The sequence below is a fragment of the Maribacter spongiicola genome (genome assembly GCF_052119685.1).
Classification (GTDB): Bacteria; Bacteroidota; Bacteroidia; order Flavobacteriales; family Flavobacteriaceae; genus Maribacter; species Maribacter spongiicola_A.
This window is the reverse complement of record NZ_JBGQOO010000004.1, coordinates 115,343-173,013: the sequence shown is the minus strand read 5'-3', so window position 1 is coordinate 173,013 and position 57,671 is coordinate 115,343. Positions and strand designations below refer to the sequence as shown.

Genomic DNA, 57,671 nt, shown 5'->3' with positions numbered 1-57,671 from the left:
GCGATTTTGATATCCAAAAATGGTTGTTATACAGTATGGATAGTCCAAGTGCTTCTAACTCGCGAGGATTTTCAAGAGGTAGTGTATATGATAGAACCGGTGTGTTGGTTGCTTCTGTAGCACAAGAAGGGTTAATGCGTCAAAGTGTGTAATTCGGAATTTAAGATTTAGGCGTCATGAGTAACTGCAAAAGAAGTTCTGATAACTACTGATTTTGAAAAAATATAGCATTTTGTAAAAGGGAAATTAGTGGTATTACTCTATTTTTATTAAGCGATTACATTTTCATATTCTTAAAATTTACACTGCAGTTGATAGAATATGGCAATATTTTGCATTCTTTATTTTTGAAATTGCCTATATTTATAATTATCCTGAATTGTTTATACTAATTATAAAACAACCTAAAAGTGACTTCTCTGCAAAATCTTAAGAATAAAATTCTCTCTTACAATAAAGTTGATGACGATGTATTAGATTATTGGTTGTCACTCTATGAAAGAATTGATTTAAAGAAAGGCGAAGCTCTTATTTCTTCAGGTCAAATGGTCAATTATTTTTATTACTTAGATGCTGGTTGTATCTATTATTATAAAATTCAAGATGGGGAGACCAAAGTTTTGGAGTTTTATACCGAAGATGTTTTTTTTACAGATCTACCAGCTTATGTAAAAGGTTCGCCATCTAGATATTTTTTAACGGCAACTGAAAAATCCACGGTATTTGCAATAAAAAAATCGAATGCAGAAATGTCTTTTGATAATTCGCATCAATTAGAAAGATTTGGCAGATTGTCAATGCAAGAAGCTTTTTTAAAATCATACAGTCGTGTAGAACGTATGAACAGTCGCACAAATGAGGAGCGCTATTTGAGACTGTTGGAGAAAAGGCCCGATTTATTTCAGCGTCTACCACAGTATTTAATAGCATCATATTTAGGTTTAACACCTGTCGGGCTATCTAAAATTCGAAAGCGTGTGGGTCAAAGGGAAAGCGATTGTGTTTAAATAATTTGTTTTCTAATCTGTTTATTGCTCCAGTAAATAAAAATACCTGCGGTAAAAAACATTAAAGTTCCATAAATAGCTGGAGATATGGCATAAGCGGTGTTGTTAAGTAGAATCGTTGCAATGCTTATGCCCAATGTTCCATTTTGTATTCCACCTTCTATAGCTACAGAAATACGTTGTTTAAGTGGTAGGTTGAAAATATATCCTAAGATATACCCAATAGACATGGTAATAATATTAAGAGTTAAAGTTACAAGACCGGCTTCTTGAATATTGGTTATTAGCAGCGCCCGTTCTTTAATAAGAATTGCCACCAAAACAATGACAAAGAAAATACCCGATACTTTTTTTATTGGTTTTTCCATTTTCAAAGCAAAGTTGTGCTTATTATATTTTAGTATCATCCCTAAGCCAACAGGTAAAATTACAATGATGAATACTTGTAAAATGGTTTGGGCTATATTGAGTTGAATCGTAGTGCCTTTGCCCAAAACTTCTTGCAAACCTAAATTGATAATAAAAGGAATCGATACCAAGGTTATTAAGCTACTTATTGCGGTTAGTGAAACTGAAAGTGCAGTATCACCATTTGCCAAATGTGTAATTAGGTTTGATGTTGGTCCGCCAGGGCAGGCAGAAATAATAATGATACCAATCGCTATTTCTGGTGATAAGTTGAAGATTCGTATGAGGATGAAGCCAACTGTGGGAAGAATGATTAATTGACAGCATAAACCAATTATAATGGCTTTTGGTTTACTGAATATTCGAACGAAATCTTTGATCTCTAAAGATAAACCCATGCCGAACATGATGATGATTAGGGAAATAGCAAGAATTGCGTTAGAAATATTATCCATAAAATGCTAAGGTTTAGAGAGGTAGTTCTAAATATAGAAGATTTGACTGTGATAATCGCTAGTTTCATTCTTTTATTAAACTAGTTTAATGAGTTTGGGTAAAATATCTACTAACTTGATGTTTCATAAAATACAACGCAATGGCAAATCAATATGTAGACTTAGAAACGCTTAAATTCTTATTATATAAAGTAAACAATCTGCAAGACGTTCTTGACCAAGAGCGCTATGCAGAATATGATCAAGAATCGGTAGAAATGATGCTGAATTCGGTTAAAGATTTTTCTGATAAAGAGCTTTATCCTTATTTCAGGGAGATGGATGAGAAGCCAGCACATTTTAAAGATGGTGAGATTGTAGTGCATCCTCAGGTGTTGAAATTTATGAAAGCTGGTGGAGAAATGGGGCTGATTGCAAGTTCATTTTCATATGAGCATGGTGGTATGCAAATGCCTGCCATGGCGGCACATGCTTCGGCATTTATACAAGATGCAGCAAACAATCATTTACCAGGTTATATTGGTTTAACGGTGGGTTCTGCAGAATTGATTGCCCATTTTGGTAGTCAAGAGCTTAAAGATATTTACTTGCCTCATATGCTGTCAGGAAAATGGGGCGGTACTATGTGTTTAACTGAGCCACAGGCAGGTAGTTCACTTTCAGATATTACAACATCTGCTACCCCCGATGGCGATACGTATAAAATTAACGGACAGAAAATATTTATATCAGGTGGCGATTACCAAGGTGCAGAGAATATTGTGCATTTGGTTTTGGCAAGAATAAAAGGTGCACCTGCAGGTACAAAAGGAATATCCTTATTTGTGGTGCCTAAAAATAAACCAACTGCAAATGGTGGTTTAACACCTAACGATGTAACGGTAGTTGCCGATTTTGAAAAAATGGGACAACGCGGCTATTGCACTACACACTTGTTTTTTGGTGATAAAGAAAATTGTGAGGGTTGGCTTGTAGGTGAGGCTAACCAGGGGTTAAAATATATGTTCTTGATGATGAATGGTGCGAGAATTGGGGTTGGTAGAGGTGCAGCGGCGATAGCTTCGGCGGCATACCAAGCTTCTTTAAACTATGCGAACGAAAGACCACAGGGTCGTAAATTAACAAGCACAGGTAAAAAAGATGCAAACCAAGAGCAGACCTTGATTATTAACCATGCAGATGTTCGTAGAATGTTATTGTTGCAAAAAGTAATTACCGAAGGTGCTCAAAGTTTAGTACTGTTGACTGCAAAATATCATGACCTTTCTATAGCGAGTGCAACTGCAGAAGAACGTGAAAAATATAGGTTACTATTAGAGATTATGACACCTTTAGTAAAAACATATCCGTCTGAAGCGGGTATTGTTTCGGTAAATAACGGTGTTCAAGTTTTAGGTGGATATGGATTTTGTTCAGAATATATTTTACAACAATATTTAAGAGATATCCGTATTTCAGCTATTTATGAAGGTACAACGGGGATTCAATCTCAAGATTTATTAGGTAGAAAAGTGACGATGGATAACGGGAAGGCTTTAAAGCTATTATCCGAAGAAATTACAAACACCATTAAAGCAAGTATGGTGCACGATTCTTTAAAACCTTATGCAAAAAAAATAGGAGGTAAATTAGAATTGACACAACAGGTATTACAAAGCTTAATGGGCTTTGCCATGAAGGGCGATTACCAACGTTTCCTAGCAGATGCTACTCCGTTTATGGAATTCTTTAGTACAATAGTACAAAGTTGGTTATGGTTGAATATTGGTCTTGAAGCTCAAAATGCCTTAGTAATTGGTAATAACGATCACAGTGCAGAATTCTATGAAAGTAAAATTCATGCCATGGAATTCTATTTCAAATACGAACTCCCGAAAACTTCGGGACTAGCAGAAATACTTATGGATAATGCGAAAGCATTAACTATTGGCACAGATAAAGAAGTCTTTATTTAATAAGAAAGAGTGGTGCGATTTGTTATCTTGAAACGAGATTGATACATATGTTTTAAACTTTTTAAGGCATTAATTAAAATAGGTAGAATTTCCTCTTTTCAATTGAAGGGGGGGAGTTTTCCAACTTAGGGTGAAAACACGAGAATAACAATATTCCGTTTACAAGAACAAGTTTAAAATAAATTCACATATAGAATATTGTGCAGGTTTTATCATTTCTTGATATAAAAACTAACACAGAAAAACGAGATATAAACAAATGAATAGCATAAAACAAAAATTTGATCTTACAGGTAAAGTGGCAATCGTTACAGGTTCTAGTAAAGGAATAGGCTTATCTATAGCGCGAGGTTTAGCGGAGAACGGAGCCAAGTTAGTTATCAGTAGTCGAAATCAAGAAGCTGTTGATGCTGTTGCAGCTGAATTTAATAAAGCTGGTTTTGATGCTATTGGTATTGCTTGTCATATTGGTGATGCAAATCAGAGAGAAGCATTGGTAGTAAAGACGGTTGAAAAATATGGGCGAATAGATATATTGGTAAATAATGCAGCGATCAATCCTTTTTATGGTCCCATAGAAAGTGCTGAAGAAGAGGTTTTTGATAAAATAATGAATGTTAACGTGAAAGCACCTTGGTTACTTTCAAACCTGGTGCAACCATTTATGAAAGAGAATGGTAGCGGTAGTATTATTAATATTTCATCCGTAGAAGGCATTCATCCAGGATTTAGATTGGGCTTGTATAGCATGACCAAATCTGCCTTGATTATGCTTACAAAAAATCAAGCTAAAGAGTGGGGTCGATATGGTATTCGTTCTAATGTCGTTTGTCCGGGGCTAATAAAAACAAAGTTTAGTCAAAGCCTTTGGTCCAATGATAAATTAGTTGAAGGTTACAATCAGACCGTGCCATTAAAAAGAATGGCAGAGCCAGATGAAATGGCAGGCATTGTAATGCTCTTGGCATCAGATGCAGGTTCGTATATGACCGGTGGTGTTTACGCAGCAGACGGTGGATATTTGATTTCAGGATAAAAATCGGTATTCGATTTTGGTTAATAGCCATCCTATTCTAAGGGATAAAAGCTTATCAACTAAAAGTCAATTTCAAATTGAAACCTAAAAGTACATTCTAAACACTATCAACGAAAACGAGAAAAAATGAATTTTGAATATTCAGAAAAATCCAAAGAACTTCAAGAAAAGCTAAAGCAGTTTGTATCTCAAAATTTGGCTCCTGTTGAAAAAGAAGTAGAGGCATTTCATAAAGATCCGGCAAATGCATGGACAAAGTGGCCAGGTTTAGAAGGATTAAAACAAAAAGCAAAAAATGCAGGTTTATGGAATCTTTTCCTTCCAAAAACATATGGTGATTTAAGTCCGGGGTTGACCAATATGGAATATGCTCCGTTGGCAGAGATTATGGGGCGCATGTTATGGTCATCAGAAGTATTTAATTGCAGCGCACCAGATACCGGTAATATGGAAGTACTATCAAAATATGGTACTCCAAAACAGCAAAAAAAATGGTTAAAACCATTGATGAATGGTGATATTCGATCTGCATTTTTAATGACGGAACCTGACGTCGCCTCATCAGATGCTACCAATATAGAAACATCTATCGTGGCAGATGGTGAAGAATATGTCATTAATGGTCGCAAGTGGTGGTCCTCGGGTGCAATGGATCCTAATTGTAAGATTGCCATTGTCATGGGAAAAACAGATTTTGATGCTCCCAGACATGTTCAGCAAAGTATGATTTTGGTTCCTATGGACACACCGGGTTTAAAAGTGATTAGACCGTTAACAGTTTTTGGTTATAACGATTCTCCAGAGGGCCATGCAGAAATTCTTTTGGATAATGTTCGCGTACCCAAAGAAAACTTATTGGTTGGCGAGGGTCAAGGGTTTGCAATTGCTCAGGGTAGATTAGGTCCTGGTAGAATACATCATTGCATGCGATTGATAGGTATGGCGCAACGCTCGCTAGAAATTATGGCGCAACGTACAACGCAACGCAAACCTTTTGGTAGAACTTTAGATACATACAGCAGTGTTCGTCAAGATATTGCAAATTCAGCTTGTGAGATAGCGCAAACAAGACTTCTGGTTCTTTCTGCAGCCGATAAAATGGATAAGTTAGGCAACAAAGAAGCCAAAGATTTAATTGCCATGATTAAAATTGTAACGCCTAATATGACACTGAGAGTAGTAGATAGGGCAATGCAAATTTTAGGCGGTTTGGGCGTAAGTAGCGATGTACCATTGGCACATTTTTTTGCTGCTGCCAGAATGCTCAGATTAGCTGATGGACCAGATGAGGTTCATATGAGCCAATTGGGTAAGAATGTTATAAAGCAGTACTCGAAGTAATAACAGAATAAGAATAAACTAGCACTAAGTATATGGTAAAGGGAGACTTAAATGTCATTTCGAACTTGTCGAAAACTTAAGTATACAAAAAGTGTATCGGTTTAAGAATGATTGTAAACCAGAGGGAATAAAGAGCAACAGATAATAAAGAAGATGAATTTAAAACCAGTAAGAGAAGGTGAAGAATTAAACGATGTCAAAATCAAGGATTTTTTACTTGAGCATGACCTGATTACAGATACCAAAAGTGAGTTGCAGGTTCATCAATTCTCCAATGGTTTTTCAAACCTTACGTACCTTTTACATATAGAAGATAAAGAATATGTATTGCGTCGCCCACCATTTGCCGCTCCGAAGAGAGGTCATGATATGGGAAGGGAATATAAAGTAATTCACAACTTGAATAAGGTATTCGATAAAGCACCAAAGGCATTTGCCTATACAGAAGCTGTCGATGTAATTGGTGCCCCGTTTTATATAATGAGTAAGGTTTCAGGTGAAATTTTAACGGCAAAAGAAGCAAAAGCTAGACAGGTTTCTCCGTCAGAATTCAAAATAATTTCAAATACCTGGCTCGATACTTTTGTAGCATTTCATAATGTAGATTACAAGGCAGTAGGATTAGATAATTTAGGCAGACCTGTAGGATATGTTGAAAGACAAGTTACCAATTGGGGTAAACAATATTTAGCTGCCTCTACCGATGACGTGCCTACCGCTGAAAAGGTAATGGCATGGATGCAAGATAATCAGCCGAAAGAATATGATCATACTTTAATACATAACGATTTTAAATATGACAACGTCGTTTTTAAAGATGATACATGGAAAGAGATTACGGCTATTCTAGACTGGGAAATGTGCACGCTAGGTGATCCTTTAATGGATTTAGGCACTTCTTTAGGCTATTGGATCACAGCTGCCGACCCCGATTTTATGAAGCAAGGTTTGCAATCGCCAACGGTTATGGAAGGCAATCCATCTAGAACAGAAATTGTGCAACAATATGCACTGAAGAGTGGTAGAAATATAGATAACCTAACGTTTTATTATGCCTACGGACTCTTTAAAATAGCGGTAATCGCACAGCAAATATATTATAGGTACAAGCACGGGCACACAAGCGACCCAAAATTTGCTTACTTGAATAAGGCATCAGAATTATGTTGTAATACAGCGTGGCAAGCTATTCAGAAAAATCAAATTGATAATTTATTTTAAGGGTATGAAAAATGGAGCATTTCTAGAAATCAATGAAGAACAGTTTAAGGCATTTGTAAAATTGCCCAAAGACACTTCTGTAGTGATGCTTAATTTATTGAAATTTAAAGAATTGGTGACAGAAACAGGTTTGTCGGGAGCTGATTCTTATAAAGAATATATGAAAAAAGCGACTCCTTTTTTCATAAGGGCAGAGGCAGAAATTCTATTTATGGGAAAAGAAAATACCATGTTAATAGGACCGGAAGACGAAGAATTATGGGATAAAATTTTACTCATAAAATATAAAACGATTTCAGATTTTTTAGAAATGATACAAGCCGAAGGTTATCCTTCTCATTTAAGAAATCAAGCATTAGAAGATTCTCGGTTAATTCATTGTAGCTGAATAGCAGGAATATAAATTGAAAAAATAACCAGGCAATAGTTAGATAGTTAATCAATCTTTTTTGCCAAAACCAACACAGTCAAGAATCTGGTAACACTAAAAGTTTAAAAAGGAACAAATGAATTTAAAAGACAAAATTGTAATTATAACAGGTGCGGGTAGTGGTATTGGCGCAGCAACGGCAAAACTATTTGGAACACATGGTGCAAACGTTATTGTTTCTGATATTAACGTTGAGAACGCAAATAAAGTAGTTGAAGAAATAAAAAGCGCAGGTGGTACAGCATCGGCAGTTAAAACCGATGTTACAAAATTTGAAGAAGTTGAAGGCTTAATAGCAAATACAGTTGCAAAGCATGGTAGTCTTGATATCATGGTAAATAATGCGGGTATTGGTGGAAAGCACCAAGCAAAAACTGCAGATCATACGCATGATGATTGGCATAATGTAATTGCTGTAAACCAAACTGGCGTATTTTATTGTATGCAGGCGGCTATAAAGCAAATGCTCTCTCAAGGAAAGGGAAATATAGTAAACGTAGCCTCGCTTGCAGGTTTGAAAGCATCAGGAAATAACTTGTCGTATAGCGCAAGCAAATTTGCAGTGGTAGGTATGACGAAGTCCGCCGCCTTAGAATATGGTCGAAAAAATATCCGTGTCAATGCCGTTTGTCCTGGGTTTACACACTCAGCACTATTAGAACAATTATTGTCCGTAAGTCCAGATATGGGCTCTAAACTTAAACGCTTTATACCAATGGGGCGCTTTGGTGAAGCAGATGAAATTGCAGAGGCAATCTGCTGGTTGGCCTCTGATAATTCTAAATTTATTACAGGTCAGACCATAACATTAGACGGAGGAACTTCATTATAAGAAAATATGAAAACATTAGAGATAATATATAAAGGTGATTATGCTATAGTTCAAATGAACCGTGGTAAAGTAAACGCGATCAATGCCGAAATGGTAAATGAATTATCGACTACTTTTCGTGACTTAGAAAAAAATGTAGCGGTAAAGGGGGTAATTCTAACAGGTCAGCCCCATTACTTTTCTGCAGGTTTAGATTTAATTGAATTGTATCAATATGATAAAGAACAAATCACTCATTTTTTCACAGTATTTGGTGCTTTATATCTTCAATTAGTCCAGTTTGAAAAACCATTTATCTCAGCAATTACAGGTCATTCTCCGGCAGGAGGTTGTGTATTGGCAGTGGCAAGTGATAATCGGTATATGGCAGAAGGAGACAAGTATGTTATAGGCTTAAACGAGGTAGCCGTTAACATTCAAATAAGTCAAAACCTAACAGAAGCATATGCCTTTTGGATGGGCGATGGTTTAGCAAGTAGATATATTCTAGAAGGAAAATTACTATCTGGTAAAGAAGCGCTTGCAGCCGGACTGGTAGATGAGTTAGTGCCTTTAGAAAATGTATTGGAACGTGCTGAAAAGCAGATGAATATATATATGCGGGCAGACCAAGAGATTCTTATAAATACAAAAGCAAAACTTAGAAAGCACCTTTTAGATAAACTAGACTTAAATGCTGAAACTTCATTGAAAGAAGCATCAGAGCTTTGGTGGAAACCAGAAATTCGAGCTAAAATGAAGGCTTACGTCGAAAGTTTTTCGAGCAAGAAGAAGTAAAGTAAGGGGTACGAAATTGAAATTATAAGGTACAAATCAAACAGATTTCCTCTAGCAGGAATTTAAAAGATAAACGAACACATGAACAAACAATTATTATTTGTAAAAAGACCACAAGGTGAAGCAGATGCTTCTACATGGTCGCTAGTAACGACTCCTACACCTGAAATAGAAGAAGGTCAATTTTTGGTAAAACAACATTATGTATCACTAGATCCTGCTATGCGCGGGTGGATGAATGATGCTAGATCATATATAGCACCAATGGAAATCGGTTCGGTTATGAGAGCAGGTTCTGTTGGAGAGGTAGTAGCCTCTAAAAACCCAAAATTTAAAGTAGGGCAATATGTTGCTGGTACCGGTGGAGTTCAACAATATGCCGTAACTGACGGAACAGGATTTTATCCGGTAGATCCAAAATTAGCTCCGTTACCCACTTATATAGGTTCTTTAGGCATGCCTGGAATGACGGCTTTTTTCGGAATTCAAGAAGTGGGGAAGATTAAAGCAGGAGATATCGTTGTGGTTTCAGGTGCTGCAGGAGCTGTGGGGAGTATCGTTGGTCAAATTGCAAAAATAAAAGGGTGTCATGTGGTAGGTATAGCCGGTGGCGCAGATAAATGTAAATATGTAGTTGACGAACTTGGTTTTGATGCCTGTATCGACTACAAAAATGAAGATATCAAAGCTCGTTTGAAAGAAGAATGCCCAAAGGGATTAGATGTTTATTTTGATAATGTGGGTGGTGAAATTTTAGATGCCGTTCTAGGCAGATTAAGACTACATGCAAGAATTGTTATTTGTGGTGCTATTTCTCAGTATAATAATAAAGAAGCGGTAAAAGGGCCGAGTAATTATTTATCACTTTTGGTCAATAGAGCGAGCATGACAGGTATCGTCGTTTTCGATTGGGCAGATAGATATAAAGAAGGAGCTGAACAATTAGGTATATGGATGGCGCAAGGAAAAATAAAAAGCCGTGAAGATATATACGAGGGAATTGAAAACTTCCCACAAACCTACAACCGACTTTTCTCAGGAGATAAAATGGGAAAATTGGTTCTGAAGGTGATAGAGGAGTAAAAGAGTAAACATAAGTGCAAATTCAAAATTCAAATACAAATACAAAAATAGCCATGCCAAGAAATTGTATTTGTTTATAAAAAATAACGTTCAACCAACAACCAACAACTAACAACCAAATTAAATGAAAGCAATACGATGTAATAAATACGGTCCGCCATCTTCTTTGGAATTAGAAGAAGTTGATAGTTTAAAACCAAAGGCGAAGGAGGTTTTAGTAGCCGTGAAAGCATGCGGACTTAATTTTCCTGATACACTTATAATACAAGGATTGTATCAATTTAAACCAGAATTACCTTTTACACCAGGTAGTGATGTAGCAGGAGTTGTTAAAGAAGTAGGCGAAGGGGTAACCCATTTGAAAGTGGGTCAAGAAGTATTTGGTTTTGTAGCTCACGGCGGTTTGGCAGAAGAAGTTATCGTACCTGCAAATGCCTGTTTTCCAAAACCACCACAAATGGATTTTCCAACAGCAGCGTCATTTTTAATGGCCTACGGTACTTCTTATCATGCGTTAAAAGATAGAGGTGTATTGGCAGAAGGGGAAACTCTTTTAGTATTGGGGGCATCTGGTGGGGTTGGGTTGTCAGCTGTTGAGTTAGGTAAGTTAATGGGAGCAAAAGTTATTGCAGCAGCATCAACAGATGAAAAGCTATCCTTATGCCAAGAATATGGTGCTGACGCAACTATAAACTACACTACGCAAGATTTAAAAGAATCAATCAAAGTTCTGACAGAAGGCAAAGGTGTTGATGTCATATATGATCCGGTAGGTGGTATATATTCAGAAGCGGCATTCCGTGGTATGGCCAGAAACGGTAGATATTTGGTAGTGGGTTTTGCCGCAGGTGATATTCCGAAAATACAATTGAACCTTCCTTTATTAAAAGAGGCTTCTATTGTTGGTGTTTTTTGGGGAGCTTTCGCAATGAAAGATTCTAAAGCAAATATGGAAAATACAATGACTTTAATGAAATGGCATGCTCAAGGGAAATTGAAACCACATATTCACGCCATTTACAATTTGGAAGATACATCAAAAGCATTGGAAGAAATGACGAATAGAAAAGTGATGGGTAAGTTGATTGTGAAGATTGAGTAGGGTTTAATTTTAGTACAAAGTATGAGGTTGAAATGTAATTATGTGTTAGTTAAATTTTAATAAAATATTGAAAATCAATATTTTATGATAAAAAAATAATTGATTTTATTAACCAACAACCAACAACCAACAACCAACAACCAACAACCAACAACCAACAACCAACACCTGTGCTGAGCGAAGCCGAAGTAACCAACAACTAAAACTAAAAACAAAATGAGATTAGAAAATAAAGTAGCAGTAGTAACTGGCGGATCGAGAGGAATTGGTCAAGCCATATCCGAATTATTTGCTAAAGAAGGCGCAACGGTAATCATAGTGGATCTTTTACCAGAAGGTCAAGAAGTTGCGGACGGAATCAATGCGAATGGAGGAAAAGCAGAATTCCATTCCGTTTCCGTAACAGATAAAGCTGCGATAGAAACCTTGTTCGCATCGATAAATGAGAAACATGGTAAGCTAGATATTTTAATAAATAATGCGGGAATCACCAGAGATAGAACCCTTGAAAAAATGAGCGAAGCAGAATTTGATTCCGTTGTTGAGGTGAACCTCAAAGGAGTCTTTTTATGTGCACAAGCAGCAGCTGTATATATGAAAGCAAACAAATATGGAAGAATTGTTAGTGCCGCTTCGAATGTAGGCTTACGAGGTAATTTCGGACAAACAAATTATGCAGCCACTAAGGCCGGCGTTATCGCAATGGCAAAAACATGGACAATGGAACTTGGTAAGTACGGTATAACGGCAAATGCCATTGCACCAGGTTTTACGATGACCAATATGGTAGATAAGATTCCGAAAGAGCATTTCGCAGCAATAGAAGCTAGTATCCCTTTAAAAACAGTAGCGCAACCTATTGATATTGCCTATGGATATTTGTATTTGGCATCAGAAGAAGCGCGCTTTGTTTCGGGCATATGTTTAACAATTGATGGCGGAACTTCAAGATAAGACTATGGCAATGTTAGAAATCGAAAATTTTGAAGAATTTAAAAAGTTAGAAGGCAAACAACTTCCAGATGGCGATTGGATGACCGTTACCCAAGAAATGATCAATGATTTTGCTAAAGCTACTGGAGATTTTCAATGGATTCATGTAGACGTCGAAAAAGCAAAAAAACACTCACCCTTCAAAAAACCGGTGGCTCATGGTTTTATGTCGGTATCATTGCTTTCGAAAATGTTAGAAGGCTCTATTCATGTAAAATCCGCCCAAATGGGCGTAAATTATGGCTTGAATAAAGTCCGTTTTCCTAGTCCGGTATTTGTAGATAGCCGACTTCGATTATTAGGAAGTATTTCAAATATTGAAAATTATGGCGACACCGGGTTAAAGGTAACATGGAACTGTACACTAGAAATAGAAGGCGCTGAAAAACCGGCATGTGTTGCTGAATTTTTAAGCCTAATGTTCGAATGACCCTTTTTATGATCGGATTCTCAAGAGAAGCCTTTTGTAATTATTAAATGATTAACTTAAACAAAATAACAAACAATGACTAGACTGTTCGATCTACTTTACCATCAACTAGAAAATCATCCACTTGAGAAATCGTTAAGTGGTAGAGATTTAAAAGGAAATTGGCAATCGTACAGTTCGAGGGCGGTCGTTGAAGCAGCCGAGCAAGCCGCTTCGGGTTTATTAAGTCTAGGTTTACAACCAGGTGATAAGATTGGTATTGTAGTGTATAAAAACAGACCTGAGTTTGTAATCATGGATTTTGCTATACAGATTGCAGGTATGGTAAGCGTTCCTTTATACCCAACAATTAGTGTGGGTGAGTATGAGTACATATTAAATGATGCAGAAGTAAAAGCAGCGTTTTGTGGAACTGGCGATTTGTTTGATAAATTAACAGAAACCCAAAATAAGGTAAATAGCCTAAAGCATATTTTCACTTTTGATAAACATTCAAAAGGCACATTTTGGAAAACTATTTTCGATTCAAAACATACCGATAGAATTACGGAAATAAAAAAAGGCATAGAAGGGCAAGATTTGGCTACTATTATTTATACTTCGGGTACCACAGGAAACCCAAAAGGGGTAATGCTGACACATAACAATATTATGCATGTGGTAAGGGAAACAGAACCCCATATGGCGGCAAAAACAGGAGATCAAGTAATAAGTTTTTTACCGATCTGTCATATTTTTGAAAGAGCCGTTCTGTTCGTCTACATTCTAAAAAGCACAAATGTATTTTTTGCAGGAACTGATAATTTAAGTGGACCAGAAGGTGATTTGGCATTTGTAAAACCAGTCACTTTTGCGACAGTACCAAGATTGCTTGAAAAAATATATGAAGCTATTTACAATAAGGGACTATCGCTTGAGGGAACCAAGAAAAAACTGTTTTTCTGGGCATTGGCATTAACTGATGAGTGGGAGCCAAATCAAAAATTATCTTTCGTAAAAAAAATAAAATGGAAGATTGCCGACAAGCTGATTTTTAGCAAATGGCGAGAGGCTATGGGGGGTAATATAAATGCAATTGTTACCGGTGCAGCTCCCTGTCCTGTAAAAATTATGCGTGTTTTTTGTGCTGCTGGAATCCCGATTCGTGAAGGCTACGGACTAACCGAAACTTCACCAACGTTGACCGTAAATACTATGGAAATTGATGGGGTAATGTTAGGTACAGCAGGACCAATAATTGATAGAGTTCAAATATTGATCGATACAGAAAGCGGAGATTATCAAGAAGGTGAAGGTGAAATTTTAGCTCACGGACCAAATGTAATGTTAGGTTACTATAAAAAGCCAGAAGTTAATGCAGAGGTTTTTTGTGAAATAGACAATAAACGATGGTTTCGAACGGGTGATATTGGTAAGTTGGTAAAAGGCCCTACGGGTCGAGAATATCTAAAGATTACAGATAGAAAAAAAGAATTACTAAAAACTTCTGGTGGTAAATATGTCGCTCCGGCGCCTATTGAAAATAGATTACGAGAAGAGTTCTTGGTAGAGCAAATGATGGTAATCGGCGATAAACAAAAATTCGTTTCGGCATTAATTGTACCTGCCGAAGAGGCACTTAGAAACTATTGCGGTAAAAAGGATATTTCTTGGACCAGTTTAGAAGAAATTATTCAACATGAAAAAGTAATAAAAAAGTATCAAAAAATAATTGACAAATATAATCCGGAGTTTAGTCACGTGGAGCAAATTAAGAAGTTTAAGCTTATTTCGACACCATGGCTACCAGTTCATGAAAATGGTTCAGCTGCAGAGTTAACGCCTACACTAAAATTAAAGCGTAGAGTTATTAGAGAAAAGTTTCAAAAAGAAATAGCTGAAATTTATTCAGAATAGTGTGCTATGAACTTTGTTTTATATGTTGAAATAAAGTTTATTGTTAATACCTTTTGGTTGACACGTAACTAGAAGCAAAAAAAAGAGAGAAAAACAAGCATTGTTTTTCTCTCTTTTTTATTTACTTTCTTTAAGTATATAGTATTTCTAATACTTCGTTTTATCATACTTAGAAGCCCAGTTATTAAAAACTTCAACAGCTTCTTCTTGTAACATTTGTTTAAAGTTAATTTGTCTGTCTTTCATACCAACTTCTAATTCATCATAAATAGATTGGTCATCAAAATCAATCGCTTTTGCATCTGCTTTATCGCAACCGTAATACACAGCTTTGGGTCTAGCCCAATAAATAGCACCAAAACACATAGGGCAGGGCTCACAAGAAGTATAGATAATACAATCAGTAAGCTGAAAATCATTCAGTTTTTTACAAGCATCTCTAATAACCACCATTTCTGCGTGTGCAGTAGGGTCGTTCGTAGATGTAACTTTATTATGTCCTTCGGCAATAATTTCTCCGTCTTTTACAACTACGGCACCAAATGGTCCGCCAGCATTTGAGTTCATTCCTTTCGCAGCCATTTCAATAGCTCTACGCATAAAAAACTCGTGATCATTCTTCATATATTCTTTTCTTTTAAAATAATTGGGATGCAAAATTACGGCTTTTTATCCGGTACTTTTGTTTTGCACGTCTTAACGAAAATGATATTAGAAGATGTTCATTTTTTCTATTTGAAAGAAAGAGGCTAATTTTTTGACAACTAGAAAGTGTACAGATAGCATAAAACGCTAGGCTTTTAATTTTAAACAATTAGATGGAAAAAACATTGCATTTAGCAGCACAATATTTAGCTGCAGCAGAAATTAGTTTTATAAAAAAAGATAGCAGATGATAGTCATTCGAATCTTGGCTGGTCAATTGATAAACAGCAGTTAGAAACACATGCATTATCATCAAACGGAGATGTACTTAGCTTAAATTATACTTACTTTTCTTTGGAGTGGATTTCGCCTAAACACCATACTTTTTTTCCATTAGAAGGTAAAGCCCATCACCAAGTATTAGATTGGCCGATAAGCACAGCAGATGCATTTTTGGGTAAGAAGTATACCTATGATTTTCATTACGACCTCCCGTATTCAATTGATGATTCTTTCACCTTTAAGCTCGATGCCTCAAAATTAAAAGAGCTGGCAGATTTAAGAACTTTGACCCAATCTAGTTTAGAAAAAACACTTAAAGAGACAGGTTTGGAGTCTGTCATTCGAGTTTGGCCCCATCATTTTGATTCGGGTGCTTATGCAAACTTAACTGATACTATTGCCGTAGGATTTGGGCTTGCAATACCGGATGATATTGTAAAGAAGTATTACTTTTATGTCAGGGGATACAAAAGAAACGATGTAATAGATACATCTAAATTTTATTTACTTTCAATAGGCGAATGGAAGAATGACGGATTTAAAGGTGCGATTTTGCCAGCATCCAAAGTGAAGTAATCAGAAGTTGTTCAGTTTTTTGCAGAGGCTATAAATACCTATAAAAATTAATTCACCAGTTCCGATTTTTCTTTTATTCTAAAACAACGCTCTTCTCCTAAATAGAGAGGATTACCATGTTTTTCAGACCAAAATCCGTCTAGAACATCTTTGCTGAGGCACTGGTAAACGACAACGCCTTTATAAACATTTTGATCTTCGCCTGAATATCTAAAGTTTATAACCAGAATATTATTCTTAAAGAATCCTGTACCTGTTTGCTCTTGGTCAGTATTGATAGTCCATTTTGCTACAATTCTAGCATTTACACCCAAAGATAAAATCAACGTACCCTTGTAAGAGTTCGATTCTGCATCTTGATTACTACCAATAATATTATATTTCCCTACTAAATCTTCAACGGTCATTTTATGTTTTATGAATGACTAAAATATTGAAAATTCAATACATTATTAATAGAAAAAAGGTTATCATAGAACTTTTTGTAACATCCTAGAAAATGATAATCTTTAAATTTAATTGAAAATGAATATGAAGAAAGCATATTTAATATGTCTAATGATTATAAGTTTTGTGACAAATGGATATACACAAGATGAAGATTATGGTGATAATCAGCCATATTCTTCCTATTGGTTTGTTGATGAATTGTTGCAATGGTCACCAAAAAGTGACAATGACGCTAAATTCAATATAAGTGAAGTGAGCTTGGCAAGTCGCTTTTTAAATGACTCGACAGACTTAAATAATGGCGCCGAGAAAATTCCTGGTATTATTGCATTAATGGCGCCACATACTACCAATTTTCATCCATCTCAAGGGTTTTCTACTGTAAAGCAATATGCATTCCCTTTTTGGCAATACATAGATTATTTTGTGCAATGGGGTGGTTCAGCCAATGAGGGAATTATTGTGCCACCAACTTCTTTTTGGACAGACGCTGCACATAAGAACGGAGTTAAAAGTATTGGTACTGTTTTTTTTCCACCTAATGTATATGGTGGCAAAGAAGAATGGGTGTACGAGTTTTTGGTGCAGAACGAAGATGGTAGCTTTCCCGTTGCAGATAAACTCATTGAAGTTGCCGATAGGTATAATTTTGATGGATGGTTCATTAATCAAGAAACGTATGACTTGGTAGGTGATGCGGGCGAGTTAATGCAGCAGTTTATATCTTATTACAGAACACAATCAAATTTAAAATTGGTCTGGTATGATGCGATGATTGATGATTCTAGGGTTATATGGCAAGATGAGTTGAATAATCACAATCAAATGTTTTTTCAAAAAGAGGACAGAAGAATGTCCGATGTATTCTTTATTAACTTTAGATATCATGAAGTCAATTTAGAAGACAGTAAAAAGTTAGCCCAAGAACTAGGAAGAAGTGAGTGGGAGCTATATGCTGGTATAGACGTACAATCTAAAAGTTTTAAAACTCCCGTAAAATGGGATGCATTATATATGGACGGAAAACCAAACAACACCTCTATAGGTTTGTATTGGTCTAATTCTACGTTCGATATATCGGAAACAAAGACTCCTGAAGATGTGTACAGTAATGAACAAAAGTTCTGGAATGGTGGTCCGTCATTTGAAACACGATTTGGATCTAGTACTTGGCAAGGTTTTGCAGATTATTTTGAACCACGTAGTGTAATTAACTCATTACCTTTTAAAACGAACTTCAATTATGGCTTAGGTCGTTTTTATAATGAAAAGGGTAAGACTGTTTCTGAACAAGAATGGCATAATCTCAGTATTCAAGATATATTACCTACATGGCAATTTCAGGTAGACAGCACCAAAGTAAAAGCTACTATTAGTTTTGATGAAAGTTATGAAGGTGGCAGTAGTTTGTCTTTTGAAGGATTTGCAGATGCAGAAATTCCGTTATACAAAACAAAACTAAGTTTAGATAAAGCGATAAACCTTCAGGTAGTAATGAAGACATCTGGTAATATGTATTTGGAAATTTATTGTCAACTATCAAACGGAGAAACTTTGACATTTCCTTTAAAGAAATCTAGTTCATGGTTTACGAATACAATTTCTATACCTGCACATGAAAATATCATCATATCTAAAATCGGATTACTGACGAAAGGTGAGGGTAACACATTTCTGGGCGAGTTATCCATCCGCAGTAAAAAAGAGAAAATACCAGTTACTTCATCATTTTCTGTGGAATCATTTGTTAAGGGGAATACTGCAGAATTATATATTCATTTTAATGAAAAACCAGAAGGTGTATATCATACAATTTACCATTTAAATGCAAAAAATGAAAAGGTGTGGCTAGGTAAAACCCCTTCGCAAAATTTTTATATTTCCAACATTCTTGCAAAAAACAGTCAAATTAACTTAGAAGTTCAATCTGAAAGTTTCGGAGGTACAAAGGGTAAAATAATCCGGAAAAAGGTGATTTTGTCACAATAGCTAAAGTTGTTCTTTAAGTAAAAAATATAATGCTTAGGTTGATGTGATTTTAGCTATATAATTGATAAAAAACTACTTAGAGAAACATATATTTTATTCAAAAAAAAACCTCAAGGTTAATAGTATGTTATCTTGGAAATTTATCTATAAGATATTTGATAAAAAATAATTTATAAAAGTTTTAGGTAAAGTATTTCTTTAATAAAAATTAACTTTCGTCTTCAGATAATTTATTATAAGTAATTGATTATTAGTTTATTATATTGATTTATGAATAATATTCTTAATAAGTTATTTTGTCTCAAAAATGAAATTGTTGATAACCCTGTTAAAAGCTTAAAGAGGATAATGTGAAATTAAGGTGATTAATTTTCGACCTTTACATCTCTCTTATTAACTACATCAATAACCTTAATTTAACATGAGAATCACAGAAGTCATAAAAAGGGATTTTTCTACAAAACCTTTTCATTTACACAAAATTACCAATGCCATTTTAAAGGCTATGACAGCTGTTGAACATGGTGGACCCGGTGAAGCAGAAATAATATCAAATAATGTTCATTTAGCATTGCTAGAAAGAAAGCAGGCAGATGAAAGTTATATTCCTACAGTTGAAGAAGTTCAAGATTTCGTTGAGAATAAATTAATGGAAAGTGGTTATTTCGATGTGGCGAAGGGTTATATTCTTTATCGAAATGAACAAGCGCAAAAAAGAAAATCGAACATCTTTGAAAAGCGTATAAATCTTAAGCCATATGAGTATCCTGCATTAAATGATTATGTATCTGCCATAAGACATTCATATTGGATCCATACCGAATTTAACTTTACAAGCGATATTCAAGATTTCAAAACTGGGTTGACCGATATTGAAAGAAACGCAATTAAGAATACCATGTTGGCGATATCTCAAATCGAGGTTGCTGTTAAAGGTTTTTGGGGAGATATTTATCACAAAATGCCGAAGCCCGAAATTGGAGCAGTAGGAGCAACATTTGCGGAGAGTGAAGTAAGACACCACGATGCATATTCGCATTTGTTAGAAATATTAGGTTTAAACGAAGAGTTTAAAAACTTAAAGAAGAAACCGGTAATAATGAAGAGGGTTCATTATTTAGAAACCGCTCTTAAAAATTCTAAGAGCGAGAATAATCAAGAATATGCCGAGTCGGTTTTATTGTTCTCGTTATTTATAGAGCATGTGTCTTTATTTTCTCAGTTCTTGATTATGATGGCTTTCAATAAGCATAAGAATATGTTTAAAGGTATTTCTAATGTTGTTGAGGCTACCTCTAAAGAAGAGCAAATTCACGGCGATTTCGGTATCGATATTATAAATATTATTAAGGATGAAAATCCTAAATGGTTCGATAAAGAATTTCATGGAACCGTTCAAGAAATGTGTAAAGAGGCATTTTTATCGGAAAGTGATATTATAGATTGGATTTTTGAAGCCGGTGAAATTGATTTCTTACCTAAGAAATTAGTGAAAGAATTCATTAAAAAGAGATTTAACGATTCTATTGAAAGTATAGGTATCGAAAAAATATTCGACGTAGACGAAGAATTACTGTCGCAAACAGAATGGTTCGATGATGAAATAATCGGTACCAAGCATGGCGATTTCTTCGTAAAGCGCTCTATCAATTACAGCAAAAGAACACAAAGTATAACCAGTGACGACTTATTTTAAATGAACGATTCAAAAATTAATTTAGAGACTAGCATACAACAAGAAGTAAAATTGAATGGTTCAAATGAACTGGTGCAAGCTAGAAAAGAAACACTTGAAAGCCTGAAAAAGGACAAAAAGGAAGGGTTTGAGTGGTTAAATGAAGATAGCCGTAACTTTTTAGGTTCTGGTTATTTAACTCCGGGTGTTTCAGCAGAAACACGTATTCGGGAAATTGCCGATAGAGCCGAGAAAATATTGGGTATGCCTGGTTTTTCAGACAAGTTTTATGGTTACATGAGTGAAGGCTTTTATTCATTGGCGTCACCAGTTTGGTCTAACTTCGGAAAAGAAAGAGGATTGCCAATTAGCTGTTTTGGATCTAATATATCTGATGACATGGGTAATATTTTGTATACGCAGTCAGAAGTAGGTATGATGTCTAAATTAGGCGGTGGTACATCTGGTTACTTTGGTAACATTAGACATAGAGGGGCAGAAGTTAAAAATAATGGTAAAGCTTCAGGAGCGGTACATATTATGCAACTTTTCGAATCTATGGTAGATGTAGTAAGTCAAGGTTCTGTTCGTCGTGGTCGTTTTTCTCCATACCTACCGGTAGAGCACGCAGATATTAAAGAATTCTTAGAAATTGGTACCGAAGGTAACCCAATTCAAGAGCTTACTCATGGTGTTACGGTAACCAATGAGTGGATGCAACAAATGGTAGATGGCGATGATGAAAAGCGTTCTATCTGGGCAAAGGTATTACAGAGAAGAGGCGAAATGGGATATCCATATATCTTCTTTAAAGACAACGCTAACAATGGTGCTGCAGATGTGTACAGAGAAAAAGGACACAAAATTCATGCAAGTAACCTTTGTACAGAAATAATGTTACCTTCAAGTGATGAGTGGTCGTTTGTATGCGTATTATCGTCTGTAAACGTTCTTCATTATGATAAATGGAAAGATACCGATGCAGTAGAAACAATGGTATTCTTTTTAGATGCTGTTATTACTGAATTCTGTGAAAAATTAGAAGTTTACCGTGATTCTGAAAGTCGTGAGGATCGCCAGACTTTTATGTTTATGGAGCGAGCTTACAACTTCGCAAAAGATAACCGTGCTTTAGGTTTAGGTGTTTTAGGATGGCATTCATTATTACAATCTAAAATGTTGCCTTTTAACAGTCAAGAAGCATATAATTTGAATAGTGAAATATTCAAAACAATCAAAGAAAAGTCATATAGTGCTTCAGAAGAATTAGCTGATAAATTCGGTGAGCCAGCAGTATTAAAAGGCTATGGTAGAAGAAATGCAACGTTGAATGCAATTGCACCAACAACATCTTCCGCGTTTATTTTAGGTCAGGTATCTCAAGGTATTGAGCCAATATGGTCTAATACGTATGTTAAGGATATTGCTAAAGTGAAGACTACGATTAGAAATCCTTTCTTGGTAGAACTTTTAGAGGATAAAGGAATGAACACAACAGAAGTGTGGCATAGCATCCGTGATTTTGACGGTTCTGTACAGCATTTAGATTTCCTTTCAGACTTAGAGAAAGATGTCTTTAAAACATATTCTGAAATTGACCAGATGGATATCATCTATCAAGCAGCGAACAGACAAAACCATATTGACCAAGGTCAATCGGTTAATATTATCGTTCACCCAGATATGCCAGTTAAAGAAATCAATAAGATTCACGTAACTGCCTGGAAATTAGGTTTAAAGTCGTTATACTACCAACATAGTATGAACGCTGCACAAAAATTCAAACAAAAGAAAGATTGTGCTAGTTGTGAGGCTTAAGCCTTTAATGAACTAGAATAGTATATAGAATTAAATCTGGTGTTTTAGCAAGCAAGTATTGTTTGTTTAAAGCACCAGTTTTTTTTTATTGAAATGCGCAATGTTAAACGAATAGATAAATAGGTAGACAAGTGAGGATATGCAGATTTTATAACCGCAGGCAGTTAAATTGAATAGTTAAGAAGAGATAACTATTGCCTAGAACTTACTTTAAGAACGGTCTCTATTTTTAGGTTTACGTTTACTTTTTATGAAATCAAGTAGTTTACCAGAAAGGAAAGTGATGACTAAGCTTTTAATAGTTTCTTTTTGATTAAAAGTAGCTCCTAGTCCATATCTTAGTTGACGAGGTACTAAATCTGTTTTAGCGCTATTAAACTGCAGTTTAATGCTTTCTTGTGCGATTAGGCGTTGAAGATTAAGAACTTTCAAGCGGTCATCTATTTCTTCAAAAGAATGGTATTGCTTGCTCATAATCAGTCAAAATAATATTTAGATAATTTTTTAAGTACAGGTTTGTTTAGTTGTTCTCTAAATATATAGAGCATAATTGCTATAAGAATATAAAACCCGGCTACGATAATAAAACCAATGAAGTAACTGTTCATAAGTTCAGATAGCCACAAACAGGCTGCGAATGACAGAAACAATAATGCGAATAGACTACTGATACCTATTAAAAAAAGTTTTAATATGCCAGTAGCATTTTTTGATAAGACTTTAAATATTTTAAGTCTATAATATTCGTCGCTATGTTCTAAATATGACCCCATTTCGGATTTTATCCCCATGAGGTCATTTTTTAATTCTTTAAAAGCCATAGCTGCTATTTATGTAGTTGAGCGTTTTTTGCTTTTAATTCTTCTAGTTTTTGTTCTAATTTGTCGATGATATCATCTGCCTTGTAACTCATCGTTGAAATTGCTTCATCTAATTTTCTGTCAAAAGCATCTTTCTGTTCATTGGCAGATTTAGTTAACTCATCTTTTGCGTGAGAAACTCTTTCAGCTATTTCATGACTGGTATCTTCAACTTTTCTCTTGATTCTATGACGTGTTTCAATTCCCTTATCAGGTGCGTATAAAATTCCTATTCCAGCGCCAATAGCAGCTCCGGTTAATATTGCTAATAAAATATTTCCATTATCATTTTGCATAATACTGAATTTTAAGTGTTTATGAAATTTATATTTCAAGATAAAATTAATCACTTAAAAATACTTGGCATATGATTTACGTCATATTTGATAATAGGTAGCGTAAATAGAAAAAGCATATTGAAACTATATCTTCATAGAAAACTAGTTAAGTAGCTCATAAACTTGTTTTGCAATTTCTAATTCTTCATTAGTAGGTATGACTAAAATTTTAACCTTAGAACCTGTGGTATTTACTTCTCTAATATTTTTTGATCTTAGGTCATTTTTTGAATCATCTAATTGAAAATTAAAATAACCCATATCTTTACAAACTAATTGGCGCATTAGGCTAGAATTTTCGCCAATACCTGCAGTAAATATGATGGCATCAAGTCCGTTCATGGTAGCGGTATATGCTCCGATATACTTCTTAATCCGATATGCATTCATCTCTAAAGCTAAAATGCAGTTTGCATTGCCATTGCTAGCTTCCTCTTCGATATCGCGTAAATCATTAAAACCGGTAAGACCTAGCATACCGCTTTTTTTGTTCAATAATTCGTTGACATCATCTAAGCTATATCCTAAAGTATTCACCAAATAATAAATGATAGAATGATCAATATCACCACTTCGTGTACCCATAATTAGTCCGTTAGAAGGTGCGAATCCCATACTGTGATCAATACTTGTACCATCTTTAATTGCGGTAATACTGCATCCGTTTCCTAAGTGAATAGAAATAAGTTTTGTGTTTTCTTTATGCAGATACTCATTTGCTTTTTCAGAAACATATTTATGACTGGTACCATGAAATCCGTATGCTTGAATTCCGTCGTTCTCATATAATTCATTAGGAATAGCATATTTTTTTGCTTTAACAGGAACAGTGCCGTGAAAGGCGGTATCAAAAACTACCACTTGTTTTGCTGTGGTAAATATTTCTTCTGCCATAACAATACCTTGCAAATTAGCAGGGTTGTGTAATGGAGCCAAAGTCGAGAGCTTCTTAATCTTTTTCTTAACCTCTTCATCAATTAAAGTTGTCTCTGTATAATCGGCACCACCATGAACAACACGATGCCCAATGGCATCAATATCTTCGGTGCTATTAAGTACACCAATTTCAGCATCTAATAAAAGAGAAGTAATACGTTCTAGACCGGCTTTATGACTGGCTATTTCGTAAATTTTTTCAACCTTATTGGTTTCGGTCTTATAATTAGAAATGGCATCTGTACTACCAATACGCTCAATAGACCCAATGCAAATAACCTCTTTAGAGGGCATTTTTATAAGTTGGTATTTAATGGATGAGCTACCGGAATTGATAATTAAAATATTCATGAAAATTGGTTTAAAATCCTTCTGCTTGAATAGCAGTTATGATTACGGTATTAAAAATATCATCTACGGTACAGCCACGGCTTAAGTCATTTACAGGCTTATTTAAACCCTGTAACATTGGTCCGATAGCCAAAGCACCAGTTTCACGTTGTACCGCTTTGTACGTGTTGTTACCAGTATTTAAATCAGGAAATATAAACACACTAGCTTGCCCTGCAACTTCAGAATCGGGCAATTTACTGAGTCCGACTTTAGCATCTACCGCAGCATCATATTGAATAGGACCTTCCACTTTAAGGTCAGGTCTTTTTTCTCTAATAATTTCCGTTGCTTTTCGTACACGGTCTACATCTTCACCTACACCAGAAGCACCCGATGAATAAGATAACATAGCTATTTTTGGTTCTATACCAAACGCAGCGCTTGTAGCTGCCGATGAAATAGCAATTTCAGATAACTGCTCAGAATTAGGGTTGGGGTTAATGGCACAATCTCCAAAAACGGTAACCCTGTTCGGTAGGCACATGAAAAATATAGAAGATACTATAGATACGCCTGGCTTAGTTTTGATAAACTGTAATGCAGGTCTTATAGTATGTTGGGTAGTATGAATGGCGCCCGATACCATACCATCGGCATGACCTTTATGTACCATCATAGTACCAAAATACGATACATCTTCCATTAAATCTTTAGCCATTGCCAAGTTTACATTTTTATGTTTACGCAATTCGAATAGGGTAGTGGCGTAATCTAAGAAATGGACAGATGCGGTTGGGTCGATGATATTGATATCGTTGGTATTTAAATCGATATCCAATTCTTTTAATTTAGAAATAATCTGCTCTTTATTTCCCAAAAGAGTAATGGTAACAGCATCGGCATCGATTAACTTTTTGGTCGCTAATAAAATACGTTCATCTAATCCTTCAGGTAAAACGATATGTTTCTTCGAAGATTTAGCCTTTTGAAGAAGGTTATACTGAAACATTCTTGGGGTTATACCTTTCGCTTTAAACGTAATTAGCTTTTCAGCCAATTCTTCGGTAGGTATATACTTTTCGAACTCTTGAATAGATGTTAGTATTTTCTCTGTGTTTTCGGCATAAATACGTGGTCTAATAGTACCGATTTTATTGGTAACATAGAAAGTACCACGAGCAACAGAAAGTATTGGTATAATATCGGAAAGACCTTCTATTAACTTAATAATTGAATCTTCGGGTATAAGACCACCAGTTAATACAATACCAGATAGGCTAGGGTAATTTGTGGAGATATTCGCCTGTAATGCTCCTAAAATAATATCTGCACGATCACCAGGTGTTATAACAAGGCTGTCGCTTTTTAAATGCGTCAGGTAATTACGTAATTGCATGGCGCCAACGCTAAAACTACCGACTTGGTTGTTTATATAATCTTCACCAAAAAGAACTTTTGCATCTAGCTCTTGGGCGATTTCTTTTAATGTTGGGCTACCTAAAATAGTATTTACGGGTATGGTGCCTACCAAAATATCATTCGGTAATTTTTCTTTTAATCCGTTAGAAACAAGAGTTACATTTTCTGGTTGTACCTTGTTAGCTACAATAAGAAGTACTTCGACACCTTTCTCTTTAAATGAGTCGTATGCCATGTAGAGATTGCCAACCAATTCATCAAGGGTTTTGTTTTTTCCGCTTGCGAGAATTACTGCCGGTATACCTAAGTTTTTAGCAATAAGAACGTTAATATCCCATTCAATAATTGCACCTTCTCCTGAAAAATCGGTTCCTTCTACTAAAACAAAATCGAATTTATTTTCGATAGTTTTATACTTGTGTATAATATGCCCTACAATTTCATCGTCTTTGTCCTTGTTTTTTAATTGAACCACTTGGCTACGTGTGTATGCATAAGCCTCTTCTGGTTTCATATCTACATTAAAGTAGCTGAGAACAGTATCAATGTGATTATCTGTTTTACCATTGGGAACATCATCAATAATAGGTCTGAAATAGCCAACTTTGGCAGTTCTGCCCAAAAGAAGTTGCATAAGACCTAGTGAAACAATAGATTTTCCACTATTGGGTTCTGTAGTAACAATATAGATAGCTTTACTCACGTGTAAAAGGGATTGGTGTTTAACAAATTTATAGGATTCTTTACGGATTCGGGCTTACTATGCAAAAATCTGACACTTTAGTTTAAAGTTGATAATTCTATAGTTGTATTTGAAGTCATGATTTCTAAAATATGAAATATATAAGTAAGTTTAGTTACCGCATTTGAAGTGTCAAAAATAGTTAGGGTATTCATGCTTTAAAATGATATATCTCATATTATAAACATGAGATAAGTCATTTTCACCTTTGTCAGTAACAACTACTTTTGGTTCTATTATTAATTATCTGAAATAAATGCCGAACGAAACAAAAACAAATTCTAATTCCTTCTTTTTAAGTGAAGAGCGTGCTTTTCTTGACGGACCACGAAGTCGGTTTAAAGAATTATGGTTTACGTTTAAGGCACAGTATCAGTTTATTAGGGCATTTAGAAAACTACATTTTATTGGTCCGTGTGTTACCGTATTTGGATCTGCCCGTTTTAAAGAAGATAATCCATATTACAAACAAGCAGAGGAAGTAGGTAAAGCTTTATCGGAAATGGGTTTTGCGGTAATGACAGGTGGCGGACCTGGTATTATGGAAGCTGCAAATAAAGGCGCTTATCTAAATAATGGATATTCTATGGGGTGCAATATAATACTGCCGCATGAGCAAAAACCAAATCCGTATTTACATAAATGGATAAATATTCCCTATTTCTTTATTAGAAAATTTTTATTACTCAAATACTCCTTTGCCTTTGTGGTTTTGCCTGGTGGCATTGGAACCTTAGATGAACTTTTTGAAGCGGTTACCTTAATACAGACAAAAATGATACAAAACTTTCCAGTAGTCATTTTTGGAAAAGAATATCATAAAGAATTATATCATCACATACAAACGATGGCAGAAAATGAAAGTATATCTAAAAAAGATATGGACTTAATGTTCTTGACCGATTCTGTTGATGAGATGAAAGAACATTTAAAAGAGCATGCTGTCAAAAGATTTAAACTTATTAAAAAACCAATGCGAACCAAGTGGTGGTTTGGCGAGAAAAAACCAGTTAGAACAACTTAAAAACCCTCTTCAAATCTCAATTCTAAATTTTTAGGAATTATAACAAAGGAATACCATATGCTTAAAATCAATAGTATAAAAATAGTTTTATTCATTTTTACCTCAGTGGTGTTTATTTCTTGTCAGTCTAAGAAGCAGACAGACGTTGGGGCTTTACAGATAGATAGTACAGCAGTATCAACAAGAGAAGCCATAAAAAAGATTGAGCGTATAAAAATTTTGGATAATATTAAAGTTGGTAGCTATTTTCAATTTATGGATTCTGTAGTGAACAGGTACGATTCTCTGGTACCATATGTGCTATCTGAACATCTATTGGTACGTAATAACCCATGGATTATAGATACTTTGGCAAATACAGATTATTATAGAATGATGGCGCGTGATTCTTTTGTCTATGATCAAAAACAAATGATTGTATTACCAAAAGGTAGTGAGTTGATAGTACCAGATTCAATTACAGCATGCAGAATATTAGAAGATTTTTCAACAACTGAAATTGATGTTAATATTCCCGAATATAAATTGCGCATTTTTCAAGATTCTATTTTACTACACACATTTCCGGTTAGGGTAGGGCAATATCGAGAACGCTATTTAAAATTTGGAGATCGCGTAACAGACTTGAGAACAAAAACAGGAAAAGGAACGATAGTAAGGCATGCCAAACATCCAGATTTTTATAATCCGGTAGATGGAAAACGCTTTTATGTAACTAGAAGAGATGATGGGAAAACGACCATGATGCCTCAAATACCTTGGATTGAAACTGAAATCAATAATGTTAGAAATGGACAGATGATTCACCCAACTACAAATCCTAAAACACTAGGCAAGGCATATTCAAATGGATGTATAGGTTTAGGTGAGGCAGACGCTTGGATAGTGTATTATTATGCACCCTTAGGTACAAAACTTAAAATTAGATATGATTTAGAAACGTATGATGAGGGTATGGTCATATCGGTACTAAGAGATGTTTATCATATAGCTGAGAATGATTAACTTACCTATAGTTTATACTAAATTTAAATAATAAGTGCTTACAATTTTATTAATTTTACAAACGTGAACAAACTGTTTTCCATATTGTTATCATCGCTCATCATGCTGCAAAGCTTTGGTGTGCATTACGATGATATAATACAGTTAGATGAATTAATCGAACACGCTCAATTTCATAGTGAGCAATATGGCGATAATGTTATTGTTTTTCTTTCCAAGCATTATGGTGAGTTAAAGGCAGACCATCAACGCGATCATCAAGAAGAAAAGAAAGATCACGAAAAATTACCTTTTAATCATAGTGGTACATCACATATTTCTGTAGCCGACGTTTTTATTAATAGCTATAAGTCAGAATTAAACGAATTAGAATTTTCAGATTATACAGCGTCAAATTTCTATTACCAAGCACCTTCTTCTTCATTGCATTCAGAGAGCATTTTACAGCCGCCCCGCATTTCATAATACAATCGATTTTTTATTTTTTTTAGTTCAAGTTCATATTTAGGAATTTGAGCGATTAACATTGATTTATATGAAAAGATGCTATCACATATTATTAACTTTAGCTTAAAGAATAAGCTCATTATTCTTTTGTTTACCGTATTTATCATTGGGTACGGTTTATTTGCACTTTCTCAAATACCTATTGGGGCTGTGCCAGATGTTACCAATAATCAGGTTCAGGTAATTACGACATCACGTAATTTATCTACTCAAGATATGGAGCAATTCATAACATATCCGGTAGAACTTGAAATGGCGAATTTACCGGGAGTCAAAGAAATTCGCTCGGTGTCAAAGTTTGGTTTGTCTGTTGTTACCATCGTTTTTGATGACGATTTAGGTACGTATTTGCCTAGACAGCTTATTGCCGAGAAAATTGCTTCTGCTTCAGAGAAAATACCAGCAGGTTTTGGTACACCACAAATGGGGCCGATTACAACAGGGTTGGGAGAAATCTACCAATACGTGTTAGAAGTAGAGCCAGAATACAAAAATGAGTATACCACGACCGAATTGCGAACCATACAAGATTGGATCGTAAAACGCCAATTGTCTGGTATACCTGGTGTGGTCGAGGTAAACACTTGGGGCGGATTTCTAAAACAATACGAAGTTGCTATAAATACGCAGAAGTTAAATGCCATGAACATTACCGCCAGTGATGTTTTTAAAGCGCTGGAAACTAACAATAGTGTTTCGGGTGGCGGTTATATAGAAAAGGTGAATCAGGCTTTCTTTATTCGCGGGGAAGGATTGGTTTCATCGCTAGAGGATATCGGAAATATTGTTATTACCACTAAAGAAGGATTGCCAATTTATATTAAAGATGTCGCTACGGTTGATTTTGGTACCGCAGTTCGTTTTGGTGCCATTACTGGTAATGGCGAAGGCGAGAAGGTATTGGGACAGGTAATGATGTTGAAAGATGCGAACTCTAAAAAAGTGATTGAAGCAGTAAAAGAACGCGTTGCCGAAATTTCAATGTCGTTACCAAAAGGCGTTTATATTAATCCGTTTTTAGAACGGAGCGAACTTATTGCCAAAACAACCTTCACCGTTAGCGAAAACTTAATATTAGGATGTTTAATTGTCATTTTTGTCGTGGTATTACTGCTTGGTAATTTTAGGTCAGGTTTGGTGGTCGCATCTATAATTCCGCTTTGTTTGTTATTCGCATTATCACTCATGTACATATTTGGCGTCGATGCCAATTTAATGAGCTTGGGGGCTATTGATTTCGGCATCATCATAGATGGTGCAGTAATAATTGTAGAATTTATTGCCTTTGAAATTACAAGAAAGCAACACGAGATTAATAGTTTAGCCAAAATAGATCAGCAGCACTTAAAAGATGAAATCACTTTTGACGGAGCATCTAAAATGATGAATTCTGCCATTTTTGGGCAGTTGATTATATTAATCGTTTTTATTCCCATTCTATCTTTAAGCGGAGTAGAAGGTAAAATGTTCAAGCCTATGGCGTTGACGTTTAGTTTCGCACTAATTGGTGCGATGATCTTGTGTTTTACTTATGTACCAGTAGCTGCATCGATATTTTTAAAACCGTCAAAAGAGTCAGATAAGAATATTTCTGTTCGTTTAATGAAATGGTTGAATAAGAAATATGACCCTATTATAAATTGGGCTTTGCAAAGCAAGAAATTGGTTTTAGGTATTGCAGCGATTCTCCTCATAGGGGCAACTATTTTATATACGACTATGGGCGGCGAGTTTGTACCAACTTTAGATGAAGGTGATTTTGTAATTCAGCCCGTATTAAAAACAGGAACTTCATTAAGTAAAACGGTAGAGATTACCACCGAGATTGAGAAGATTTTACTCGATAATTTTCCAGAGGTGCAGCAGGTAGTCACTAGAATTGGAGCTGCCGAAGTACCCACCGATCCTATGTCTATGGAAGAAAGTGATGTCATCATAAAACTGGCACCAAAAGGGGAGTGGACAAGTGCCGATTCCAAAGATGAACTAGCTGATAAATTTAAAGAGGCATTAGCCATTATTCCGGGTATGGAAGTAGAATTTACGCAGCCTATAGAAATGCGTTTTAATGAACTGATTACAGGTGTTCGTGCAGATATTGCCATAAAGATATTCGGTCCTGATTTAGACGTTCTAGCCAAAAAAGGAAATGAAATCGGAGTACTGATTAAAGACGTTGAAGGAGCTGCAGATATAAGTGTAGAGAAAATTGCAGGTTTGCCCGAAATGAGTGTTGATTATGACCGAGCCAAAATTGCTCGCTTCGGATTAAATATTCAGGAACTGAACGATTTGGTCTCTATGGGATTTGCCGGTAAAACTGCCGGAAATGTTTTTGAAGGTGAAAAAAGGTTCGATTTAGTTGTGCGCTTAGATAAAGCAAAACGACAAGATATTGATGACCTTAAAAACCTATATGTTGATTTGCCCGAGGGAGGAAAGATTCCTTTAAGTGAGTTGGCAGATATTACGTATAAAAAAGGCGCAGCAAAAATTTCTAGAGATGACACGAAAAGAAGAACAGTGGTGGGGGTAAATGTCCGTAATCGCGATTTGCAATCTGTAGTAGATGATGTTCAAAAACTAATAAATGAAAATGTAAAATTACCGGCAGGGTACACCATTACCTATGGTGGTCAGTTTGAAAACTTACAAAGTGCCCGAGACCGGCTTTTAGTAGCAGTACCCATAGCGCTAGTACTCATTTTTGTATTGCTATATTTTGCATTTAAATCTGTAAAAGAAGCTCTTATGATATATTCCGCAATTCCGTTGGCAGCAGTTGGTGGTGTATTGTTGTTATGGATGAGAGGTTTACCGTTCAGTATTTCTGCAGGGGTAGGTTTCATTGCATTGTTCGGTATTGCAGTATTAAATGGTATCGTTTTGATAGAGCATTTTAAAGAGTTGAAAAAGTATTCTTTTGATAGTTTAGATGATTTAATAAAACAAGGTACAAAAGACCGTTTACGAGCAGTATTGTTAACAGCATCTGCTGCAGCACTAGGCTTCTTGCCCATGGCAATATCTACCAATGCAGGGGCAGAAGTTCAGAGACCTTTGGCCACAGTGGTTATAGGTGGTCTGTTTACGGCAACTATATTGACCTTAGTAGTATTTCCGGTGTTATATTCCATTTTTGATAAACATGAAAACTCAAGAAAACCAATTCCTAAAACTACTTTGCAAAATGGTATTGCGTTTATAGCACTTCTCGTATCTTTTGGAGTGTCTGCACAAGAACCGGAAGGGCAAAATCTCGATGAATTAATTCCCTTGGCTATCGAAAATAACATGGGTTTAAAAGCAGGTCGACTAAAGGTTGATGAATCTGAAGCATTGATCAATAGTGCATTTATGTTCAATAAAACACATGTGTATTATGAATATGATGAAAATAATCTAGCCATCAACAATGTACCATTAAAGGTATTTGGCGTACAGCAAGATTTTCGTTTTCCGACTGCTTATTTTTCTGAAAAGAAGGTTAATAAGGTGAAGACTAGTTTGGTGAAAAGTGAATATGATATTAAGCGTAAGGCGATAACCAGGGATGTTACGAGAAGTTATTACGAGTATCAAATTGCACGAGAAAAAGTTAGGGTCTATAAAAGACTTGATAGTTTGTATGCCAATTTTTCACAAGTGGCAGCGAGAAGGTTTGAATTAGGGGAAACCAATTATTTAGAGAAAATAACCGCGGCCTCTAAACAGCAAAAAATCAATTTAGACTATCAACAAGCTATTCAACATGTTGCCGCGTCTTATGCCAATTTGTTGCAATTAATTCAGGCAGAAGATAGTTTAGTTATTTCTGAAGAAATGAACTTGAAAATTGAAGTTCAAGATATAAATGTAGACGCTTCTCCTGAGTCAGTATATTATGAAAATAATATGCAATTAATGGCTGCAGAGCGTAAACTAGAAAAGCAGCAGCTATTGCCAGATATCAGTCTAGCTTATTTTCAAGGAACCAACTCAGAATTAAACGATAATCTTTTAGGCTATCAATTAGGACTCAAGATTCCGCTTTTATTTACTGGTAACGCTTCTAGAATTAAGGCATCGAAAATTGCGAAAGAAAGAGCAGTGATCGAGTCTGTTGCTTATAAAATCCAAATAAAATCAAAGCAAGAAATTTTAGGGCAGCAAATCGTACAAATTCAAAACTCATTGAATTATTATGAGAATGAAGGCGCTGAGCTATCAGATGAAATATTGAAGACCGCAAACATCAGTTTTAGAAATGGTGAAATTGATTTCTATCAATATATACAGAGTTTAGAAAGTGCCTATGATATAAAATTGGGCTATCTAGATAAGCTGAAAGAGTATAACGAAACTGCTACAGACATTAATTTCTTAACATTATAAATAGGGCATCATGCAAAAATATATATACAAAATAGTAACCGTTTTCATTCTCGGCATAATTTCAAGTTGTGGAGATACAGAAAATAAATCAAATGAGAATGCCGCATCTGAAGCACAAGCAGATGATCGAATTCAAATTACGCAGGCACAATTCGACCAAAATAAAATGGAAATCGCTAGTATGACTGAAAGTGATTTTCCGGTAATGGTAACCACATCGGGTATGATAGATGTGCCACCCGAAAATAGAGCGGTGGTAAGTGCAACAATGGGCGGTTATATTAAAGCAACACCATTGTTAATTGGAGATAAAGTACATAAAGGGCAGTTGTTGGTTACTATTGAAAATCCGGAGTTTGTATCCTTACAACAACAGTATATGGAGGTCAACGGGCAGTTGGGTTATTTAAAGGCAGAATATGAACGTCAGCAAACAATGGTAGCCGAAAACATAACATCTCAGAAAAGCTTTTTGAAAGCAGAGAGCGATTATAAAACTGGGGTAGCAAAATATTACGGACTACAAAAGCAACTAAACATGTTGAATATATCACCAGAACAAGTAGAAAAAGGAAATATAAGTTCGGTAGCTTCTATTTATGCACCAATTGATGGTAGTATTACAAGTGTAAATGTTTCGAAAGGCACGTATGTTTCTCCGGCAACCTCCATTATGGAAATCATTAATAATGACCATATTCATCTAGAACTTTCGGTTTTCGAAAAAGATATTATGAAAGTAAAAAAAGATCAGGTGGTAGAATTTAAAATACCAGAAGCTTCTAAAGAGTTGTATTTTGCAGAGGTCCATTTGGTCGGTACCTCAATAGGTGAAAATAGAACGATAAAGGTTCATGCGCATATTGAGAATGAAGACGAAGCTAATTTTCTTACGGGAATGTTTGTAGAGGCAAATATTATTATAGAAACAACAAAGCAAATGTCCCTGCCTTCAGAGGCTATTAACGTGGTTGAAAACGAATCGTTTGTACTGCTTTTAGAAGAGAAGAAAGGCGATACGTATTATTTTAAACAAGTACCTATTAAGACCTTAGGGAGTTATCAAAATAGGACTTCGGTCAGTAATTCATCAACTTTAAAGCAAGATGCACAATTTTTATCAAAAGGTGCGTTTAGCCTGATAGGGGAGTAGGTTAAAAAATATATGCCTTAAAAGAAAGTTATTGGTATAATAGTTGACTTAGTATGAGTTCGTTAAATGCAATAAATATGAAAAAATATATAGTATTACTGTTATTTGCAGTAGCAAGTGTGAGTTCAATAACAGCTCAAGAGTGGAATACAGATTTTACAACAGCAAAAAAGCTTGCTAAAACAAATGATATACCAATTGTACTTGTATTTCAAGGTTCCGATTGGTGTGCACCCTGCATAAAGTTAGACAGAGAAGTTTGGTCAACAGATGAGTTTAAAGTTTATGCAAAAAAGCATTATGTAATGTTACAAGCAGATTTTCCTCGAAGAAAGAATAATGCACTGCCAGAAGAGCTATTGAATAAAAACAAGGCATTAGCAGAAAAGTATAATAAACAGGGAGTATTTCCTTTTGTTGTGGTTATGAATGCCAATGGTGAAGTTTATGGTGAAACCAGTTACAAGAAACTGACACCCAAAGAGTACATTAAAGAATTGAATTCATTTATAAAATAGTTTGAAGAAACTACTTCTCATATTAATTATATTTTCTGTTGGTCTACTCTATGCCCAAGAGCCCTATAAGCGTACTATTAAATTAATGGGTAGTCGTTTTGATATTACTGTTGTGGCTAAAGATCCTGTTGAAGGTGATGTATATATTGATATAGCTATCAATGAAATAACAAGAATTGAAAAGCTAATTTCTTCTTGGGACCCCAACTCGCAAACTTCAGAAATTAACAGAAATGCAGGATTGCGACCAGTAAAAGTAGATGCTGAATTATTTGATTTAATTCAAAGGGCAATCGGTATTTCTAAACTAACGGATGGAGCTTTTGATGTCAGTTATGCATCCATGGATAAAATTTGGAAGTTTGATGGTAGCATGACGGTGATGCCTTCTGCAGATTCAATCAAAGCATCTGTGTCAAAAGTTGGTTTTCAATATATAGTGTTGGATAAAGAAAGCAGCACGGTTTTTTTGAAACTAAAAGGCATGAAGATTGGTTTTGGTGCTATAGGTAAAGGATATGCAGCAGATAAAGCAAAAGACCTATTGATTTCAAAAGGAGTATTATCAGGTATCATCAATGCATCTGGCGACATGAATACATGGGGAAAACAACCTGATGGTAAAGAGTGGAAGGTTGCTATTACCAATCCTATGGATAAGAACAAGGTTTTTGCATTATTACCTATAACCAATGGGGCAGTAGTAACATCAGGTAATTATGAGAAATATGTGACTTTTAATGATGTACGGTATACGCATATTATTGACCCTCGAAGTGGATATCCGGCAACGGGTATTATTAGTGTTACTGTATTTGCTCCTAAAGCAGAATTAGCTGATGCGTTGGCAACATCGGTATTTGTTATGGGTATAGAAGTGGGCTTAAATCGTATCAATCAATTACCAAAAATAGAATGTATAATAATAGACGATAGAGGTAATATTATAACATCAAAGAATATAGAAATAGAGAAATCATGATGAAGAAGGTTTTAATTTTTGCCCTAATAGTAGCTTCTTTTAGCAGCTGTACGGTCTTGAAAGAGTACGAGAAAATTAATATTAATGATCCAGATATGGTTTTGCAAGATAAAAAAGCAGATCGCAACCTGACAACAATGCATTCGTATAGGGAAGCAGCTGTAGGTGCAAATGGAGGAAAAACTGGTGGTGGCTGCGGCTGTAATTAATTTAAGAGACAATCTTATACCGATGAAAAATAGTAAAACAATATTTTCAATCATAGCCTTTCTTATCTTTTCTATAAGTAATGCGCAACAAACTCAAGATTCTGTAAAGACCTACAAAAAGCGTGTATTAGAAACTACCGAAGTAGATTTCTTGACAAGTTATTATTCGCAAGATGGTGACAATGCTGCGGTAAGTGGCGGTTTAGGAACAGAAGACCTAACAGATTTTACAGGCACATTTGTGGTGTCAATACCATTGAATGATGATGATGTTCTAACCATAGATGCGGGCGTTTCGGCATATACATCGGCTTCTTCAAGTAATGTAGACCCTTTCGATGGTGGTCAACCAGCTGATCCGTTTGTAGCAAGTTCTGGTGCTTCAAGTTCTGATGTATGGTCAAATCTTACAGGTTCGTATAGCCATAGTTCAGATGATAGAAACACAATCGTGTCAGGTAAACTATCGGTCTCTTCAGAATATGATTATTTCTCTTTAGGTTTCGGTGGTGGATTAACGAAGCTATTCAATGAGAAAAATACTGAGATCAGTATAAATGCCAATGTTTATTTAGATAAATGGAATGCCATATATCCATCAGAACTCAGACCTTTCGCTAGTGGAGCAAATGGTTTAGCTAATGGTCTTTTTACTAATAATACAATAACAGGCAATACGAACTATGCCCCAATATTCAATGAGTTTTCTGATGAATCAAGAAATTCATATTCTGTCGCATTCGGATTTTCTCAAATCCTAAGTAAAAATTTACAAGGATCTTTGGCGTTAGATTTTGTACAACAGCAAGGATTGCTATCTACTCCGTTTCAACGTGTTTATTTTAGCGATGTCGCAGACTCTTTTATAGATAATTTTCAACTGGCAGATGCCATAGAACAGTTACCAGATAGTCGATTTAAGGTGGCTGCCGGCGGTCGTTTAAACTGGTATATTAATGAAACGTTTGTAGTAAGAACCTTCTATCGTTATTATTACGATGATTGGGGTATCAACTCGCATACGGCAAGTGTAGAGGTGCCTATTAAGCTTACCGATAAGTTTACGGTTTATCCATCGTATAGATATTATCAGCAATCGGCAGCAGACTATTTCTATGGTTATGAAGAAGCACTTTCTACTGATACCTTTTATACGTCAGATTATGATTTGTCGAAATACTCGGCAAACCAATTTGGGATGGGAGTTTCTTATACAGATATTTTTACAAAGATGCATATCTGGAAACTCGGACTTAAAAGTATTGATTTAAAGTTCTATAAATATGATAGAGATACTACCTTTAGTTCTAGTATCGTAACCGCAGGGTTTAAGTTTGTGATGGATTAAAACTAACGATTAAAAAGAAATGAAAAGCAGGTCTATAGACCTGCTTTTTGCATTTAGATAATAGGTTTAATTTTTGAGTTGTTCAGAAATAACCAAAAGAAATAGTTAACTTTTCAAGCATGTTAAGCAGTAATAAAATTTGATTTTGATGGAGTTGAGAAAAGAATATGACCTTATTTGTGTGGGTGCGGGTATCATGAGTGCTACATTAGGTTTATTGGTAAAACAATTAAAGCCAGATCTTAATGTGCTGATCGTTGAACGATTAGATAAAGTAGCACAAGAAAGTTCTGCAGCTTGGAACAATGCCGGTACAGGTCATTCTGCCTTATGTGAACTTAATTATTCACCAGAAGATGAAGATGGTCATGTCAACATAAAAAAGGCGATTGACATTTGTACGCAATTTGAAACCTCTAAACAATATTGGTCTTTTTTAGTAGCTGAAGGTTTGATTAAAGATCCAAAATCATTTATTACTCCCGTACCACATCACAGTTGGGTAAAAGGTAAAGACAATGCCGACTATCTTGAAAATCGATTTAAAGCCTTTAAAGAGCATTTCATGTTCGATACCATAGAGTTTACCAGAGCGGTAAATAAAATGGAGGAGTGGTTTCCGTTAATGATGCATGTCAGAACTGAAGATGAGGTTATGGCAGCTTCTAGAATTGATAGGGGAACAGAAATGAATTATGGTTCGCTAACCGAGCAATTGTTCGATATTCTAGAAAAGGAGTATGATACTAAGGTGTTGTTCAATACCGAAGTAGAAGATATTGATCCTGATCATGATGTAGAGTGGTTGGTGAAAATGGAAAATCTAAACACAGGTGTTAAGAATACTGTAGATGCCGAACATGTATTTATTGGCGCCGGTGGTGGTAGCTTGTTATTATTACAAAAAGTAGAGATTGATGAAAAGGATGGTTATGGTGGTTTCCCGGTGAGTGGGGAGTGGCTAGTATGTAAGAATCCAGATATAATTAATCAGCATAATGCTAAGGTTTATAGCAAAGCAGGTATTGGTGACCCACCAATGTCGGTACCACATTTAGATACAAGATTTATCAACGGAAAAAGAGAATTATTATTCGGTCCGTTTGCAGGGTTTAGTCCAAAGTTTTTAAAAGAAGGCTCGTATTTAGATTTATTAAAATCCATCAATTTTGATAATATACCTTCTATGTGGGGTGTGTTTTGGCACAATTTACCGCTAACGAAATATTTGGTAGAACAAGTAACCATGAGTTTTGAAGATAGAATGGATTCGTTAAGGGCGTTTGTGAAAGATGCCAAAAGCGAAGATTGGGAGATATTGGTTGCTGGTCAACGGGTGCAAACAATTAAAAAGGATGAATTTGAAGGTGGTTCGTTAGAATTTGGTACACAGCTAGTAAGTAGTAAAGATGGTAGAATTACCTGTTTATTAGGTGCGTCGCCTGGTGCATCTACATCGGTAAAGATTATGTTAGACGTACTAGAAAAAGCATTTCCAGAATTAACATCATCTGAAAAAGGAAAAGAACAGTTGAATAGAATGGTGCCTTTTTATAAAAAAGAAGTGACCAAAGATTTGTTTGATAAAGAACTCACGCGAGTAACCAAAGTTTTAGAGTTATAAACAGCCATTCTCATTTAAGATAGTTTTATGCTTAATAGCACTAAATCACCACAATAAAAAGACGGTACTTGCATTATGTTTAATTATTAGGCTAGTAATACCCACTTCATGCGATTTAAATATTTCTTTGCAATTTTATTTTTTACTACTAGTGCTACTCAAGCACAATTGAGCGATTTGGCTAGGTTAGATTTTACATTTATACCTAACAAAGGCTCAGATGTTGAATATACACGGTCAAGATTTCTTATAAATTACCCGGTTAAGCTTAAGAAAGAAGGTGAATACCTACTCTTAGGAATAGATTATAGTAATATACATCTACGTTTTAAAAGAGATGAGCTACCATTCGATAGAAATTTATTGAACGATTTCAAATTATTGGATTTTACCATTGGGTATACGAAACCGCTAAAAAATGGTTGGCGCTTAGGTGTTCGTTTTCAACCAGGAATCAGTACTAACCTTACTGCTAAAAGTTTAAATGCCAATGATTTAGTTTTTTCAGGAGATGTTGTATTTATAAAAAAATTTGAAACTGATATAGATAAGCCATCTCGTTTAATTGTTGGATTATCTTATTCTCAAAATAGAGGATATGTTTTTCCGTTACCTTTTATAAGTTATTATAAAAAATTCAGTCCAGATTGGTCTTATAATATTGGTATTCCAAGAACCAATTTACAATATCACTTATCAGAAAATCACCGGTTTAAATTATTTGGTCAGTTAGACGGTTTTACATCTAACATACAAAATGGGGCATTGGTTAATGGAACCGATACTGCTGAAATTATAAATATGTCTTTAATCAATGGTGGTCTACAATACGAGTATCACTTTACAGACCATTTACAATTAGATGTACGTGCCGCCTATAATTTCAGTTTAAATAACAAGCTTAAAGACGGTAGTAACAACACATTGTTTACTATAGATAATGATTCTAGAAGTTATTTTAGAGCAGTGCTCAGGTTCAAGATATAATTAACTAGTACAAATTAAAAACGCCGAAATCTAAGATTTCGGCGTTTTCGATTTACAATAGCATAAGGGCATTATCCAATTACCGATTTCTCAGTAATAAATGGTTGATTGTAATGTCTTTGACCGGTTGCTTTGTAAAGTGCATTTGCCAAAGCTCCGATTATAGGCGGCAATGAAGGCTCTCCTAACCCAGTTGGGTCTATACCATTGTCTACAAAAAAGCTTTCAATTTCTTTCGGTGCTTCTTGATGTCGTATTAAACGATAGGTATCAAAATTTTTATGTTGAGGTTTACCATCTTCAAAAGTCATTTCGCTATAGGTAGCGTGACCGATGCCATCAATGATTCCACCTTCAATTTGGTTTTTAGCTGCCATTGGGTTAATTACGATTCCGCAATCTACGGCACACCATACTTTAGTGACCTTCGGTGATTTTGTATCGGTAGATAGGTCTAAAACTTGCGCCACATAAGAGTTGTGGCAGTAGTACGCCGAAACACCTCTTGCGGTTCCGTTTTTCTGACTCCCGTCCCAACCAGCTTTTTCTCTGACTAATTTAAGAACACCTGCATAACGAATAGGGTCGTAATCATTATTTTCTGGTTCACCAACTGGGTTTTTAATAACTCTGTCAAATAACTCCAATCTAAATTCAATAGGGTCTTTACCGGCAGCTTCGGCAACTTCATCTAAAAATGATTGTTCGGCACCGGCAACAAAGTTAGAACGTGGTGCACGCCATGCCCCAGTAGTTACATTGGATTCTAAACTAAATTTTTCAGCCATATAATTATCAACGGCACCTGCAGGAAATCTATTTTCAAAAAGTAAATCGTCATTTGATCCGGCACCTTTAACGTGCCATGCAATTAGAGTACCATCTTTATCAAGCCCTGCTTTATACTTTACTTTATATGTTGGGCGGTAAGTGCCTTGGGTCATATCATCTTCACGAGTGTACACCAATTTTATAGGAGCCTGCATGTGTTGAGAAATCACTGCGGCTTCCACACCGAAGGTTCCATACAGACGACGGCCAAACCCGCCACCCATACGGCTCATTTTAATATCAATTTTTTCAACAGGCATGCCTAATCGAGATGCCAAGGTTTTTTCTAAAAACTCAGGGGTTTGTATCGGTCCGTTGAACAAAGCTCTTTCAGCAGTAACATCTGCGTAGAAGTTCATTGGCTCCATCGTATTATGTGCTAAAAAAGGAGCGCTATAAGTACGTTCTATAATTTTATCTGCTTTTTTAAAGGCACTAGCTACATTACCATCGTTACGAGCTGGTTGTTTAGAAGAAGTGTTCAATAATTTAGTCAATGCTTCATCATGCCCTTTGGTACTTTCTAAAGCCGAAGATTCTTCCCATTCAACATTCAATGCTTTTTTAGCCTGCATACATTGCCAAGTAGATTCACCTACAATAGCAACAAGTTTATCTATACCTCCGGCATCAGACCATTGTTTCTCCGTATCATCTTTATAAACATCAATAGGAAAAACATCTTTAATACCCGGCATAGATTTAACGGCATCTGCATTCATCGATTTATACGTCATACCAAAAGCAGGTGGGTGCACGATCATAGCTATCATCATACCTTCTTCTTGAATATCAATACCGAATAAAGGCTTTCCGGTAACAATATTCGGTCCGTCTACATTTCTTCTATCCGTACCAATAATATCAAATTCGCTTGTTTCTTTTAATTTCACCTCTTCAGGTATCGGCATGGTGGCTGCTTTAGAAGCCATATCACCAAATTCGGCTGATTTGTCTGAGGCTGCATGACTAATGACACCGGCATCGACCGTAATTTCAGAAGCATCTACCTGCCAAGCGTCGGAAGCCGCGGCAATTAGCATATGTCTTGCTGTAGCACCTGCCATTCGTAAACCTGACCAACTCGCACGAATAGATTGACTACCACCGGCAATTTGTCTTTGAAAAATATCTGTATTTAAAGGCGCTTGTTCAACGATTACATTTTTCCAATCTACACCAAGTTCGTCTGCGACGATCATAGGCATAGAGGTTTTTACATTCTGTCCTATTTCTGGGTTAGGTGACATAATGGTTACCATACCGTTATCCCCAATTTTCAAGAAGGCATTGATATCGAACCATTCTTTAGGGATGTTGCTTACTTGCTCAGGGCTTGGTTTGCAAGAAGCTAGCCAACTGAATCCTAAAATCATACCGCCACCTGCCAGCGAGCTACTTTTTAAGAAAGAACGTCTATTATATGTTGTTTTTATAAGTGTCATCTGTTTGTTTTTTAATGAAAGTTACTATCCCAAATTGTGGGACACTTTTTATTACGCGTTCGTAGTACTGGCGGCATTTTTAATTGCCTTTTTAATTCGCGTATATGTGCCACAACGACAGATATTACCGTTCATAGCATCCTCAATTTCTGTATCTGTAGGATTAGGATTTCGCTTTAAAAATGCACTAGCATTCATAATTTGACCCGCTTGACAATAGCCACATTGGTACACATCTTCTTCTAACCAAGCCTTTTGAACAGGATGATCTCCGTTTTCAGAAAGTCCCTCAATAGTTGTAATAGACTGTTCACCAACGGCAGAAACTGGTAGTTGGCAAGAACGTACTGCATTTTCACCTAGGTGAACGGTACATGCACCACATTGTGCAATACCACAACCAAATTTTGTACCTACCAATTTTAAATTATCTCGTAATACCCAAAGTATTGGTGTAGTGGGATCTACATCTACTTCTTGAGTTTTTCCATTTACTTTTAAATTGAAATTTGCCATTCGTTTATCCTATTTGTTTGAGTCCCTTGAAATTAGGAATTTTTTTAGAGTAAACGGGAGCAATGAATAATAAATTATCAAATTTTTATTTTTCCTACTTTTTAATCCGACATCATAAGATCATAAAAGCGCAGTTTTAATTTTTGAGAATCGATTTTAGTAACTCGTAGTTTGTTCTTTCAGTCGCCTAATAAAGCATATTCTAGAGCTTAAAACGAAAAGAGTTATTTAAAAATTCTATTGTGATATTCCTTTTATGGTGACCTAAGTACTTTTAACATGCATAATTATATGATGCTTGTTTCTGGGCATTTTAGTTAAAAATATTAGACGATGATCACGCAACATATTTCAGACACTGTTTCTGAATCTATTATACATACTATAGGCGATACGCCTTTGGTACAATTAAATAGAATTTTCAAACAAAATAAGTTTAACCTTTTTGGTAAGCTAGAAGCGGCAAACCCTGGCGGAAGTATTAAGGATAGAACTTCACTTTTTATTTTGCAACAAGCACTTGCAGATGGTAGAATTAAAAAAGGAGATACGGTAATAGAATCTAGCTCAGGTAATATGGCAGTAGGGTTGGCGCAAGCATGTCTATATTATGATCTTAAATTGATTGTTGTTGTGGATCCTAAATTAAATTCGCATACCGAAAAAATACTTAAAACCTATGGGGTACAAATCGAAAAAGTTACCAAACCGAAAGATGATGGGGGGTTTCTAGCAGCAAGGTTAGAGCGTGTTCAATATTTATTAATGAGTATACCAAATAGTTTTTGGTCTAACCAATATGGCAATCAAAATAATCCATTAACTCACCATAAAACGATGACGGAGATGATGGATTCTTTAGATGGAAAATTGGATTACCTATTTGTGGCAACCAGTACCTGCGGAACATTAATGGGGTGTGCCGATTACATTTATGAAAACAATCTTGACACTAAAATTATCGCTGTAGATGCTGTAGGTAGTGTTCTTTTCGGTGGTCCGCCATTGAAAAGATTAATTCCAGGTCATGGTGCAGGTGTACCTTCTCAGTTTTTAGATACCAATAAAATTCACGATTATATCTATGTTGATGATGTAGACTGTGCTAGAGGTTGTTGGTCATTATTAGAAAATGAATCCATTTTATGTGGGGGTTCTTCTGGTGGTATGATCAGTGCAGTAAAAAAGTATAGTAAGCATATTGAGGAAGGTAGTAATTGTGCTTTATTCTTATGTGATCGTGGAGAACGTTATTTAGATACTATTTATAATAAAGAATGGTTGTTGCAAGAATTACCGGAAAGTAGAAACGCTTTTACTCCGTTAGGAGGATGGCAGGTAGCATAATCTATGAATGACAATAAAAATTATAAGATAGGCATTATAGGATTTGGACCTAAAGGGTTATACGGTTTTGAAAGATTGATAGCTTACTTGAATGAAGCTGAAATTTCAAAATCGATAGAAGTTCATATTTTCAACAATACATCATTTTTGGCATCTGGCGATGTATATAGAACAGATCAGCCAGAGTATTTAATAATGAACTATGCCAATCGTAATATCAATAGTTGGGTATTAAAAGAGCCTTTTTCAAATGCTAGTTCTACACCAGACTTTGTTACATGGTTGACGGCAAATGGTCACTCCGATGCGGCTCCGGGGAAATATGCTCCTAGAGCTTTAGTAGGTAGTTATTTGGTCGATTGTTATCAATTGGTAATAGAACAATTACCAAAGAATGTAAAGGTGTTTACCCATATTGGTAAGGTTACCAATATGATAAAACAAAACGAAAATTATCAAATATTTTATACGGATAGAAAAAGCGGGGAGCAAGATGTTGTTGCTTGTAACAATGCTCTATTTACAACCGGTCACCATTCCTTTAAAGCTCATAAACCTGAAAGCGAAATTTCAGATAATAAGATTGATTTTATTTATCCAACGAATGAAAAATTGAGTCCGGTTTTACCACAATCATTGGTAGCGATAAAGGGATTTGGATTAACCGCTATTGATGCAATTTTAGCATTGACCGAGGGTAGAGGAGGTATATTTAAAAAGAATGATAAGGGAATTTTAAAATATATTCCTTCAGAAAAAGAGCCCTATAAAATATATCCCTTTTCAAGAACGGGTTTGCCTATGATACCCAGAAATGGTTCGCCAACTTCAGAAATAACACTTCAATTCTTTACAGAGGAAGTTGTTCAAAACTTGAAAGCGAATAAACCTATTAGTTTTAATAATATTCTTTTACCATTAATACAAAAGGAGTTTTACTATGCGTTTTATTGTGTTTTGTTCAAAAACCAGGGACATCAGTTTTACTATGATGATGATTTTACGGTGATGCAAAATCAGGTGCAATATTTTCACGAAGATTACCCTGAGTGTCCGGTTTTCAATTGGGAAACTATTGTAAATCCTTTCAAAGACGAGCCCATTTTATCCACTGTAGTACTACAAGTTTATGTCGAGTTTTTAATCGATGAAGCAAAACTGGGTGAAGATAAAAGTCCGTTTATGGCAGCAGTAGCTACGTGGCGAAAAATAAGTCCGATTTTCAATGAATTGTATAGTTTTGGAGGCTTAGATGCTGAATCACACAAGGAGTTCGATACCTATTATTTTGGACTATTCAATAGAATATCTTACGGGCCACCGGTAAAGAATATGCAAAAAATGCTAGCGTTGTGCAAAGCGGGAATTTTAGATTTCTCGTATGCAAAATCGGCAAGTATTACTCAAAATAACGAGAACGATAATTTTACTTTGCAGGTCGAAAACGGGCAGGCAACTGAGATTAAGTACTATATAAATGCAACTATTTCTAGAGCAAAGGAAGGTGGATTCGAAAACGAATTGTATCAAAACTTAAAGAAAAACGGAATCATACGTGAGTTTAAGAATTCTGGGAAATCTACTTATCTACCAGGCTGTTTAGAGATAAATGAGAATGGAAATCCGGTTTCAGAAACAGGCATCGTGAATAACGATATTGCTTTTTATGGTACTCCAACAGAAGGTATTACCTGCGATAATGACACCTTGTCAAGAACTAGAAATGATTTTGCAACAAATTGGGCAAAAGAAACATGCACTGCAATTTTAAAAAGAGATGGAAGAACAGAAAATTATGATAGAACAGAAAATGTACTATAAAGGAAAACCTAAGAATGAATTAACACCAATTACATCGAATTGGATGCATGAGCTATTTAGTGATCAAGCAGTGGTAAGAGGTTTAGTTGAACGATACGGGTCACCAATAAATATACATCATTTACCGTCTTTCAATCAAAATTGTGAAAGTTACAAGCAGGTTTTTGAATCTTACGGATTAAAATATAGAATTTTCTACGCTAGAAAGGCGAACAAATCTAAAGGTTTGGTAAAGCAGGCATTTGCATCGGGTATAGGTGTAGATACTGCCAGTTTTAAAGAATTGGAACAGTCGTTGTCGTTAGGCGGAAATGCTGAAAATTTGGTATTGACAGCAGCGATAAAAACAGAACCACAAATAGAATTAGCAATTAACAACGGCGTGCCTATTATTTTAGATAATGAAGATGAATGTAGGTTGACGCAAGCCGTCGCTACAAAATTGAATAAAAAAGCAAATGTAGGTTTTCGCATTAGCGGATTTGAAGTTGATGGCAAGAAACTGTATAGTCGTTTTGGTTTTGATGTAGATGAGGTGGTAGATTTTATTGGTTCTTATGTTGGCGAGGGTAAAACTTTCGATTTATTGGAAGTAATAGGGCTACATTTTCACTTAGATAGTTATTCTACCTATCAGCGAAGTATAAGTTTAATAGCTAGTATCAATATAGTATCAACTTTAAAAGAGAAAGGATATCCGGTTTCATTCATTGATATAGGTGGTGGAATCTTAATGAACTATTTAGAGGATGAAAAAGAATGGACGAGTTTCTATAAGAATTTAAAAGAAGCTGTATTAACGCAGAACAATGATATTACTTTCAATGATAATGGACTAGGTTTTAGATTAGAAGATGGTAAGTTGAGAGGCAAACTGAATACCTATCCGTATTACAATAAAATAAATAAAGGTAGTTTTATTAGAGAAGTGCTAGATTTTATGGATGATGCATCCGGATTATCGGTAGCTTCATTATTACTTCAAAATGAGATTGAAATCCGCATTGAACCAGGTCGCTCGTTATTAGATCAAGTGGGTATGACGGTTGCGAAAGTCATCCATAGAAAAAAAGATGCCAAAGGTCAATGGTTGGTTGGCTTAGAAATGAATATGAGTCAGATGATGAGTTCTAGCGCCGATTTTCTATTAGACCCATATATGCTCTATACTAAAGAAGTAAAGGAAGATGAATCTGTCGATGTATTTTTTACTGGAGCCTATTGTTTAGAAAGAGATGTGTTGTTAAAACGTAAAATCACCCTACCAAGACTACCAGAAATAGGGGAGTATGTAGCTTTTGTAAATACAGCAGGTTATATGATGCACTTTTTTGAAACGGAAGCACACCTTTTTGAACTATCTACAAATTTGATATTTACGGGTTCTAATGAAAAGCTGTCATTTTTTCAGTTTATCGATGATAATAAGATAGTGCTAGAATAAATTGAAATAGCATTTTGAAATGCATCAATAACTAAGTTTTTTAAGACAAGGTAAAGTTGAAGTATTGGGTAAATTGTATAAAAACAAAATATCATGAAAATACAAGCATATTTAGCCTTCAACGGCAATTGTCAAGAAGCTTTAAACTTCTACGCAAATCTGTTCAACGCAGAAATAAAAAACAAACAAACGTACGAGGATAAGAAAATTGATGTTCCGTCATCATTCCGTCAAAAGCTACAACACGCAGAGTTAAAAGGTAAAGGCGTACACTTTATGGCATACGATGCCTCGCCCGATACACCACTGAATAACGGCAACCAGATTAATATGAGTGTTGATATCAATGATTTGGATGAAGGAAAACAATTATTCCAAGATTTATCTAGTGGCGGACAAGTACATCACGAATTTAGAGAACGAGAATGGGGACATTTTGGTAGATGCACAGATCGATTCGGAATCGGGTGGATGGTAAACGTAGATAAGTAAACCATTTACAAATAAGCCTTTAAGCCAGTTTAAGAATTAAGTAAAAACTATCGAGATTAATCTCAATTAGAGGTTTATCTCGATTATTATATAGAAAGAAAATTATGGATATTATTTATGAATATGACGGCGTAACCGCTAGTCAAAGATTAGAGAGTTTTGCGGAGGAAAAGTTGAAAAAGCTTCATAAGAAGTTTGATGACATTATTAGAGCAGACGTATTTTTGAAACAAGAAAATACATCATCAGTTGAAACAGGTATGATTTGTAACATACGTTTGAGTCTACCAGGACCCCGAATTTTTGCAGAAGCCAGTAATCAAAACTTCGAAGAATCGGTTATTGAGTCGGTTGGCGAATTAGAACGTCAGCTTAAAAAACGGAAAGACAAACTAAAAACGTATTAATGAACATAAAAAAATCCCTTGCAATTTGCAAGGGATTTTTGTTTAGTGAGATATTGAATTATCTGTAATTTTCTAGAATTTCAGTAGTCTCCAAATCATTTTGTAAGCGTTCTTTTTGTGCTCTTATGATTTCTTTTAATCGATGTGGCATCATAGTTTCTGCCAGTGCCTTATCATAATCGTTAATCGCGGCTTTATCGCCTCTAACGGCTTCTTCTAACATTGCCTCGTCATTATCCTCTGCGAAAAAAGCTTTTACGTCCATCCATGTTCTGTGTAATGTACCAGCTGCGCTTCCTTCAATTTGCACATTTCCTAAATCTAGTTCTGGTACCGATGCTCTAATTTCTTTTAAAAATTGCATGCGATCAATCACTTTTGTTTCGAAATAATTTTTAATTCCTACTTCTTTAGAATTTTCAGATGCTTTTCAAATCCTTTAATGGCATCTTCATTTTTACTTACCAAATCTTTTAAATGGTCTTCAATTTTTGCTATATCAGTATTCATATTTTAAATTTTATAAGGCTGCTAAGCCTTTGATTAAATTGATTTTCTACAATTAAGATACAGGTATTACACGAGTAAGCTTAGCTATAAAAAATAGTAGTTTTGCTCTATTCAATAATTTGTCAAATACCGTAAACAGTAGCCTTTATCGAAGTTTTAAGTGCATATTTTCAACGGATAGAGTTAAGGGTAGTAGTGGCTAACAATTACTTTAGACCCAAACAAAAAAAATAAGATTATGGGATTATCACCATTATTTGGAGTAGCGAAATTATTAGTAAGAAGTAGAAAACTGAAAATGGCAGCGGTAGGCTTACAGTTGGCATATTTAGGTTATACCTACATTTCAGATAGAAGAAAAAATAAACAGGTTCAAAAATAATTTATTTTTTTATTTAAATAATTGATTATAAGAATATTATGATGATTTATCTATTGAATGGTTCATTAAATTTTTAAAAACCTATGAATTTTTATTAATAATCAATTGAATGAGTTACAAGACCTTTGGAGTATTAATCCCCAAAATCTAGTAACATGAACAATTCAATTAAAATCAGCCTTTTGTTTGCTTGTATGGCAACCATGGGTTACGGCCAAGATTTGGCCTACAATGACAGCGGTGCCAGTTTTCAACAAAGAAAGGTTACCGAAGTATCTAACCGCACAGAAAATTATAACAAGCTAAAAACACTTGGTTTTACTGATGCGGAAATCTTTGAAGATTTAGGTAATGCCAATTTCCTGACCAAAAAATATGCAAACGCATTATACTGGTATGGTAGATTAATGGAAATTTCTGAAGACGGTACTTTAAAAAGAAGCTACCAAAAAAGATTTGACCATGCCGTTTCTCAATTAGGTAAAGAAGTTCAGAATGAGTTAGCAGATGAAAACTGGACAGAGCTGGTAAAAGATGATTATAAAATGACACGCGCAGTTGTGCCATCTCGTCTTACCTCTAATAATAGAAGAAACTTTTTACCTTGGGACGATCAAGGCACTACTAAAGAGTTTGCGTCAAACAATGCAGCTCCAGTAAAAACTTCTGGTGAATACGCTCCGCCAGTAGCATTGACAAATGGTGGTAATACTGCTTACTACAGTAAAATAACATACCAAAAGCCTACAACAGGTATGTTTTCAAAAAAGAAAGAATTACACAAGATTTACAAAGCCGATAAAGTTGGCGGTGAGTGGAAAAAAATTACCGAAGTGGCTGTTTGCCCAAGTGACTATTCTGCTAAGCATCCGGCGATATCACCAGACGGTAGTAGATTATTCTTTGCATCTAACATGCCAGGTACATTTGGCGAATATGATATATATGTAGCAACAATTCAAAAAAACGGAATGTTGGGTCAATCTAAAAACTTGGGTTCAAAAGTCAATACAGCCAAGAACGATGTACTTCCAAATCCTGTTTCAAATGGTAGTTTGGTATTCGCATCAGACGGTAGAGAAGGTTATGGTGGCTTAGATGTTTATATGGTAGAAGTTGGTCAGCGTAGCGTTGGTCTTGCCGTAAACATGGGCAACACTATCAATAGTTCATATGACGAGTACTCGATAAATCTGTTACAAAGCGATGGTTCTGGTTATGTAGTGTCTAATAGAATGGCACAAGGTAAGAGCACCCAAAATGTAGCTTTCAATTTAAGTGATAAGCCAATTAACGATAAAGATAGAGATGATCGCTTTTTAGAAGCCTTTAACTCAGATAGACGAACGCAGTATTCAAGTTCTGTTTTCGAAGATGAATAACCACCCATTATTCATTTCCCCCAATTCATTTGACAAATTCAATTTTAATCACAAAATCAATCGTTATGGAAAGTCCGTATAAAATCAATAGTTTTCTTATTGCTTTATTCTTATTGGCTCTTGTCCAAACAGTAAAAGGTCAAGAAACCAATGCAAACTTAGGATCAAGTAGTACGTACCACAACCAATTATTCTTCAACAGGTTTTTTATAAACCCAACGTTCTCTTTGGTACGTGAGAACAAATCATATTTAAACATTTTACATAGAAATCAATATGCAACCTTCGATGATAATAGTCAAAACTATTTTCTAGGGTTTAGTAACAAATTAAATGACCATACTGCGGTAGGTATTGGTGTTTACAGCCAATGGTCTGGTGTTGTACAGGAATTCGGATTCAATGCCAACTACGCATCGGCAGTAAGATTAGGAGAGAAATCTGTATTAACCTTTGGTACGAACGTTACCTATTTTAATCAAGGTTTAGATAAAAATAGAATTGTCGTTGGTGAAGAAGACCCTCAATTGGCAGATGCAAGAAAAGAAAGTAAAATTGCCATACAACCAGGTATGAACTTGTCGTTAGGTAAGTTCGACTTCGGATTCTACGCAGAAGATCTTTTTAAATACAATCAAACAACGAACGAATTTTTAACCGAATTGTCTACTAAGAGTGTAAAGGCTTCGGTACAATATACACACTCATTTGAACATTCAAGAGGACTTTTTACAGATGCTCGTTTAATGCCAATGGCGCAAGTGGGTCAGAACTACGATGGTAGCCTGTATTACTTTGGGTCGTTATTATTAGATATGCCAAAATACGGATGGTTGCAAACAACTTTAGACGAGGAGTATGGAGTAGCGGCAGGTGTTGGTTTTAACTTAAGTGATAAAATGTCTTTAGGGTATTTAATGGAGAAAGATTTATCTAGTGAAGATGCCAATTTAGGATGGAATCATGAAATCACTTTAGCATACAAGTTTAAAGATGATGATTTGGCTATATCAGTTGCAGATAATTCATCAGACAATCAAATAGATAACATAGTGCGTAATTACGAAGAGCAGATAGCTCATTTAATTGAAGAACGAGATAGTGCTAGAAAATCGGGTCGTAAGAGACAAGATGCAAATTCTAGTTCAGCTTCAGCAGTTTCAGAAAGTAGTTTAGCCTATGAGAACAAAATTATTTTAGATGAGTTGATTCTACGTCAAGACTCAATAGAAATTGAACGTATCGCAGCTTTTGAAGAACGGTTCGAATTAATTGTTAGAATGTTACGTAATGATATTGATACGACAATCAAGAGCTCTTTACAAGACTTTAGTGCAGAAGAAAACACTTCTTATGCCTCAAGTGATATAAATAATGATGCTATTGACTTTGTAACAGAACCTGCAGATGCTTTTGCTACAGCAACTACATCTTCAACAGTAGCAACAACAACTTCTTCAAGAAGAGCCAATTTTAAAGAACTGCCAACTAGAAGAGATAACTTTAAAGAGTTGCCTGTAAAAATGCTAGTAGATGCTGATGTTATAGATATGAACTCTGGCTACTATGTAATTGCAAATGTATATAGCCAAACAAAGTATATGAATGCTTTTATGAAAGATTTGCGCGAAAAAGGATTAGATCCAAAGCAATTCTACAATAAAGAAAACGGGCTGTATTATGTGTACTTAGCAGATTACGATTATAAGAACGATGCACAAATGGCAGCAAGTACAGATTTAAATGGAAAATACAATCAAGAGAAATGGATTATGCAAGTAAGCGAAACAACAGCTACAGCATCTAATACTTTTGAAGACGATGATATAAGTATAAAATAATGATTAAAAATATATAAACCGTTACGGTTATATGGTTGATTTGAATTGTCAATAAAAGGAGGGGTGTTGTCCGGGGGGATAACAGGGTTCCCTCCTTTATTTTTTGGTTTACAATTGTGGTGATTCTCAGATTTAACTTTATGTTAACTATCGATGAATGACCATTTTGTGTTGTTAAATGGTGCATTTGAACGAAAATTCTTATGTTTTCAACGGGTATATTGTATTAATATATATATTTCGATCATCAATAAGATTCAAACCCAATTGTATAACCCCAAATCCCCCCACAACCATGAATGAATTTTACCTACTAAATTCCGGTTTCAAAACACATTTTTTTCTTCACAAGATTTCTATCATTTTAGAACTCCGAAATCTCATTAATCCAAAGTTTGGCAAACGCCTCAGTTTTCAGAATTGACTCACTGGCGGTAATCCGTTTTTTGATTTAATTTTTACTAGACAATTACGAAGTACAATCTAAATATTTTGATTGTTCTTCGGGGCATCCATTGTCATTAAATATGTAAAAGTGAACGTATAGCATACACTATTAGTTCATAATACATACCTATTGTTTAGTTATTCAATCCTTGTGAAAGTTGATTGAAATTACTCAAAACTAACTGTAGTTATTGTTCTTTTTTAGAATGATAGCTTCAAAAACTATGGAGATTATGAAAAATTCAAGCATTAAAATAATAGTATTAGAAAAAGATACCTCATTACATTCTGTTTATAAAAATCACTTCGAAGAAATTGATGGCTATGAAGTGGTAGGCAGCTATACATCTGCCAAAGATGCCATTAAAGATTATAAGTTCACGAAACCACAAATTGTACTTTCAGAAATTGATTTAGATGATATGAATGGTGTAGATGCCATTAAGCTTTTTAAGAAAAAAGATTGGGAAGTAAAAATCATCATGTTCAGTGAAATCAATGATTTCGATGTTATAAAAAATGCATTCAAAAAAGGTGCGAATGGGTATTTAACCAAACCATTGACTCTAGATAAATTAGAGCATGCTTTGCGAAGTATGGAAAAAGAAGGTGCCGCTATGAGCAATGATATCGTTAAGAAAATCATTAGCAATTTTCATAGAAAAACGTTCGCTTTTTTCTCAGAAAGAGAGAACCAAATTGTCGACTTTCTATGTCAAGGAGCTACCTATAAGATGATTGCGAAGAAGTTGTTTGTAACGCCAAGTGCAGTAAATTTTCATATTCAGAATATCTATTTAAAGTTAGATGTAAACTCGAAATCAGAGGCACTTTCTAAGTTAGAGCAATTACAAAATCAGCTAGAACAGTATTAAAGTGCAAATTCTTATGTATTGATTTTAAAGGTAGTACGAAAACCCTTTCGAAAATAATGCATTTTCAATTATGAATTTATTAATTTGATTATCAGTATGTTATAAATATAAATTTTCACTTTTAGATTCGGTAAAAATCTATTTACGATAATATTTCGTAATACAAATATTGAATGGTCGGTATAGTAACTATTTTTGGTTTAACTTATTACAGCAAACCAATTTATACTATTTATGTACCATTTAGGATTAGATATCGGAAGTTCATCTATTAAGATTGCTTTGGTAAATGCTTTAACCGGAAAAAGCATTGGAGTGGTTACAGAACCTGAGACAGAAATGTCAATGGAGGCTGTGAAAAACGGTTGGGCAGAGCAAAGTCCAGAAGATTGGTGGCGTTACGTCTGTAGCGGTATCGAGAAATTGTGTGAACAAGAAAGTATTAGTAAATCTGATATTGCAGGTATCGGAATATCATATCAAATGCACGGTCTAGTGCTTATTGATAAAGAAGGAAATTCTCTAAGAAAATCTATAATTTGGTGCGATAGTAGGGCAGTGGGCATTGGTCAAAAAGCCTATGAACAAATAGGTGCTGAAACTTGTGATACACATCTTCTAAATTCACCATCAAACTTTACGGCTTCAAAGTTAAAATGGGTAAAAGAAAACGAGCCCGAAATTTACGCACAGATTTATAAGATGATGCTTCCTGGTGATTATATCGCCTATAAGTTGTCTGGTGTAGTAAATACTACGGTTTCTGGTTTATCTGAAGGTATTTTTTGGGATTTCAAAGAAGATGCTATTGCTGATATTGTTTTAGAAAATTACGGATTAGATAAAAATATGATTCCTGATATTGTAGATACGTTTTCAGTACAATCTCAGGTCAATGATAAAGGAGCTATAGAAAGCGGACTTTCTATTGGTACACCTATTTTATATAGAGCAGGAGACCAACCTAATAATGCCTTGACTTTGAATGTTTTTAATCCGGGAGAGGTTGCTGCAACAGGTGGTACGTCTGGGGTTGTGTATGCCGTGACAGATAATCTTTCGGTAAAAGAAAGCTCTCGAGTAAACAATTTTGTCCACGTAAATTATTCTCCAGGTAAACCAGCTAGAATTGGGAAACTTCTTTGTATAAATGGGGCGGGTATTCAATACCGTTGGTTGTTAAATAACCTAGATGTTGCATCGTATGAAGAGATGAATACGTTAGCAGATGAGGTGCCAATTGGGTCAGATGGTGTCGCAATGATTCCGTTTGGTAACGGTGCCGAAAGAATGTTGAAAAGCAAAGAAGTAGGTACAAGAATTCTCAACTTAAATTTAAACAATCATGGTAAAGGTCATTTGTGTCGTTCTGCATTAGAAGGTATAGCTTTTTCATTTGTTTACGGAATGGAAATCATGGAGTCAGACGGTATAAAAGTGAATGTTATGCGTGCCGGTAATGATAACCTATTTCGTTCCGAGATATTTTCGAATACGGTGGCAACCTTAATAGGGTATGATATAGAAATCTATGATACTACAGGGGCAATTGGTGCAGCCAGGGCGGCAAATCTTCACAAAGGCGATTTTGAGGCATTCGGTAAAGCAATTTTAGATAATGATTACGTAATGACTTTTAGTCCCAAGAAAGATAAAAAAGCATACCAAGACGCATATGCAGTTTGGAAAAAAGAATTAGAATTAATATTGAACAACTTATAAAATCAACATAATGGCAAACAAGGAATATTTTAAAGGAATAGACAAAATTAAATTTGAAGGAAAGGAATCTGACAATCCGCTAGCCTTTAAATATTATAATCCGGATCAAGTAGTAGCGGGTAAGACCATGCGTGATCACTTTAAGTTTTCAACAGCTTACTGGCATACCTTCTGTGGACAAGGTTCAGATCCATTTGGTCCTGGTACACAGAGTTTCGAGTGGGATAAATCTTCTGATGCTGTACAAGCGGCAAAAGATAAGGCAGATGCTGCTTTTGAATTCTTTGATAAAATAGGATTTGATTACTACTGTTTTCATGATTTCGATTTAATTCAAGAAGGATCAACCTTTGCAGAATCTGAAAAAAGATTGGCAACTATTACCGATTACTTAAAAGAGAAACAAAAAGATTCGGGTAAAAAATTACTTTGGGGTACGGCGAATTGTTTCTCAAATCCGAGATACATGAACGGTGCATCTACCAATCCTGATTTTAATGTATTGGCAAGAGCAGGTGGTCAAATTAAATTGGCTTTAGATGCAACAATTGCTTTAGGTGGTGAGAATTATGTTTTCTGGGGCGGTAGAGAAGGTTATATGTCTTTATTGAATACAGATTTAGGTCGTGAAATTGACCACATGGGTCAGTTTTTAGCTATGGCAAGAGATTACGCTCGTAGCCAAGGGTTTAAAGGAAACTTCTTTATAGAGCCAAAACCAATGGAGCCAATGAAGCATCAGTACGATTTTGACAGTGCTACTGCAATAGGCTTTTTAAAAGAATATGGTTTAGAGAACGATTTTAAAATGAACATTGAGGTGAACCATGCAACATTGGCACAGCACACTTTTCAGCATGAAATTGCTGTAGCTGCAAAAGCTGGTATGTTAGGTAGTTTAGATGCCAATAGAGGTGATTACCAAAATGGATGGGATACCGATCAATTTCCTAATAACATTCAAGAAACAACAGAAGCAATGTTGGTATTCTTAGCTGCTGGTGGATTACAAGGTGGTGGAGTGAATTTTGATGCCAAAATAAGAAGAAATAGTACGGACTTAGAAGATGTATTTCATGCACATATTGGCGGGGCAGATACTTTTGCAAGAGCTTTGATCACAGCAGATAAAATTATCGAATCATCTTCTTATAATAAGTTACGTGAAAACAGATATAGCTCTTTTGACTCAGGTAAAGGAAAAGATTTTGAAAACGGTAAGTTAGATATGAAAGATCTTTACAACATTGCCAAAGAAAATGGTGAGTTGGAATTACAAAGTGGTAAGCAAGAATTGTTCGAAAATATCATTAACCAATACATATAAAATTAAAACCCTAAGACTGTTTTAAATAGTTGAAATTTGGGTATTAGAATTTATATAATATGAAGTAATCTGTCCCTTGGTTTTCCATTAGGGACAGTTTGCTTTAACCAATAATTTAAAGT

Annotated in this window: 51 protein-coding genes (1 of these 51 cut by a window edge); 40 read left to right on the top strand and 11 right to left on the bottom strand. The window is 35.3% G+C overall.

From position 1 onward, the window contains the following. Together ACEN2N_RS08865 and ACEN2N_RS08860 are read left to right on the top strand one after the other, a co-directional pair. A protein-coding gene (locus tag ACEN2N_RS08865) for an acyl-CoA thioesterase (RefSeq protein ID WP_424001189.1) crosses the window boundary here: on the top strand, nucleotides 1-152 show its end. Its footprint begins 709 nt before the window's first position; 152 of the gene's 861 nt are visible here — the last part of the coding sequence; its start codon lies beyond the left edge, outside the window; the stop codon is at nucleotides 150-152. A 258-nt stretch (nucleotides 153-410) separates the two neighbouring features. Further along, on the top strand, nucleotides 411-1,007 hold the full coding sequence (locus ACEN2N_RS08860) for a Crp/Fnr family transcriptional regulator (protein ID WP_441823993.1): 597 nt from the start codon (nucleotides 411-413) through the stop codon (nucleotides 1,005-1,007). On the opposite strand, the gene ACEN2N_RS08855 is transcribed toward ACEN2N_RS08860, so the two are convergent. Next, on the bottom strand, nucleotides 1,004-1,870 hold the full coding sequence (locus ACEN2N_RS08855; RefSeq protein ID WP_441823992.1) for a bile acid:sodium symporter family protein: 867 nt from the start codon (nucleotides 1,868-1,870) through the stop codon (nucleotides 1,004-1,006). The two genes, ACEN2N_RS08860 and ACEN2N_RS08855, sit on opposite strands and share 4 nt — an antisense overlap. A 140-nt stretch (nucleotides 1,871-2,010) precedes the next feature. On the opposite strand from ACEN2N_RS08855, the gene ACEN2N_RS08850 reads away from it, so the two are divergent. From ACEN2N_RS08850 to ACEN2N_RS08795, 12 genes are all read left to right on the top strand, one after another. Beyond that, entirely contained in the window at nucleotides 2,011-3,825 is a 1,815-nt protein-coding gene (locus tag ACEN2N_RS08850) for an acyl-CoA dehydrogenase (RefSeq protein ID WP_441823991.1), read from the top strand. 259 nt (nucleotides 3,826-4,084) lie between these two features. Beyond that, nucleotides 4,085-4,861 (top strand): glucose 1-dehydrogenase, encoded by a 777-nt coding sequence (locus tag ACEN2N_RS08845; protein ID WP_441823990.1) that lies wholly within the window; start codon nucleotides 4,085-4,087, stop codon nucleotides 4,859-4,861. A gap of 126 nt (nucleotides 4,862-4,987) precedes the next feature. Further along, nucleotides 4,988-6,202 (top strand): acyl-CoA dehydrogenase family protein, encoded by a 1,215-nt coding sequence (locus tag ACEN2N_RS08840; protein ID WP_441823989.1) that lies wholly within the window; start codon nucleotides 4,988-4,990, stop codon nucleotides 6,200-6,202. A gap of 153 nt (nucleotides 6,203-6,355) precedes the next feature. Continuing rightward, nucleotides 6,356-7,423 carry a phosphotransferase family protein gene (locus ACEN2N_RS08835; protein ID WP_441823988.1) on the top strand — a complete coding sequence of 356 codons (1,068 nt, stop codon included), beginning with the start codon at nucleotides 6,356-6,358 and terminating at the stop codon, nucleotides 7,421-7,423. A gap of 4 nt (nucleotides 7,424-7,427) precedes the next feature. After that, nucleotides 7,428-7,811: a DUF1330 domain-containing protein gene (locus ACEN2N_RS08830; protein WP_441823987.1), complete on the top strand. Its 384-nt coding sequence runs from the start codon at nucleotides 7,428-7,430 to the stop codon at nucleotides 7,809-7,811. 118 nt (nucleotides 7,812-7,929) lie between these two features. Then, on the top strand, nucleotides 7,930-8,685 hold the full coding sequence (locus tag ACEN2N_RS08825; protein ID WP_441823986.1) for an SDR family NAD(P)-dependent oxidoreductase: 756 nt from the start codon (nucleotides 7,930-7,932) through the stop codon (nucleotides 8,683-8,685). Nucleotides 8,686-8,691: 6 nt separating this feature from the next. Further along, entirely contained in the window at nucleotides 8,692-9,462 is a 771-nt protein-coding gene (locus ACEN2N_RS08820) for an enoyl-CoA hydratase/isomerase family protein (protein ID WP_441823985.1), read from the top strand. A gap of 81 nt (nucleotides 9,463-9,543) precedes the next feature. Further along, the gene (locus tag ACEN2N_RS08815) at nucleotides 9,544-10,545 is read left to right on the top strand and encodes an NADP-dependent oxidoreductase (RefSeq protein WP_424001169.1); all 1,002 of its coding nucleotides are present in this window, start codon (nucleotides 9,544-9,546) and stop codon (nucleotides 10,543-10,545) included. A gap of 124 nt (nucleotides 10,546-10,669) precedes the next feature. Then, entirely contained in the window at nucleotides 10,670-11,647 is a 978-nt protein-coding gene (locus tag ACEN2N_RS08810) for an NADPH:quinone oxidoreductase family protein (RefSeq protein ID WP_441823984.1), read from the top strand. A 216-nt stretch (nucleotides 11,648-11,863) separates the two neighbouring features. After that, nucleotides 11,864-12,601 (top strand): SDR family NAD(P)-dependent oxidoreductase, encoded by a 738-nt coding sequence (locus ACEN2N_RS08805; protein WP_441823983.1) that lies wholly within the window; start codon nucleotides 11,864-11,866, stop codon nucleotides 12,599-12,601. Continuing rightward, complete coding sequence (locus tag ACEN2N_RS08800) at nucleotides 12,582-13,070, top strand: MaoC family dehydratase (RefSeq protein WP_441823982.1); 489 nt, start codon at nucleotides 12,582-12,584, stop codon at nucleotides 13,068-13,070. The genes ACEN2N_RS08805 and ACEN2N_RS08800 overlap by 20 nt, the downstream gene beginning before the upstream one ends. A gap of 75 nt (nucleotides 13,071-13,145) precedes the next feature. Beyond that, complete coding sequence (locus tag ACEN2N_RS08795) at nucleotides 13,146-14,966, top strand: AMP-dependent synthetase/ligase (RefSeq protein WP_441823981.1); 1,821 nt, start codon at nucleotides 13,146-13,148, stop codon at nucleotides 14,964-14,966. A gap of 147 nt (nucleotides 14,967-15,113) precedes the next feature. Here ACEN2N_RS08795 and ACEN2N_RS08790 read toward each other — a convergent pair whose 3' ends face one another. Then, nucleotides 15,114-15,590, bottom strand: a complete 477-nt coding sequence (locus tag ACEN2N_RS08790) for a nucleoside deaminase (RefSeq protein ID WP_441823980.1) — start codon at nucleotides 15,588-15,590, stop codon at nucleotides 15,114-15,116. Between the two features lie 375 nt (nucleotides 15,591-15,965). On the opposite strand from ACEN2N_RS08790, the gene ACEN2N_RS08785 reads away from it, so the two are divergent. Then, a complete protein-coding gene (locus ACEN2N_RS08785; protein ID WP_441823979.1) occupies nucleotides 15,966-16,469 on the top strand; it encodes a hypothetical protein in 504 nt (167 codons plus the stop codon). A gap of 47 nt (nucleotides 16,470-16,516) precedes the next feature. On the opposite strand, the gene ACEN2N_RS08780 is transcribed toward ACEN2N_RS08785, so the two are convergent. Beyond that, nucleotides 16,517-16,876, bottom strand: a complete 360-nt coding sequence (locus ACEN2N_RS08780; protein ID WP_441823978.1) for a hypothetical protein — start codon at nucleotides 16,874-16,876, stop codon at nucleotides 16,517-16,519. Nucleotides 16,877-16,994: 118 nt separating this feature from the next. Between ACEN2N_RS08780 and ACEN2N_RS08775 the strand changes: the two genes are divergently transcribed. From ACEN2N_RS08775 to ACEN2N_RS08765, 3 genes are all read left to right on the top strand, one after another. Beyond that, the gene (locus ACEN2N_RS08775; protein ID WP_441823977.1) at nucleotides 16,995-18,908 is read left to right on the top strand and encodes an endo-beta-N-acetylglucosaminidase; all 1,914 of its coding nucleotides are present in this window, start codon (nucleotides 16,995-16,997) and stop codon (nucleotides 18,906-18,908) included. A 421-nt stretch (nucleotides 18,909-19,329) separates the two neighbouring features. Next, nucleotides 19,330-20,604, top strand: coding sequence for a ribonucleotide-diphosphate reductase subunit beta (locus ACEN2N_RS08770; protein ID WP_441823976.1), 1,275 nt, complete (start codon nucleotides 19,330-19,332; stop codon nucleotides 20,602-20,604). Continuing rightward, nucleotides 20,605-22,401 (top strand): ribonucleoside-diphosphate reductase subunit alpha, encoded by a 1,797-nt coding sequence (locus tag ACEN2N_RS08765; protein WP_441823975.1) that lies wholly within the window; start codon nucleotides 20,605-20,607, stop codon nucleotides 22,399-22,401. 210 nt (nucleotides 22,402-22,611) lie between these two features. Here ACEN2N_RS08765 and ACEN2N_RS08760 read toward each other — a convergent pair whose 3' ends face one another. The 5 genes from ACEN2N_RS08760 to pta all read right to left on the bottom strand — a co-directional run bounded on the left by ACEN2N_RS08760 (nucleotide 22,612) and on the right by pta (nucleotide 26,990). Next, on the bottom strand, nucleotides 22,612-22,875 hold the full coding sequence (locus tag ACEN2N_RS08760) for a hypothetical protein (protein ID WP_441823974.1): 264 nt from the start codon (nucleotides 22,873-22,875) through the stop codon (nucleotides 22,612-22,614). 2 nt (nucleotides 22,876-22,877) lie between these two features. Beyond that, the gene (locus ACEN2N_RS08755) at nucleotides 22,878-23,222 is read right to left on the bottom strand and encodes a phage holin family protein (RefSeq protein ID WP_441823973.1); all 345 of its coding nucleotides are present in this window, start codon (nucleotides 23,220-23,222) and stop codon (nucleotides 22,878-22,880) included. A gap of 5 nt (nucleotides 23,223-23,227) precedes the next feature. Continuing rightward, a complete protein-coding gene (locus ACEN2N_RS08750) occupies nucleotides 23,228-23,557 on the bottom strand; it encodes a YtxH domain-containing protein (RefSeq protein WP_441823972.1) in 330 nt (109 codons plus the stop codon). A gap of 144 nt (nucleotides 23,558-23,701) precedes the next feature. Then, entirely contained in the window at nucleotides 23,702-24,886 is a 1,185-nt protein-coding gene (locus tag ACEN2N_RS08745) for an acetate/propionate family kinase (protein ID WP_441823971.1), read from the bottom strand. A 10-nt stretch (nucleotides 24,887-24,896) separates the two neighbouring features. After that, a complete protein-coding gene (gene pta / locus ACEN2N_RS08740; protein WP_441823970.1) occupies nucleotides 24,897-26,990 on the bottom strand; it encodes a phosphate acetyltransferase in 2,094 nt (697 codons plus the stop codon). A 295-nt stretch (nucleotides 26,991-27,285) separates the two neighbouring features. Between pta and ACEN2N_RS08735 the strand changes: the two genes are divergently transcribed. From ACEN2N_RS08735 to ACEN2N_RS08685, 11 genes are all read left to right on the top strand, one after another. Further along, nucleotides 27,286-28,053, top strand: a complete 768-nt coding sequence (locus ACEN2N_RS08735; RefSeq protein WP_441823969.1) for a TIGR00730 family Rossman fold protein — start codon at nucleotides 27,286-27,288, stop codon at nucleotides 28,051-28,053. A gap of 57 nt (nucleotides 28,054-28,110) precedes the next feature. Next, complete coding sequence (locus ACEN2N_RS08730; RefSeq protein ID WP_441823968.1) at nucleotides 28,111-29,058, top strand: L,D-transpeptidase; 948 nt, start codon at nucleotides 28,111-28,113, stop codon at nucleotides 29,056-29,058. Between the two features lie 63 nt (nucleotides 29,059-29,121). Next, the gene (locus tag ACEN2N_RS08725) at nucleotides 29,122-29,523 is read left to right on the top strand and encodes a hypothetical protein (protein WP_441823967.1); all 402 of its coding nucleotides are present in this window, start codon (nucleotides 29,122-29,124) and stop codon (nucleotides 29,521-29,523) included. 78 nt (nucleotides 29,524-29,601) lie between these two features. Beyond that, nucleotides 29,602-33,939: a CusA/CzcA family heavy metal efflux RND transporter gene (locus ACEN2N_RS08720; RefSeq protein WP_441823966.1), complete on the top strand. Its 4,338-nt coding sequence runs from the start codon at nucleotides 29,602-29,604 to the stop codon at nucleotides 33,937-33,939. Between the two features lie 10 nt (nucleotides 33,940-33,949). After that, nucleotides 33,950-35,092: an efflux RND transporter periplasmic adaptor subunit gene (locus ACEN2N_RS08715; protein WP_441823965.1), complete on the top strand. Its 1,143-nt coding sequence runs from the start codon at nucleotides 33,950-33,952 to the stop codon at nucleotides 35,090-35,092. Nucleotides 35,093-35,169: 77 nt separating this feature from the next. Further along, nucleotides 35,170-35,610 carry a thioredoxin family protein gene (locus ACEN2N_RS08710; RefSeq protein ID WP_441823964.1) on the top strand — a complete coding sequence of 147 codons (441 nt, stop codon included), beginning with the start codon at nucleotides 35,170-35,172 and terminating at the stop codon, nucleotides 35,608-35,610. 1 nt (nucleotide 35,611) lies between these two features. Next, nucleotides 35,612-36,592, top strand: coding sequence for an FAD:protein FMN transferase (locus ACEN2N_RS08705; protein ID WP_441823963.1), 981 nt, complete (start codon nucleotides 35,612-35,614; stop codon nucleotides 36,590-36,592). After that, nucleotides 36,589-36,801 (top strand): DUF4266 domain-containing protein, encoded by a 213-nt coding sequence (locus ACEN2N_RS08700; RefSeq protein WP_441823962.1) that lies wholly within the window; start codon nucleotides 36,589-36,591, stop codon nucleotides 36,799-36,801. Before ACEN2N_RS08705 ends, ACEN2N_RS08700 begins: the two co-directional genes overlap by 4 nt. A gap of 22 nt (nucleotides 36,802-36,823) precedes the next feature. After that, entirely contained in the window at nucleotides 36,824-38,149 is a 1,326-nt protein-coding gene (locus tag ACEN2N_RS08695; RefSeq protein ID WP_441823961.1) for a DUF3570 domain-containing protein, read from the top strand. A 148-nt stretch (nucleotides 38,150-38,297) separates the two neighbouring features. Then, nucleotides 38,298-39,773 (top strand): malate dehydrogenase (quinone), encoded by a 1,476-nt coding sequence (mqo, locus tag ACEN2N_RS08690; RefSeq protein ID WP_441823960.1) that lies wholly within the window; start codon nucleotides 38,298-38,300, stop codon nucleotides 39,771-39,773. Between the two features lie 108 nt (nucleotides 39,774-39,881). After that, a complete protein-coding gene (locus ACEN2N_RS08685) occupies nucleotides 39,882-40,760 on the top strand; it encodes a DUF6268 family outer membrane beta-barrel protein (RefSeq protein ID WP_441823959.1) in 879 nt (292 codons plus the stop codon). 71 nt (nucleotides 40,761-40,831) lie between these two features. On the opposite strand, the gene ACEN2N_RS08680 is transcribed toward ACEN2N_RS08685, so the two are convergent. Next, nucleotides 40,832-43,036 carry a molybdopterin cofactor-binding domain-containing protein gene (locus tag ACEN2N_RS08680; RefSeq protein ID WP_441823958.1) on the bottom strand — a complete coding sequence of 735 codons (2,205 nt, stop codon included), beginning with the start codon at nucleotides 43,034-43,036 and terminating at the stop codon, nucleotides 40,832-40,834. A 51-nt stretch (nucleotides 43,037-43,087) separates the two neighbouring features. After that, entirely contained in the window at nucleotides 43,088-43,552 is a 465-nt protein-coding gene (locus tag ACEN2N_RS08675; protein ID WP_441823957.1) for a (2Fe-2S)-binding protein, read from the bottom strand. A 333-nt stretch (nucleotides 43,553-43,885) separates the two neighbouring features. On the opposite strand from ACEN2N_RS08675, the gene sbnA reads away from it, so the two are divergent. From sbnA to hpf, 5 genes are all read left to right on the top strand, one after another. After that, entirely contained in the window at nucleotides 43,886-44,899 is a 1,014-nt protein-coding gene (gene sbnA / locus ACEN2N_RS08670) for a 2,3-diaminopropionate biosynthesis protein SbnA (RefSeq protein WP_441823956.1), read from the top strand. A 3-nt stretch (nucleotides 44,900-44,902) separates the two neighbouring features. Further along, the gene (locus tag ACEN2N_RS08665; protein WP_441823955.1) at nucleotides 44,903-46,720 is read left to right on the top strand and encodes an FAD/NAD(P)-binding protein; all 1,818 of its coding nucleotides are present in this window, start codon (nucleotides 44,903-44,905) and stop codon (nucleotides 46,718-46,720) included. Further along, nucleotides 46,677-48,164: a Y4yA family PLP-dependent enzyme gene (locus ACEN2N_RS08660; protein ID WP_441823954.1), complete on the top strand. Its 1,488-nt coding sequence runs from the start codon at nucleotides 46,677-46,679 to the stop codon at nucleotides 48,162-48,164. Before ACEN2N_RS08665 ends, ACEN2N_RS08660 begins: the two co-directional genes overlap by 44 nt. A gap of 93 nt (nucleotides 48,165-48,257) precedes the next feature. Beyond that, nucleotides 48,258-48,656 carry a VOC family protein gene (locus tag ACEN2N_RS08655; RefSeq protein ID WP_441823953.1) on the top strand — a complete coding sequence of 133 codons (399 nt, stop codon included), beginning with the start codon at nucleotides 48,258-48,260 and terminating at the stop codon, nucleotides 48,654-48,656. 104 nt (nucleotides 48,657-48,760) lie between these two features. Continuing rightward, on the top strand, nucleotides 48,761-49,063 hold the full coding sequence (gene hpf, locus ACEN2N_RS08650; protein WP_441823952.1) for a ribosome hibernation-promoting factor, HPF/YfiA family: 303 nt from the start codon (nucleotides 48,761-48,763) through the stop codon (nucleotides 49,061-49,063). A 58-nt stretch (nucleotides 49,064-49,121) separates the two neighbouring features. On the opposite strand, the gene ACEN2N_RS08645 is transcribed toward hpf, so the two are convergent. After that, complete coding sequence (locus tag ACEN2N_RS08645) at nucleotides 49,122-49,439, bottom strand: PA2169 family four-helix-bundle protein (RefSeq protein ID WP_441823951.1); 318 nt, start codon at nucleotides 49,437-49,439, stop codon at nucleotides 49,122-49,124. A gap of 372 nt (nucleotides 49,440-49,811) precedes the next feature. Between ACEN2N_RS08645 and ACEN2N_RS08640 the strand changes: the two genes are divergently transcribed. The 6 genes from ACEN2N_RS08640 (at nucleotide 49,812) to xylA (ending at nucleotide 57,549) form a co-directional block, all read left to right on the top strand. Continuing rightward, entirely contained in the window at nucleotides 49,812-49,955 is a 144-nt protein-coding gene (locus tag ACEN2N_RS08640; protein WP_441823950.1) for a hypothetical protein, read from the top strand. Nucleotides 49,956-50,110: 155 nt separating this feature from the next. Then, nucleotides 50,111-51,337, top strand: a complete 1,227-nt coding sequence (locus ACEN2N_RS08635; RefSeq protein WP_441823949.1) for a TolB family protein — start codon at nucleotides 50,111-50,113, stop codon at nucleotides 51,335-51,337. 65 nt (nucleotides 51,338-51,402) lie between these two features. Beyond that, the gene (locus tag ACEN2N_RS08630) at nucleotides 51,403-53,178 is read left to right on the top strand and encodes a PorP/SprF family type IX secretion system membrane protein (protein WP_441823948.1); all 1,776 of its coding nucleotides are present in this window, start codon (nucleotides 51,403-51,405) and stop codon (nucleotides 53,176-53,178) included. Nucleotides 53,179-53,858: 680 nt separating this feature from the next. Then, nucleotides 53,859-54,500 carry a response regulator transcription factor gene (locus tag ACEN2N_RS08625; RefSeq protein ID WP_073245983.1) on the top strand — a complete coding sequence of 214 codons (642 nt, stop codon included), beginning with the start codon at nucleotides 53,859-53,861 and terminating at the stop codon, nucleotides 54,498-54,500. Between the two features lie 234 nt (nucleotides 54,501-54,734). Further along, nucleotides 54,735-56,222 (top strand): xylulokinase, encoded by a 1,488-nt coding sequence (locus tag ACEN2N_RS08620; protein ID WP_441823947.1) that lies wholly within the window; start codon nucleotides 54,735-54,737, stop codon nucleotides 56,220-56,222. 10 nt (nucleotides 56,223-56,232) lie between these two features. Beyond that, on the top strand, nucleotides 56,233-57,549 hold the full coding sequence (gene xylA, locus ACEN2N_RS08615; protein ID WP_441823946.1) for a xylose isomerase: 1,317 nt from the start codon (nucleotides 56,233-56,235) through the stop codon (nucleotides 57,547-57,549). Nucleotides 57,550-57,671: the final 122 nt, after the last annotated feature.

What these genes read in the sequence shown, in the direction of transcription:
- ACEN2N_RS08775 (WP_441823977.1), top strand. Translation starts at nt 16,995, where the DNA reads ATGAATATGAAGAAAGCATATTTAATATGTCTAATGATTATAAGTTTT.
- ACEN2N_RS08780 (WP_441823978.1), bottom strand. Translation starts at nt 16,876, where the DNA reads ATGACCGTTGAAGATTTAGTAGGGAAATATAATATTATTGGTAGTAAT.
- ACEN2N_RS08825 (WP_441823986.1), top strand. Translation starts at nt 7,930, where the DNA reads ATGAATTTAAAAGACAAAATTGTAATTATAACAGGTGCGGGTAGTGGT.
- ACEN2N_RS08720 (WP_441823966.1), top strand. Translation starts at nt 29,602, where the DNA reads ATGCTATCACATATTATTAACTTTAGCTTAAAGAATAAGCTCATTATT.
- ACEN2N_RS08810 (WP_441823984.1), top strand. Translation starts at nt 10,670, where the DNA reads ATGAAAGCAATACGATGTAATAAATACGGTCCGCCATCTTCTTTGGAA.
- mqo (WP_441823960.1), top strand. Translation starts at nt 38,298, where the DNA reads ATGGAGTTGAGAAAAGAATATGACCTTATTTGTGTGGGTGCGGGTATC.
- ACEN2N_RS08765 (WP_441823975.1), top strand. Translation starts at nt 20,605, where the DNA reads ATGAACGATTCAAAAATTAATTTAGAGACTAGCATACAACAAGAAGTA.
- ACEN2N_RS08800 (WP_441823982.1), top strand. Translation starts at nt 12,582, where the DNA reads ATGGCGGAACTTCAAGATAAGACTATGGCAATGTTAGAAATCGAAAAT.
- ACEN2N_RS08700 (WP_441823962.1), top strand. Translation starts at nt 36,589, where the DNA reads ATGATGAAGAAGGTTTTAATTTTTGCCCTAATAGTAGCTTCTTTTAGC.
- ACEN2N_RS08620 (WP_441823947.1), top strand. Translation starts at nt 54,735, where the DNA reads ATGTACCATTTAGGATTAGATATCGGAAGTTCATCTATTAAGATTGCT.
- ACEN2N_RS08750 (WP_441823972.1), bottom strand. Translation starts at nt 23,557, where the DNA reads ATGCAAAATGATAATGGAAATATTTTATTAGCAATATTAACCGGAGCT.
- ACEN2N_RS08835 (WP_441823988.1), top strand. Translation starts at nt 6,356, where the DNA reads ATGAATTTAAAACCAGTAAGAGAAGGTGAAGAATTAAACGATGTCAAA.
- ACEN2N_RS08680 (WP_441823958.1), bottom strand. Translation starts at nt 43,036, where the DNA reads ATGACACTTATAAAAACAACATATAATAGACGTTCTTTCTTAAAAAGT.
- ACEN2N_RS08640 (WP_441823950.1), top strand. Translation starts at nt 49,812, where the DNA reads ATGGGATTATCACCATTATTTGGAGTAGCGAAATTATTAGTAAGAAGT.
- hpf (WP_441823952.1), top strand. Translation starts at nt 48,761, where the DNA reads ATGGATATTATTTATGAATATGACGGCGTAACCGCTAGTCAAAGATTA.
- ACEN2N_RS08795 (WP_441823981.1), top strand. Translation starts at nt 13,146, where the DNA reads ATGACTAGACTGTTCGATCTACTTTACCATCAACTAGAAAATCATCCA.
- ACEN2N_RS08850 (WP_441823991.1), top strand. Translation starts at nt 2,011, where the DNA reads ATGGCAAATCAATATGTAGACTTAGAAACGCTTAAATTCTTATTATAT.
- ACEN2N_RS08715 (WP_441823965.1), top strand. Translation starts at nt 33,950, where the DNA reads ATGCAAAAATATATATACAAAATAGTAACCGTTTTCATTCTCGGCATA.
- xylA (WP_441823946.1), top strand. Translation starts at nt 56,233, where the DNA reads ATGGCAAACAAGGAATATTTTAAAGGAATAGACAAAATTAAATTTGAA.
- ACEN2N_RS08820 (WP_441823985.1), top strand. Translation starts at nt 8,692, where the DNA reads ATGAAAACATTAGAGATAATATATAAAGGTGATTATGCTATAGTTCAA.
- ACEN2N_RS08660 (WP_441823954.1), top strand. Translation starts at nt 46,677, where the DNA reads ATGGAAGAACAGAAAATTATGATAGAACAGAAAATGTACTATAAAGGA.
- ACEN2N_RS08710 (WP_441823964.1), top strand. Translation starts at nt 35,170, where the DNA reads ATGAAAAAATATATAGTATTACTGTTATTTGCAGTAGCAAGTGTGAGT.
- ACEN2N_RS08665 (WP_441823955.1), top strand. Translation starts at nt 44,903, where the DNA reads ATGAATGACAATAAAAATTATAAGATAGGCATTATAGGATTTGGACCT.
- ACEN2N_RS08845 (WP_441823990.1), top strand. Translation starts at nt 4,085, where the DNA reads ATGAATAGCATAAAACAAAAATTTGATCTTACAGGTAAAGTGGCAATC.
- ACEN2N_RS08840 (WP_441823989.1), top strand. Translation starts at nt 4,988, where the DNA reads ATGAATTTTGAATATTCAGAAAAATCCAAAGAACTTCAAGAAAAGCTA.
- ACEN2N_RS08815 (WP_424001169.1), top strand. Translation starts at nt 9,544, where the DNA reads ATGAACAAACAATTATTATTTGTAAAAAGACCACAAGGTGAAGCAGAT.
- ACEN2N_RS08730 (WP_441823968.1), top strand. Translation starts at nt 28,111, where the DNA reads ATGCTTAAAATCAATAGTATAAAAATAGTTTTATTCATTTTTACCTCA.
- ACEN2N_RS08685 (WP_441823959.1), top strand. Translation starts at nt 39,882, where the DNA reads ATGCGATTTAAATATTTCTTTGCAATTTTATTTTTTACTACTAGTGCT.
- ACEN2N_RS08760 (WP_441823974.1), bottom strand. Translation starts at nt 22,875, where the DNA reads ATGAGCAAGCAATACCATTCTTTTGAAGAAATAGATGACCGCTTGAAA.
- ACEN2N_RS08755 (WP_441823973.1), bottom strand. Translation starts at nt 23,222, where the DNA reads ATGGCTTTTAAAGAATTAAAAAATGACCTCATGGGGATAAAATCCGAA.
- ACEN2N_RS08830 (WP_441823987.1), top strand. Translation starts at nt 7,428, where the DNA reads ATGAAAAATGGAGCATTTCTAGAAATCAATGAAGAACAGTTTAAGGCA.
- ACEN2N_RS08770 (WP_441823976.1), top strand. Translation starts at nt 19,330, where the DNA reads ATGAGAATCACAGAAGTCATAAAAAGGGATTTTTCTACAAAACCTTTT.
- ACEN2N_RS08695 (WP_441823961.1), top strand. Translation starts at nt 36,824, where the DNA reads ATGAAAAATAGTAAAACAATATTTTCAATCATAGCCTTTCTTATCTTT.
- ACEN2N_RS08625 (WP_073245983.1), top strand. Translation starts at nt 53,859, where the DNA reads ATGAAAAATTCAAGCATTAAAATAATAGTATTAGAAAAAGATACCTCA.
- ACEN2N_RS08745 (WP_441823971.1), bottom strand. Translation starts at nt 24,886, where the DNA reads ATGAATATTTTAATTATCAATTCCGGTAGCTCATCCATTAAATACCAA.
- ACEN2N_RS08805 (WP_441823983.1), top strand. Translation starts at nt 11,864, where the DNA reads ATGAGATTAGAAAATAAAGTAGCAGTAGTAACTGGCGGATCGAGAGGA.
- ACEN2N_RS08655 (WP_441823953.1), top strand. Translation starts at nt 48,258, where the DNA reads ATGAAAATACAAGCATATTTAGCCTTCAACGGCAATTGTCAAGAAGCT.
- ACEN2N_RS08735 (WP_441823969.1), top strand. Translation starts at nt 27,286, where the DNA reads ATGCCGAACGAAACAAAAACAAATTCTAATTCCTTCTTTTTAAGTGAA.
- ACEN2N_RS08790 (WP_441823980.1), bottom strand. Translation starts at nt 15,590, where the DNA reads ATGAAGAATGATCACGAGTTTTTTATGCGTAGAGCTATTGAAATGGCT.
- ACEN2N_RS08675 (WP_441823957.1), bottom strand. Translation starts at nt 43,552, where the DNA reads ATGGCAAATTTCAATTTAAAAGTAAATGGAAAAACTCAAGAAGTAGAT.
- sbnA (WP_441823956.1), top strand. Translation starts at nt 43,886, where the DNA reads ATGATCACGCAACATATTTCAGACACTGTTTCTGAATCTATTATACAT.
- ACEN2N_RS08855 (WP_441823992.1), bottom strand. Translation starts at nt 1,870, where the DNA reads ATGGATAATATTTCTAACGCAATTCTTGCTATTTCCCTAATCATCATC.
- ACEN2N_RS08630 (WP_441823948.1), top strand. Translation starts at nt 51,403, where the DNA reads ATGGAAAGTCCGTATAAAATCAATAGTTTTCTTATTGCTTTATTCTTA.
- ACEN2N_RS08635 (WP_441823949.1), top strand. Translation starts at nt 50,111, where the DNA reads ATGAACAATTCAATTAAAATCAGCCTTTTGTTTGCTTGTATGGCAACC.